General features: G+C 71.6%; 48 protein-coding genes, 1 tRNA gene and 1 pseudogene (2 of these 50 cut by a window edge). 34 read left to right on the top strand and 16 right to left on the bottom strand.

All coding sequences use genetic code 11. The features are described 5' to 3' along the window. The 5 genes from ACIRC0_RS16550 to ACIRC0_RS16530 all read left to right on the top strand — a co-directional run. On the top strand, positions 1-754 hold the 3' portion of the coding sequence (locus ACIRC0_RS16550) for a type II secretion system F family protein (RefSeq protein ID WP_403617345.1). Its footprint begins 122 nt before the window's first position; the window shows 754 of its 876 coding nt (coding positions 123-876); its start codon lies beyond the left edge, outside the window; the stop codon is at positions 752-754. Continuing rightward, positions 751-1584 carry a type II secretion system F family protein gene (locus ACIRC0_RS16545; protein ID WP_403616743.1) on the top strand — a complete coding sequence of 278 codons (834 nt, stop codon included), beginning with the start codon at positions 751-753 and terminating at the stop codon, positions 1582-1584. Before ACIRC0_RS16550 ends, ACIRC0_RS16545 begins: the two co-directional genes overlap by 4 nt. A 129-nt stretch (positions 1585-1713) precedes the next feature. Next, complete coding sequence (locus ACIRC0_RS16540) at positions 1714-1932, top strand: DUF4244 domain-containing protein (RefSeq protein WP_403616741.1); 219 nt, start codon at positions 1714-1716, stop codon at positions 1930-1932. Continuing rightward, positions 1919-2311: a TadE family type IV pilus minor pilin gene (locus tag ACIRC0_RS16535; protein ID WP_403616738.1), complete on the top strand. Its 393-nt coding sequence runs from the start codon at positions 1919-1921 to the stop codon at positions 2309-2311. Before ACIRC0_RS16540 ends, ACIRC0_RS16535 begins: the two co-directional genes overlap by 14 nt. A gap of 35 nt (positions 2312-2346) precedes the next feature. Further along, positions 2347-2766, top strand: a complete 420-nt coding sequence (locus ACIRC0_RS16530; protein WP_403616736.1) for an Rv3654c family TadE-like protein — start codon at positions 2347-2349, stop codon at positions 2764-2766. Here the strand turns inward: ACIRC0_RS16530 and ACIRC0_RS16525 are convergent. Beyond that, complete coding sequence (locus tag ACIRC0_RS16525) at positions 2675-5185, bottom strand: DEAD/DEAH box helicase (protein WP_403616733.1); 2511 nt, start codon at positions 5183-5185, stop codon at positions 2675-2677. The genes ACIRC0_RS16530 and ACIRC0_RS16525 overlap by 92 nt on opposite strands. An 80-nt stretch (positions 5186-5265) precedes the next feature. Here ACIRC0_RS16525 and bldG point away from each other — a divergent pair, with 80 nt between their 5' ends. The 11 genes from bldG to ACIRC0_RS16470 all read left to right on the top strand — a co-directional run bounded on the left by bldG (position 5266) and on the right by ACIRC0_RS16470 (position 21476). After that, entirely contained in the window at positions 5266-5607 is a 342-nt protein-coding gene (gene bldG, locus ACIRC0_RS16520) for an anti-sigma factor antagonist BldG (protein ID WP_103840429.1), read from the top strand. 107 nt (positions 5608-5714) lie between these two features. Beyond that, entirely contained in the window at positions 5715-6158 is a 444-nt protein-coding gene (locus ACIRC0_RS16515; RefSeq protein ID WP_403616730.1) for an ATP-binding protein, read from the top strand. Between the two features lie 323 nt (positions 6159-6481). Further along, positions 6482-8884 carry a sodium-translocating pyrophosphatase gene (locus ACIRC0_RS16510; RefSeq protein WP_403616728.1) on the top strand — a complete coding sequence of 801 codons (2403 nt, stop codon included), beginning with the start codon at positions 6482-6484 and terminating at the stop codon, positions 8882-8884. Between the two features lie 220 nt (positions 8885-9104). Then, complete coding sequence (locus ACIRC0_RS16505; protein WP_403616726.1) at positions 9105-9719, top strand: small secreted protein; 615 nt, start codon at positions 9105-9107, stop codon at positions 9717-9719. Between the two features lie 26 nt (positions 9720-9745). Beyond that, positions 9746-11263, top strand: a complete 1518-nt coding sequence (locus ACIRC0_RS16500) for a methyltransferase (protein WP_403616723.1) — start codon at positions 9746-9748, stop codon at positions 11261-11263. A 313-nt stretch (positions 11264-11576) separates the two neighbouring features. After that, positions 11577-11774 (top strand): hypothetical protein, encoded by a 198-nt coding sequence (locus ACIRC0_RS16495; protein ID WP_403616721.1) that lies wholly within the window; start codon positions 11577-11579, stop codon positions 11772-11774. 270 nt (positions 11775-12044) lie between these two features. Continuing rightward, a complete protein-coding gene (gene topA, locus ACIRC0_RS16490; RefSeq protein ID WP_403616718.1) occupies positions 12045-14906 on the top strand; it encodes a type I DNA topoisomerase in 2862 nt (953 codons plus the stop codon). 146 nt (positions 14907-15052) lie between these two features. After that, entirely contained in the window at positions 15053-18235 is a 3183-nt protein-coding gene (tmk, locus tag ACIRC0_RS16485; protein WP_403616715.1) for a dTMP kinase, read from the top strand. A gap of 103 nt (positions 18236-18338) precedes the next feature. Further along, positions 18339-19544, top strand: coding sequence for a DNA polymerase III subunit delta' (locus ACIRC0_RS16480; protein ID WP_403616712.1), 1206 nt, complete (start codon positions 18339-18341; stop codon positions 19542-19544). Between the two features lie 130 nt (positions 19545-19674). Further along, on the top strand, positions 19675-21294 hold the full coding sequence (locus ACIRC0_RS16475; RefSeq protein WP_403616710.1) for an alpha/beta hydrolase: 1620 nt from the start codon (positions 19675-19677) through the stop codon (positions 21292-21294). Positions 21295-21402: 108 nt separating this feature from the next. After that, positions 21403-21476: transfer RNA gene (locus ACIRC0_RS16470), tRNA-Thr, on the top strand. 47 nt (positions 21477-21523) lie between these two features. Here ACIRC0_RS16470 and ACIRC0_RS16465 read toward each other — a convergent pair. The 3 genes and pseudogenes from ACIRC0_RS16465 to ACIRC0_RS16455 all read right to left on the bottom strand — a co-directional run. Further along, positions 21524-21972 (bottom strand): annotated as a pseudogene (locus ACIRC0_RS16465) (tyrosine-type recombinase/integrase); the annotation flags it as partial. A 274-nt stretch (positions 21973-22246) separates the two neighbouring features. Next, entirely contained in the window at positions 22247-24088 is a 1842-nt protein-coding gene (locus ACIRC0_RS16460; protein WP_403616707.1) for a trypsin-like serine protease, read from the bottom strand. 388 nt (positions 24089-24476) lie between these two features. Further along, on the bottom strand, positions 24477-25313 hold the full coding sequence (locus ACIRC0_RS16455; RefSeq protein WP_403616704.1) for an RNA methyltransferase: 837 nt from the start codon (positions 25311-25313) through the stop codon (positions 24477-24479). A gap of 283 nt (positions 25314-25596) precedes the next feature. Here ACIRC0_RS16455 and ACIRC0_RS16450 point away from each other — a divergent pair, with 283 nt between their 5' ends. Both ACIRC0_RS16450 and ACIRC0_RS16445 read left to right on the top strand, forming a co-directional pair. Then, positions 25597-26514 (top strand): glycosyltransferase family 2 protein, encoded by a 918-nt coding sequence (locus ACIRC0_RS16450; RefSeq protein WP_403616702.1) that lies wholly within the window; start codon positions 25597-25599, stop codon positions 26512-26514. Positions 26515-27185: 671 nt separating this feature from the next. Further along, on the top strand, positions 27186-30170 hold the full coding sequence (locus ACIRC0_RS16445; RefSeq protein ID WP_403616699.1) for a BTAD domain-containing putative transcriptional regulator: 2985 nt from the start codon (positions 27186-27188) through the stop codon (positions 30168-30170). Positions 30171-30216: 46 nt separating this feature from the next. On the opposite strand, the gene ACIRC0_RS16440 is transcribed toward ACIRC0_RS16445, so the two are convergent. Continuing rightward, positions 30217-31914 (bottom strand): bifunctional 3'-5' exonuclease/DNA polymerase, encoded by a 1698-nt coding sequence (locus ACIRC0_RS16440; RefSeq protein ID WP_403616696.1) that lies wholly within the window; start codon positions 31912-31914, stop codon positions 30217-30219. A gap of 56 nt (positions 31915-31970) precedes the next feature. Then, on the bottom strand, positions 31971-32714 hold the full coding sequence (locus tag ACIRC0_RS16435) for a Clp protease N-terminal domain-containing protein (protein ID WP_403616693.1): 744 nt from the start codon (positions 32712-32714) through the stop codon (positions 31971-31973). Between the two features lie 84 nt (positions 32715-32798). Between ACIRC0_RS16435 and ACIRC0_RS16430 the strand changes: the two genes are divergently transcribed. Beyond that, positions 32799-33935, top strand: coding sequence for a DUF2786 domain-containing protein (locus tag ACIRC0_RS16430; protein ID WP_403616690.1), 1137 nt, complete (start codon positions 32799-32801; stop codon positions 33933-33935). An 8-nt stretch (positions 33936-33943) separates the two neighbouring features. Here the strand turns inward: ACIRC0_RS16430 and ACIRC0_RS16425 are convergent, their stop codons facing one another. Beyond that, positions 33944-34513, bottom strand: a complete 570-nt coding sequence (locus tag ACIRC0_RS16425; RefSeq protein WP_403616687.1) for a DUF4232 domain-containing protein — start codon at positions 34511-34513, stop codon at positions 33944-33946. A 232-nt stretch (positions 34514-34745) separates the two neighbouring features. Further along, a complete protein-coding gene (locus tag ACIRC0_RS16420) occupies positions 34746-35258 on the bottom strand; it encodes a hypothetical protein (protein ID WP_403616684.1) in 513 nt (170 codons plus the stop codon). A 131-nt stretch (positions 35259-35389) separates the two neighbouring features. Here ACIRC0_RS16420 and ACIRC0_RS16415 point away from each other — a divergent pair, with 131 nt between their 5' ends. The 4 genes from ACIRC0_RS16415 to ACIRC0_RS16400 all read left to right on the top strand — a co-directional run bounded on the left by ACIRC0_RS16415 (position 35390) and on the right by ACIRC0_RS16400 (position 37016). Beyond that, positions 35390-35761 (top strand): VOC family protein, encoded by a 372-nt coding sequence (locus ACIRC0_RS16415; RefSeq protein ID WP_403616681.1) that lies wholly within the window; start codon positions 35390-35392, stop codon positions 35759-35761. Between the two features lie 10 nt (positions 35762-35771). Beyond that, positions 35772-36131 carry an ArsR/SmtB family transcription factor gene (locus tag ACIRC0_RS16410; RefSeq protein WP_403616679.1) on the top strand — a complete coding sequence of 120 codons (360 nt, stop codon included), beginning with the start codon at positions 35772-35774 and terminating at the stop codon, positions 36129-36131. Then, positions 36128-36586 carry an SRPBCC domain-containing protein gene (locus tag ACIRC0_RS16405; RefSeq protein ID WP_403616676.1) on the top strand — a complete coding sequence of 153 codons (459 nt, stop codon included), beginning with the start codon at positions 36128-36130 and terminating at the stop codon, positions 36584-36586. The genes ACIRC0_RS16410 and ACIRC0_RS16405 overlap by 4 nt, the downstream gene beginning before the upstream one ends. 172 nt (positions 36587-36758) lie before the next feature. Next, complete coding sequence (locus ACIRC0_RS16400; protein WP_200422377.1) at positions 36759-37016, top strand: DUF397 domain-containing protein; 258 nt, start codon at positions 36759-36761, stop codon at positions 37014-37016. Between the two features lie 185 nt (positions 37017-37201). On the opposite strand, the gene ACIRC0_RS16395 is transcribed toward ACIRC0_RS16400, so the two are convergent. Next, positions 37202-37690: an ATP-binding protein gene (locus ACIRC0_RS16395; RefSeq protein WP_403616674.1), complete on the bottom strand. Its 489-nt coding sequence runs from the start codon at positions 37688-37690 to the stop codon at positions 37202-37204. A gap of 343 nt (positions 37691-38033) precedes the next feature. Between ACIRC0_RS16395 and ACIRC0_RS16390 the strand changes: the two genes are divergently transcribed. The 3 genes from ACIRC0_RS16390 (at position 38034) to ACIRC0_RS16380 (ending at position 41110) form a co-directional block, all read left to right on the top strand. Then, a complete protein-coding gene (locus ACIRC0_RS16390) occupies positions 38034-38870 on the top strand; it encodes a helix-turn-helix domain-containing protein (RefSeq protein ID WP_403617344.1) in 837 nt (278 codons plus the stop codon). 136 nt (positions 38871-39006) lie between these two features. Continuing rightward, positions 39007-40470: an aldehyde dehydrogenase family protein gene (locus ACIRC0_RS16385; protein WP_403616671.1), complete on the top strand. Its 1464-nt coding sequence runs from the start codon at positions 39007-39009 to the stop codon at positions 40468-40470. Positions 40471-40570: 100 nt separating this feature from the next. Beyond that, positions 40571-41110, top strand: coding sequence for a DinB family protein (locus ACIRC0_RS16380; protein WP_403616668.1), 540 nt, complete (start codon positions 40571-40573; stop codon positions 41108-41110). Between the two features lie 21 nt (positions 41111-41131). Here ACIRC0_RS16380 and ACIRC0_RS16375 read toward each other — a convergent pair whose 3' ends face one another. After that, the gene (locus ACIRC0_RS16375; protein ID WP_403616665.1) at positions 41132-42544 is read right to left on the bottom strand and encodes a glutamate decarboxylase; all 1413 of its coding nucleotides are present in this window, start codon (positions 42542-42544) and stop codon (positions 41132-41134) included. Positions 42545-42713: 169 nt separating this feature from the next. On the opposite strand from ACIRC0_RS16375, the gene ACIRC0_RS16370 reads away from it, so the two are divergent. Next, positions 42714-43475, top strand: coding sequence for a MerR family transcriptional regulator (locus ACIRC0_RS16370; RefSeq protein ID WP_403616662.1), 762 nt, complete (start codon positions 42714-42716; stop codon positions 43473-43475). Positions 43476-43657: 182 nt separating this feature from the next. After that, positions 43658-44626, top strand: a complete 969-nt coding sequence (locus ACIRC0_RS16365; RefSeq protein WP_403616660.1) for a DedA family protein — start codon at positions 43658-43660, stop codon at positions 44624-44626. Positions 44627-44665: 39 nt separating this feature from the next. Here the strand turns inward: ACIRC0_RS16365 and ACIRC0_RS16360 are convergent, their stop codons facing one another. Next, a complete protein-coding gene (locus tag ACIRC0_RS16360) occupies positions 44666-46423 on the bottom strand; it encodes a threonine/serine exporter family protein (protein ID WP_403616657.1) in 1758 nt (585 codons plus the stop codon). Positions 46424-46553: 130 nt separating this feature from the next. Next, entirely contained in the window at positions 46554-47045 is a 492-nt protein-coding gene (locus ACIRC0_RS16355) for an inorganic diphosphatase (RefSeq protein ID WP_388988106.1), read from the bottom strand. 79 nt (positions 47046-47124) lie between these two features. Between ACIRC0_RS16355 and dacB the strand changes: the two genes are divergently transcribed. The 6 genes from dacB to folE all read left to right on the top strand — a co-directional run bounded on the left by dacB (position 47125) and on the right by folE (position 55320). Further along, a complete protein-coding gene (gene dacB, locus ACIRC0_RS16350) occupies positions 47125-48768 on the top strand; it encodes a D-alanyl-D-alanine carboxypeptidase/D-alanyl-D-alanine-endopeptidase (RefSeq protein ID WP_403616654.1) in 1644 nt (547 codons plus the stop codon). A gap of 375 nt (positions 48769-49143) precedes the next feature. Continuing rightward, positions 49144-50277, top strand: coding sequence for a zinc-dependent metalloprotease (locus ACIRC0_RS16345; RefSeq protein WP_403616651.1), 1134 nt, complete (start codon positions 49144-49146; stop codon positions 50275-50277). Between the two features lie 204 nt (positions 50278-50481). Next, complete coding sequence (gene tilS, locus ACIRC0_RS16340; protein WP_403616649.1) at positions 50482-51528, top strand: tRNA lysidine(34) synthetase TilS; 1047 nt, start codon at positions 50482-50484, stop codon at positions 51526-51528. A 226-nt stretch (positions 51529-51754) separates the two neighbouring features. Beyond that, a complete protein-coding gene (hpt, locus tag ACIRC0_RS16335) occupies positions 51755-52315 on the top strand; it encodes a hypoxanthine phosphoribosyltransferase (RefSeq protein ID WP_103840506.1) in 561 nt (186 codons plus the stop codon). Between the two features lie 242 nt (positions 52316-52557). Next, a complete protein-coding gene (ftsH, locus tag ACIRC0_RS16330; protein WP_403616645.1) occupies positions 52558-54579 on the top strand; it encodes an ATP-dependent zinc metalloprotease FtsH in 2022 nt (673 codons plus the stop codon). Positions 54580-54714: 135 nt separating this feature from the next. Continuing rightward, positions 54715-55320 (top strand): GTP cyclohydrolase I FolE, encoded by a 606-nt coding sequence (gene folE / locus ACIRC0_RS16325; RefSeq protein WP_403616642.1) that lies wholly within the window; start codon positions 54715-54717, stop codon positions 55318-55320. Between the two features lie 118 nt (positions 55321-55438). Here folE and ACIRC0_RS16320 read toward each other — a convergent pair whose 3' ends face one another. The 4 genes from ACIRC0_RS16320 to ACIRC0_RS16305 form a co-directional block, all read right to left on the bottom strand. Next, entirely contained in the window at positions 55439-55933 is a 495-nt protein-coding gene (locus ACIRC0_RS16320; RefSeq protein ID WP_403616639.1) for a DUF3180 domain-containing protein, read from the bottom strand. A 77-nt stretch (positions 55934-56010) separates the two neighbouring features. Next, positions 56011-56622: a 2-amino-4-hydroxy-6-hydroxymethyldihydropteridine diphosphokinase gene (folK, locus tag ACIRC0_RS16315; RefSeq protein ID WP_403616636.1), complete on the bottom strand. Its 612-nt coding sequence runs from the start codon at positions 56620-56622 to the stop codon at positions 56011-56013. Continuing rightward, positions 56619-56978: a dihydroneopterin aldolase gene (folB, locus tag ACIRC0_RS16310; protein WP_366028030.1), complete on the bottom strand. Its 360-nt coding sequence runs from the start codon at positions 56976-56978 to the stop codon at positions 56619-56621. Before folB ends, folK begins: the two co-directional genes overlap by 4 nt. Before the next feature lie 258 nt (positions 56979-57236). Continuing rightward, positions 57237-57671, bottom strand: partial view of a nuclear transport factor 2 family protein gene (locus ACIRC0_RS16305; protein ID WP_403616632.1) — the 3' portion only. The gene runs 66 nt beyond the window's last position; the window shows 435 of its 501 coding nt (coding positions 67-501); its start codon lies beyond the right edge, outside the window; it ends in the stop codon at positions 57237-57239.

The following is a 57671-nucleotide window of genomic DNA, read 5'->3' as shown; positions in this document are numbered from 1 at the left end:
GTTCGCGGGCGGTGGCGCTGCGGCGCGGGGCGGTCCGCCGCCCTGGGAGCGGTTCGTACTGCGGGTGCGGCGGTTGCCCGTGGAGTGGTGGTCGGTGGCCGTGGGCGCGGTGATCGCGGTGCTCGGGGCGTCTCTTCTGCCCCTGGTGGCCGGAGCCGTGGGTGTGCCGGTGTTGCGCAGGGTGCGGCGGACGCGGGAGGCGGGGCAGGCACGGGAAGCGCGTGGCGAAGGGGTGATCGCGCTGTGCGGAGCGCTCGCCGGGGAGGTGCGCGCCGGGCGTCAGCCGGGCGAGGCACTGCTGCGGGCGGCTCGTGACTCCGGCGGGCTCGGCGAGGCCCAGGCGGCGGTGCTGGCGGCTGCGCGGTTCGGCGGGGACGTCCCGGGCGCGCTCGCGGACGCGGCACGGCAGCCGGGGGCCGACGGGTTGTCCGGGCTCGCCGCGTGCTGGCGGGTGGCCGTGGACCGGGGTGCGGGACTGGCGGCCGGGCTGGACCGGCTGGAGGCGGCGCTGCGTGCGGAGCGCGACCAGCGCGCCGATCTGCGGGCGCAGTTGGCGGGCGCCCGCTCGACGGCGGTCCTGCTCGCCGGGCTGCCGGTCCTCGGACTGCTGCTGGGCACCGCGCTCGGCGCACGCCCGCTGCACGTGCTGCTGCACACCGGGGCGGGGCTGGCGTGTCTGGTGGCCGGTGGCGTGCTGGAGGGGGCGGGGCTGTGGTGGGCGCTGCGGATCGTGCGCGGGGCGGAGGCGGCGTGAGCGCGGGCGTTGTCCACAGGCTGGGGATGTTGTGCGCGCTGCTGGCGCTGTGGTGGCCGGCGCGGACGCTCGTCGTCGCGCGGCGGAAGCGGAGGGTGCGGCGGCGGGTGGACGCGGTCCTGGCCGGTGCGGGTGCCGGTGTGGGTGCGGCGCAGGAGCGGTCGCGCGAGCGGGTGCGGGTGCCGGGGGGAGTGCTGGGCCGGGCCGAGGTGCGGGACGCCGTGCGGCGGTGGCTGCCGGTCACCGGGGCGGCGTGTGCCGGCTGGGTGGTGATCGGAGGGTTCGTCGGGCTGGGGGCCGGACTGGTCACCGGGTTCGGCGTGGCGCGGTGGCGGGCCCGGCAGGAGCGCGAGCGCGGCACCGAGGAGTACGACCCTGCCGTGGCCGCCCGTCAGCTCCCGCTGGCCGCCGACCTGCTGGCGGCGTGCATCGCGGCGGGCGCGAGCCCGGTGTCGGCGGCCCAGGCGGTCGGCGAGGCCTTGGCGGGGCCGGTCGGGGAGCGGCTGGCGCGGGGCGCGGCCGAGGTGCGGCTCGGCGGCGAACCGGCCGATGCGTGGCAGCGGCTCGCCACGCTCCCCGGCGCCGGAGCACTGGCGCGGCTCCTTGAACGGGCGGGCGATTCCGGTGCCCCGGCTGCCGCACCGGTCGGGCGCCTCGCGGCTCAGGCGCGGGCCGAGTGGGCCCGAGGGGCGACGGCACGGGCACGCCGCGCGGGCGTCCTGATCACCGCCCCGGTGGGGCTGTGCTTCCTGCCCGCGTTCATCGCGGTCGGGGTGCTGCCCGTGGTGATCGGGCTGGCGGGAGGGCTGCTGGGAGGGGGTGGGAGATGAGGGTGCACGACAGCCGGTGACGGCTGACGGACCGGACGGACCAGAGAACGGCCCCGGCCGGACAGAGAACGAGCCGGACAGACGGCCACGCAGACGAGCAGACAACAACGAGAACCCACGGGGGTTGATATGAGCAAGGCGGTACGAGTACGAGCCCGGGTGCGTGCGCTGGTGCGCCGGCTACGGGCGGTGGCGCGCAAGGACGCGGGCATGGTCACGTCCGAGTACGCGGTGGGGATCATCGCCGCGGTGGCCTTCGCGGCGGTGCTCTACAAGGTGCTGACGAGCGGGCAGGTCAGCGCGGAACTGCAGGCGATCGTGAAACGGGCGCTCAGTGTCCGGATGTGACGGCGTGAGGGGGCGCCGGGGAGCGGGCCGTGGCCGGGACCAGGGCTTCGTGACGGCGGAGACCGCGGTCGTGCTGCCCGCCCTGGTGCTCTTCGCGATGGCCCTCGTCTGGGCCTTGTCGGCCGCGTCCACGCAGATCCGGTGCGTGGACGCGGCCCGCGCGGGGGCCCGGGCGGCGGCTCGGCAGGAGCCGCCGGGCGTGGTGCGGGACACGGCCCGGCAGGCGGCTCCGGACGGCGCGAGGATCACGGTGGGCCGACAGGGCGACCTGGTACGCGTCCTGGTCGTGGCGCATCCCCCGGGCCCCGACGTGTTCCCTCTGGAACTGCGCCACGAAGCGGTGGCGTTGGCGGAGGAGACGGTGGGGGTGAAGCAGTGAGGGGATGTGAACCGGTCGCCGTCCGGAAGCTCTTGGTGGCCCTCGATGCCCGTGTGGCGGCGGCTCGTTCGGATCGCGGCACCGCCACCGTCTGGGTCGTGTGCCTGCTCGGCGCGATCTGTGCCGTGTTCGGCGTCCTGCTGGCCCAGGGCGAGGTCGTGCTGGCCCGGCACCGTGCGGCCGGTGCGGCCGACCTCGCCGCACTGGCGGCCGCGGACCACTGGATGGACGGAGGCGGCAAGGCGTGCGCGACGGCGGTCCGGGTGGCCCGGGCCCAGGGAAGCAGGCTCGTGCGGTGCGCCCTCGTGGGCGCGGTCTCCGACGTCACGGCGGCGTCGGCCGCGGGGCCGTTCACCACCGAGGTCAGGGCGAGGGCGGGGCCGGCGGAGCCGAGGGCGCCGCAGCCGCCGGACCGCTCGCCGCCTCCTCGGGCGCCCCGCGCAGCAGCACCGTGAGGAGGCGTACGGCACCCCTCTTGTGCAGCGGATCGTTGCCGTTGCCGCACTTGGGGGACTGGATGCAGGACGGGCAGCCCGCCTCGCACTCGCAGGACTCGATGGCCTGGCGGGTGGCGGACAGCCAGGCGCGGGCCGTGTGGAAGGCGCGCTCCGCGAAGCCCGCGCCGCCCGGGTGGCCGTCGTACACGAAGACCGTGGGCAGGAGCGTGTCCGGGTGCAGCGGCACGGAGACGCCTCCGATGTCCCAGCGGTCGCAGGTGGCGAAGAGCGGAAGCATGCCGATCGAGGCGTGTTCGGCCGCGTGCAGCGCGCCGCCGAGGATCTCCGGGCCGATTCGGGCCTGGTCCAGCTGGTCCTCGGTGACCGTCCACCACACGGCGCGGGTGCGCAGCGTGCGAGGAGGGAGGTCGAGTTTCGTCTCGCCCAGTACCTCACCGGTGATGACACGCCGACGCAGAAAGGAGACGACCTGGTTGGTGACCTCGACGGAGCCGTAGCACAACCGGCCCTCGCCCCAGGGGATTTCCACGTCCGTCTCCAGGACGGAGATGGAGGTGGTGTCGCGGGCGACCGTCGTGTACGGCGGGTTGGCCTCCTCGACCAGGGCGACGGAGTCCTCCAGGTCGAGCGACCGCACCAGGTACGTACGGCCCTGGTGCAGATGGACCGCGCCCTCGTGGACCGTCGTGTGGGCGGCGCCCGCGTCGACCGTGCCGAGCAGCCGCCCGGTGCCGGCCTCGACGACCTGGACCGGGCGCCCGCCCGCCCCGCGGATGTCCGTGAGGTCGGCGGCCCGCTCCCGGCGCGTCCAGTGCCAGGTCTTCGTGCGGCGGCGCAGCAGCTTCGCGGCCTCCAGCTGCGGCAGCACGTCCACGTACGCGGGACCGAACAGCTCCAGGTCGTCCTCCGTCAGCGGCAGCTCGGCCGCCGCCGCGCACAGGTGTGGCGCGAGGACGTAGGGGTTGTCCGGGTCGAGGACCGTGGACTCCACCGGCTGGTCGAAGAGGGCCTCGGGGTGGTGGACGAGGAATGTGTCCAGAGGGTCGTCACGGGCGACCAGAACCGCGAGGGCGCCCTGCCCGGCACGGCCCGCGCGGCCCGCCTGCTGCCACAGCGACGCGCGTGTCCCCGGGTACCCGGCGATCAGCACGGCGTCCAGCCCGGACACGTCCACGCCGAGCTCCAGGGCGGTCGTCGCTGCGAGGCCGAGGAGTTCCCCGGAGTGGAGGGCCCGCTCCAGGGCGCGACGCTCCTCGGGAAGGTAGCCGCCGCGGTAGGCGGCCACGCGGCGGGCCAGGGAGCGGTCGACCTCCGCCAGACGTTCCTGGGCGATCACCGAGATCAGCTCGGCGCCGCGGCGGGAGCGGACGAAGGCGACCGAGCGCACGCCCTGCACGGTCAGGTCGGTCAGCAGGTCGGCGGTCTCGGCGGTGGCCGTGCGCCGGACGGGCGCGCCCCGCTCTCCGTGCAGCTCGGTGAGCGGCGGCTCCCACAGGGCGAAGACCAGCTCGCCACGCGGGGAGGCGTCGTCCGCGACCTCGACGACCGGCACGCCGGTGAGGCGGCGGGCGGCCACCGATGGCTCGGCGGCGGTCGCGGAGGCCAGCAGGAAGACGGGTGAGGCGCCGTAGCGGGCGCACAGGCGGCGCAGCCGGCGCAGGACCTGGGCGACATGGGAGCCGAAGACGCCGCGGTAGGTGTGGCACTCGTCGATGACGACGTACTTCAGGGCGCGCAGGAAGGAGGACCAGCGCGGATGGGAGGGCAATATGCCGCGATGCAGCATGTCGGGGTTGGTGAGGACGTAGTTGGCGTACTGGCGTACCCATTCCCGTTCCTCGGGCGGCGTGTCGCCGTCGTAGACCGCGGCTCGGATCGCCGTGCCGAGAGGATGTGAAAGTTCCTTCACCGATCGGCACTGATCCGCCGCGAGGGCCTTGGTGGGGGCGAGGTACAGGGCGGTCGCGCCCCGGCCGTTCGGAGCCTCGGCGCCGTCCAGCAGCCGCGACAGCACCGGGACCAGGTAGGCGAGCGACTTGCCCGACGCCGTGCCCGTGGCGACCACAACCGAGTCGCCGTCCAGGGCGTGCTCGGCGGCGAGCGCCTGGTGGGCCCAGGGGTGCTCGATGCCCGCGCGCCGCACGGCGGCGACGACCTCGGCACGGATCCGGTCCGGCCAGACGGCATGGCGGCCCTCTCGCGGGGGCAAGTGCTCCGTATGAGTGATGCGCGCAGCCCGGCTCGGACCCGAGGCGAGCCGGTCCAGCACCGTGCCCGGCGAGAGGCGGGACACGGGGCCCGTCATGGGTCGATCGGATCGGTGATTCTTGGCCATCGGGACCGAGTGTGTCACTGGCGTGACGGACAATGGGTCCAAGGCGTCGTACACGCCTGCCGGTAAGTGATTGAATGCCATCGCGGCTGGCGAACCGTCCCGGGGGCTGAAGCCGAGGTGCCCGAGGGGCGACCGCTCGATAGCAAGGTGCTGGAGGATCCGTGGACCTGTCCCTGTCGACCCGTACCGTCGGCGATCGTACGGTCGTCGAGGTCGGTGGCGAAATCGACGTATATACCGCGCCCAAGCTGCGCGAGCAGCTGGTCGAGCTGGTGAACGACGGGAATTTCCACCTCGTCGTCGACATGGAGGGCGTGGACTTCCTCGACTCCACCGGGCTCGGCGTGCTGGTAGGCGGCTTGAAGCGTGTTCGAGCCCATGAGGGCTCCCTGCGCCTGGTGTGCAACCAGGAGCGCATTCTCAAGATCTTCCGCATCACCGGCCTCACCAAGGTGTTCCCGATCCACACCTCGGTCGAGGAAGCGGTGTCGGCCACCGACTGACCCCGCTTCCGGGCCGTGGCGCCCGGACGGCAGAAGCAAAGAGCGGGGGGTACGGGCCAGTACGGCCCGGCCCCCCGACCGCACGCCCGAAGTTCTGAGGGGGATGCATGGCCACCGTTGAACTCCGCTTCAGCGCGCTGCCCGAACACGTCAGGACCGCCCGGCTCGTGGCGGCGGCGGTGGCGCGCCGGGCCGGAGTGGAGGAGGCCGCACTCGACGAGGTCAGGCTCGCCGTCGGGGAGGCCTGCTCCCGGGCCGTCGGACTGCACCAGAGCAACGGCATCTCGGCGCCGGTGCGAGTGGTGCTGACCGAGGAGGAGAAACAGTTCTCCATCGAGGTCGGCGACGAGGCTCCGCACATCGTGCCCGGGGACGAGCCGCCGGGTGTCGACCCGGTCGAGGCGGAGGCGGAGGCCGAGGAGGACGAGATGGGCCTCGCGGTCATCAGTGGCCTCGTCGACGACGTGGAGGTCACCACCGGGGAGAACGGCGGACTGATCAGAATGAGCTGGCCGGCCACGCCGCCCGGCGCCGCCCCGTTCCCGGCCTGAGGGCACGTTTCTCCCTCGAGCCCCGAAGACTTCTCCGGAAGGGTCCTGCCTGTGCAGGGCCCTTCTTTTTGTAAAGTCGTATCGTAATTCGTGAACCGCTTCACGTGAAGGAATTCACGATCAATAGCCCGATAATTTGATCAAGAGCCCATCTCGTCAATGGTTTTGAGGCGTTACCACTTTCGGGTTCTGTGGCTGATGTGCGATCTTTTCCTGAAGAGCAAGTGACGTCTCAATCGGTTTACCGCGCACTGTTTTGATCAGGTTCCGGTACCTACAATCCGTCCACATCTTGAGCTCAGCCCAAGCGTCAAGGAGGACGAATGGCGGGGCTTTCTACCCCTCAACAGTTTGACCACCCCTCAGCCCTCGCGGCCGCGGTCCTGACCCACGACAACCGCATGATCGTGGTGGTCATCGGGGCCGTCGCACTGGCGGCCCTCGTGGTGGCCGGGATTCTGGTGCGCGAGGTACTCGCGGCCGGCGAGGGCACCGACAGCATGAAGAAGATCGCGGCCGCGGTCCAGGAAGGCGCGAACGCCTATCTGGCCCGGCAGTTGCGCACGCTCGGCGTATTCGCCGTGGTGGTGTTCTTCCTGCTCATGCTGCTGCCCGCGGACGACTGGAATCAGCGCGTCGGACGGTCGGTGTTCTTCCTGATCGGTGCGGCGTTCTCGGCGGCCACCGGCTATATCGGTATGTGGCTCGCCGTGCGCAGCAATGTGCGCGTCGCCGCGGCGGCGCGCGAGGCGACCCCGGCGGAGGGTGAGCCGGAAAAGGACCTCACCGCCGTCTCGCACCGGGCGATGAAGATCGCTTTCCGTACGGGCGGTGTCGTCGGCATGTTCACGGTGGGGCTCGGTCTGCTGGGCGCCTCCTGTGTCGTGCTCGTCTACGCGGCGAACGCCCCGAAAGTCCTCGAGGGCTTCGGTCTGGGCGCCGCGCTGATCGCCATGTTCATGCGTGTCGGCGGCGGCATCTTCACCAAGGCCGCCGACGTCGGCGCCGACCTGGTCGGCAAGGTCGAGCAGGGCATTCCGGAGGACGATCCGCGCAATGCCGCGACCATCGCCGACAACGTGGGCGACAACGTCGGCGACTGCGCGGGGATGGCTGCCGACCTCTTCGAGTCGTACGCCGTCACGCTCGTCGCCGCGCTGATCCTGGGCAAGGCCGCGTTCGGCGACTCGGGACTGGCGTTCCCGCTGATCGTGCCCGCGATCGGGGTCGTGACCGCGATGATCGGCATCTTCGCGGTGGCCCCGCGCCGGGCCGACCGCAGCGGCATGTCCGCGATCAACCGGGGCTTCTTCATCTCCGCGGTGATCTCGCTGGGGCTCGTCGCGGCGGCCGTCTTCGCCTACCTGCCGTCGTCGTACGCCGCCCTCAAGGGCGTCACCGACGCGACGATCCGCGCCAAGAGCGGCGATCCGCGGATCCTCGCGCTCGTCGCGGTCGCCATCGGCATCCTGCTCGCCGCCCTGATCCAGCAGCTGACCGGCTACTTCACCGAGACCAGCCGCCGTCCCGTGCGGGACATCGGCAAGACCTCGCTGACCGGTCCCGCCACCGTGGTCCTCGCCGGTATCTCCGTCGGTCTGGAATCGGCCGTCTACACGGCGCTGCTGATCGGTCTCGGCGTCTACGGGGCGTTCCTGCTCGGTGGTACGTCGATCATGCTCGCGCTGTTCGCGGTGGCGCTGGCCGGCACGGGCCTGCTCACCACGGTCGGCGTGATCGTCGCCATGGACACCTTCGGTCCTGTCTCCGACAACGCACAGGGCATCGCCGAGATGTCCGGCGATGTCCAGGGCGCGGGCGCGCAGGTGCTCACCGACCTGGACGCCGTGGGCAACACCACCAAGGCGATCACCAAGGGCATCGCCATCGCCACCGCCGTCCTCGCCGCCTCGGCGCTCTTCGGCTCGTACCGCGACGCGATCACCACGGCCGCCCAGGACGTGGGCGAGAAGGTCGGCGACGGCGGGCCGATGAGCCTGGTCATGGACATCTCGCAGCCCAACAACCTGGTCGGCCTCATCGCCGGCGCGGCGGTCGTCTTCCTCTTCTCGGGGCTGGCGATCAACGCGGTGTCGCGGGCGGCCGGTGCGGTGGTCTTCGAGGTGCGGCGGCAGTTCCGCGACCGGCCCGGGATCATGAACTACACGGAGAAGCCGGAGTACGGCAAGGTCGTCGACATCTGCACCAAGGACGCCCTCAGGGAGCTGGCAACTCCCGGTCTGCTCGCCGTCATGGCGCCCATCGCCCTCGGTTTCACACTGGGCGTCGGAGCGCTCGGCGCGTACCTCGCGGGCGCGATCGGCACCGGCACGCTGATGGCGGTCTTCCTCGCCAACTCCGGAGGCGCCTGGGACAACGCCAAGAAGCTCGTCGAGGACGGCCACCACGGCGGCAAGGGAAGCGAGGCGCACGCCGCGACGGTGATCGGCGACACGGTCGGTGACCCGTTCAAGGACACCGCAGGCCCGGCGATCAACCCGCTGCTGAAGGTGATGAACCTGGTGTCGCTGCTGATCGCGCCCGCGGTCATCAAGTTCTCCTACGGCAGCGACAGGAACATCGGCGTGCGGATCGCCATCGCGGTGCTCGCGCTCGTCGTGATCGTGCTCGCGGTGTACGTCTCCAAGCGGCGCGGGATCGCCGTGGGTGACGAAGACAACGCCGAGAACGTGTCCAAGCCCGCTGATCCGGCGGTGGTGTCGTAGCCCCGGCTGCACGGCACCCGCTCTTACGCCTGGTCAGACACGGGCACACGGGCGGGCGTACGGCGCTCCTCCAGAGGCCGTGCGCCCGCCCGTGTCCGTGTGCGGAGCCCGCTCGTGAGCCTTCTCTCGCTTGGTGCAAAAGGCTGCAATAGCACCCATGGGTGATATTCGGCCTGCGGGTGTCGCCCGATTGGCGTGTATCTTCCGGGCCGAGAGAGCCATGGAAGGGACCAATCCGGTGAACAAGAAGCTCGCGGCCACAGTGTCCGGCGGTGCGGTACTGGTACTGGCGCTGTCGGCCTGCACCAGCGGTGGCAAGAACCAGACCGACGACAAGCTGGCCTCCTGGGCCAAGCAGGTCTGCGACGCGGTGCCGGCGCAGAACGCGAAGATCAAGGCCGCCAACGACGCGATCACCAAGGCGGCCTCGGACACCACGAACCCGCCGGCGACCATCCAGAAGACCGACTCCCAGGCCTTCCAGGACATGTCCGACGGCTACAAGGCGCTCGCGACCGCCCTGAACAACGCCGGAGCGCCCCCCGGCGTCGACGGCGGTGCGCAGCGGCAGCAGGACGCCGTCAAGACCCTGAACAACCTCTCCGCGTCCTACGCCGACCTGAAGAAGAAGGTGGACGCGCTCAACACCAAGGACCAGGGCAAGTTCGCGTCCGGGCTGCACGACATCGCGGCCCAGATGACCGAGCTGGAGAAGCAGAACCAGAGCGGGACCACGGCGCTGAAGAACCTCGAGCAGGGCGACGTCAAGAAGGCGATCGCGGAGCAGGCGAGCTGCAAGAAGGCGGCCGCTACGGCCTCGGCGACCGCGGGCTGAGTCCGCCCGCACGCCACAATGGGGGCGTGAGTACCCCCAGTCGCACCCTGCCCTCCCTGGACCGCACCGATGTCGCCGCACGGCTGCGGGACGCCCTGCTCGGCGCCTCCTTCACCGCCGACGGGCTGCTCGACCTGCTCGGAGCGCCCGCGTACGCGGCGCTCGCGCGGAGCGAGACCGTCCCCGCACTCCGGGCGACGCGCGGAGACACGCCGCTGGAGACACTCGTACGGCTGTTCCTGCTGCAACAACCCGTGCTCCACGCGCGTGTGGCCGACGTCCTGCCCCTCGACGCCTGCCTGGAGGCCGGCTGGCTGGTGCGCACCGGCGGGGACGAGGTCGCCGCGACCGTGGACGTGCGGCCGTACGGCGGACCGGACGGCGAGGACTGGTTCATCGTCTCCGACCTCGGGTGTGCCGTCGGCGGTGCGGGGGGCATCGGCAGCCGGGACGAAAGCGTCGTCCTCGGGGTCGGCGGCGCCTCCACCACCCTCGCCGGCATCACCGTACGGACCCCCGTCGGCTCCGCCCTCGACCTCGGCACAGGCTCCGGGATCCAGGCGCTGCACGCCGCCCAGCACGCCACGCGCGTGACCGCGACCGACGTCAACGCGCGCGCCCTGCACATCGCCGCGCTCACCCTCGCGCTGTCCGGCGCCCCGGCCGCCGATCTGCGCCAGGGGTCGCTCTTCGAGCCGGTCCGGGACGACGAGACGTTCGACCTGATCGTCTCGAACCCGCCCTTCGTGATCTCCCCCGGCGCCCGGCTCACCTACCGCGACGGCGGGATGGGCGGGGACGATCTGTGCCGCACGCTCGTCCAGGGGTCGGGGGAGCGGCTCAACCTGGGCGGGTTCGCGCAGTTCCTCGCCAACTGGCAGCACGTGGAAGGGGAGGACTGGCAGGACAGGCTCAGGTCGTGGGTGCCGCGCGGCTGCGACGCGTGGATCGTGCAGCGCGAGGTGCAGGACATCACGCAGTACGCCGAGCTGTGGCTGAGGGACGCCGGGGACCACCGCGGCGATGCGGCCGAGTACCAGGCGCGGTACGACGCGTGGCTGGACGAGTTCGAGGCGCGCAAGGTGCGCGCGGTCGGATTCGGCTGGATCGCCCTGCGCAGGACCGATGCCGCCGAGCCCTCGATCACGATCGAGGAGTGGCCACATCCGGTCGAACAGCCGCTCGGAGACACGGTGCGTGCGCACTTCGACCGCGTCGACTACCTGCGGGCGCACGACGACGCCGCCCTGCTCGCCGGGCACTTCAAGCTCGCCGCCGAAGTCGTCCAGGAGCAGGTCGGGCTGCCCGGCGCCGAGGACCCGGAACACGTGGTGCTGCGCCAGCACCGGGGGATGCGCCGCGCCACCAAGGTGGACACGATCGGCGCGGGCTTCGCGGGCGTCTGCGACGGCACGCTGAGCGCGGGACGGATCCTGGACGCCATCGCCCAGCTGGTCGGCGAGGACCCCGTACTGCTGCGCGACCGCACGCCCGCACAGATCCGGTTGCTGGTCGAACAGGGGTTCCTGGAGCCCGCGCGCTGACGGGCGGCGATGCCGAGTGGGGCCGAGGTCTGGGGCCGATGGGGCCGCCGGGGCACCTGGGGCTGCTGCTGGGTCACCGGGGTCGGCGCGAAGCTCCGCACCAGCGAGTTCGCGCCGAGTTCGTCCCGGCCCCGGCCCCCGGCCACCGCCCTGCACGCCCGGTCGCGCCGGGGCGCACAGGGCGTGCGGGGTGGACTGTCCGCCGCGCGTTCACCTCAGGTTCGCGTGCAGGCTTTCCCGGCGTGCCAGCCTCCCGTCGCCGGGGCGGGTCGGGCGGAGGGAAGCCGGGCCGGCCGGGCGGGAGGGAAACGACATGGAGAGCGGGCCGGCGATCATCACGGGGGCGGTGTTCGTCCTGTCCGGCGGCGGTCTGCTGACCTGGACCGCGACCCGGCTGTACCGTGGGGAGCCGGTGGCGGACGGTGTGAGCCGTATCGCATCCGCCACGCTCGCGAGCCTGGCCGCCATGGCCGCGCTCGCGACCGGTACGTGGTGCTTCTTCCGCCTCTGACATCACCGTTCCCGGTCCGCGGGCGACCGGAGCCGGAGTAACTGGGAGATCACGCCCCGGACAGGTCCGAAAAAGCCGCTGGACAGTCCGGGCGGCAGGAATGCCGGTAGTCGGGTTACCGTTCGAGTGGCCGTTGTGGGCTTTTCCCGTTTGACACGGGGGCGGGATGTACCGTCACACTCCGCAGCGTCACCAGCGAGCCAGAAAGCGACCTCACCCCGGGACCACGGCCTGGGGAGGCCCCAGCGTCGACCGGAGAGAAGAGCCAAGTTGTCCCCGACCAGCGAGACCGCACAGGGCGGCCGCCGACTCGTCATCGTCGAGTCGCCTGCCAAGGCGAAGACGATCAAGGGCTATCTCGGCCCGGGCTACACCGTCGAGGCGAGCGTCGGGCACATCCGCGACCTTCCGAACGGCGCCGCGGAGGTGCCCGAGAAGTACACCGGCGAGGTCCGCCGCCTCGGCGTGGACGTCGAACACGACTTCCAGCCGATCTACGTCGTCAATGCCGACAAGAAGGCGCAGGTCAAGAAGCTCAAGGATCTGCTGCGCGAATCCGACGAGCTCTTCCTCGCCACCGATGAGGACCGCGAGGGCGAGGCCATCGCCTGGCACCTCCAGGAGGTGCTGAAGCCGAAGGTCCCCGTCAAGCGGATGGTCTTCCACGAGATCACCAAGGACGCGATCCAGCAGGCCGTGCGCAACCCTCGCGAGCTGAACCAGAAGCTCGTCGACGCCCAGGAGACCCGCCGCATCCTCGACCGGCTCTACGGCTACGAGGTCTCGCCGGTCCTGTGGAAGAAGGTCATGCCGCGCCTGTCGGCCGGACGTGTCCAGTCGGTCGCCACCCGTCTCGTGGTGGAGCGGGAGCGCGAGCGCATCGCGTTCCGTTCCGCCGAGTACTGGGACCTGACGGGCACCTTCGCCACCGGCCGCGCGGGGGACCCCTCGGACCCGTCGTCGCTGGTCGCCCGTCTGCAGAGCGTCGACGGCAGGAGGGTCGCGCAGGGGCGTGACTTCGACTCCCTGGGACAGCTCAAGAGCGATCAGATCCTCCACCTCGACGAGGCGAACGCCCGCGCCCTCGCCGCCGCCCTGGCGGACACCCGCTTCTCGGTGCGGTCCGTCGAGTCCAAGCCGTACCGTCGCTCGCCGTACGCCCCGTTCCGTACGACGACGCTGCAGCAGGAGGCGAGCCGCAAGCTCGGCTTCGGCGCGAAGGCCACCATGCAGATCGCGCAGAAGCTGTACGAGAACGGCTACATCACGTACATGCGTACGGACTCCACGACGCTGTCGGACACGGCGATCACCGCCGCCCGCGCCCAGGTCACGCACCTGTACGGCGCCGAGTACCTGCCCGACGCGCCGCGCACCTACGCCGCCAAGGTCAAGAACGCCCAGGAGGCGCACGAGGCGATCCGGCCCTCGGGTGATCGTTTCCGCACCCCGGCGGAGACGGGCCTGACCGGCGACCAGTTCAAGCTCTACGAGCTGATCTGGAAGCGGACCGTCGCCTCCCAGATGAAGGACGCGACCGGCAACTCGGTCACCGTCAGGATCGGCGGCACCGCCGCCGACGGCCGGGTCGCCGAGTTCAGCGCGTCCGGCAAGACGATCACCTTCCACGGCTTCCTGAAGGCGTACGTCGAGGGCGCCGACGACCCGAACGCCGAGCTCGACGACCGCGAGCGCCGGCTGCCGCAGGTCGCCGAGGGCGACGCGCTGAGCGCCGAGGAGATCACCGCCGACGGCCACGCGACCAAGCCCCCGGCCCGCTACACCGAAGCCAGCCTGGTCAAGGAGCTCGAAGAGCGGGAGATCGGCCGTCCGTCGACGTACGCGTCGATCATCGGCACGATCCTGGACCGCGGCTATGTGTTCAAGAAGGGCACGGCCCTCGTGCCGTCCTTCTTGTCCTTCGCCGTGGTCAACCTCCTGGAGAAGCACTTCGGGCGGCTCGTCGACTACGACTTCACCGCCAAGATGGAGGACGACCTCGACCGCATCGCCCGCGGCGAGGCGCAGGCCGTGCCGTGGCTGAAGCGGTTCTACTTCGGCGAGACGGCATCCGGCGGCGGCTTCCCCGCGGGCACCAACGGCACCGCGGCCGACGCCGGGAACGGCGACGGGGACCACCTCGGCGGCCTCAAGGAGCTGGTGACCGACCTGGGCGCGATCGACGCGCGCGAGGTGTCGTCGTTCCCCGTCGGCAACGACATCGTGCTGCGGGTCGGCCGCTACGGCCCGTACATCGAGCGCGGCGAGAAGGACACCGAGCAGCACCAGCGCGCCGACATCCCGGCCGACCTGGCGCCCGACGAGCTCACCGTCGAGCTGGCGGAGGAACTGCTGGCCAAGCCGAGCGGCGAGCGCCCGCTGGGCACGGACCCGGAGACGGGCCGCCCGATCGTCGCCAAGGACGGCCGCTACGGCCCCTACGTCACGGAGATCCTCCCCGAGGGCACCCCGAAGACCGGAAAGAACGCGGTCAAGCCGCGCACGGCCTCGCTGTTCAAGTCGATGTCCCTGGACACGGTGACCCTCGGCGACGCGCTGAGGCTGATGTCGCTGCCGCGTGTCGTGGGCACCGACGCCGACGGGCAGGAGATCACCGCGCAGAACGGCCGCTACGGCCCGTACCTGAAGAAGGGCACGGACTCGCGCTCGCTCCAGTCCGAGGACCAGATCTTCACGATCACGCTGGAGGAGGCCCAGGCGATCTACGCCCAGCCCAAGCAGCGCGGCCGGGCGGCCGCCAAGCCGCCGCTGAAGGAGCTGGGCGAGGACCCGGTCAGCGGGAAGCCGGTCGTCGTCAAGGACGGCCGCTTCGGGCCGTACGTCACCGACGGCGAGACCAACGCGACCCTGCGCTCCGGCGACAGCGTGGAGGCCATCACTCCGGAGCGCGGCTTCGAGCTGCTCGCGGAGAAGCGCGCCAAGGCGCCCGCGAAGAAGACGGCGAAGAAGGCCGCCGCCAAGAAGGCACCGGCCAAGAAGACGACGTCGACCGCGGCGAAGAAGACGGCCGCCAAGAAGACCGCCGCGAAGACGACTGCGAAGAAGACGACGACGGCGAAGAAGACCGCTGCCGCCAAGACGGCGGCGTCGAAGGGCACCGCGGAGGACTGACGCGGAAGAGGACCGAGCCCGAAGGGGCGCCGGTTCCTCACAGCCCCTTCGCTAAACACACGGTCCGGCATCGGTTCGGTGTCGGGCCGTGTGTACATGGCGAGTGGCCTCCTCGTGCTGTCGGTGGCTCCCGATAGTCTGAATGCATGACGCGAGCCGAGCAGCCAACGGCCCCCCAAGCGGCCCCCGACGACGCCCTGGTCGCAGATTCCCGCGAGCGCGCCGTCCGCGCTTTGCTGCGCCAGCCGCAGCTGAAGCGGCTGTGGAGCGCCCAGCTCGTGGGCGGCATCGGTGACGCGCTCGCCGTGCTCGTCCTCGTTCTGCTCGTCCTCCAGGCGGCCGTCGCCGAGGGCCCGTTCGGCGGCGGCTACCGGGGTGTGGCGTTCGCGATCGCGACCGTCTTCGGCGCGCGGATCCTCTCCACCCTGCTCTTCGGGGCCGTGCTCCTCGGCCCGCTCAGCGCGCTGACGTCCCAGGAGGGACCGCTCGACCGCCGCTGGACCATGGTCGGCGCGGACGGTGTGAGGGCCGCCCTGCTGATCGTCGCCCCCCTGTGGATCGACTGGACCCCGGGCAGCGCGCTCGCGCTCCTGCTGGTCACCGCCTTCGTCACCGGCGTGGCCGAGCGCTTCTGGACGGTGTGCCACGAGAGCGCGGCGCCCGCCCTGCTGCCCGCGCCGCCCCTGGAGGGCGCGACGGTGCGTCCGCTGCCGGACCACATGGACGCCCTGCGCCGTCTGTCGCTGCGGACGGGATTCGTGGCGGTGCCGCTGGCCGCTGCCGGACTCGTCGTGGTGGCGCTGGTGAACAACCTGCTGGGCACGGGCATCGCCTGGTTCGCCCAGCACCAGGCGGCCCTCGCGTCGTACGTGGCGGCCGGACTGTTCGCCGCCTCGCTGTCGGTGGCCACCTCGCTCGAGCTGCCCGACACCCGCACCCCCCGCGCGCGGTCGCCGCTGGAGGGCCTGCGCCGCCCCCGCACGGACGCGGGCGTCGCGAAGGGCCGCACGGGCGCGCTCCCGCTCCTGGTGCTCGCCTGCGCGGCAGTCGCCGGGGCGGTCGCGGCGGCCGTCGCCGTCTGTGTGCTGCAGGCCAAGGACCTGGGCGGCGGCCCCGTGCTGTACGGCCTGCTGGTCCTCGCGCTGACCGGCGGCACGGTGATCGGCATCCGTACGGCGCCCCGCGTGCTGCCCGCGCTGTCGCGGCGCCGGCTGCTCGCGCTGGCGATCGCCCTCACCGGGATAGCGCTGCTCGCCGCCGGTCTCGACCCGGACGTCACCAGCGTGCTGCTGATCGCGCTGCTCGCGGGCATCGGCGCGGGCGTGGCCGCGAACACCGGGCACACACTGCTCGACCAGGAGGCCGAGGAGCACCGCCGGGCGCGGACGACCGAGCATCTGCACGCGGTCGTCCGGGTGTGCGTCGCGCTCTGCGCGCTCGTGGCGCCGCTGGTGGCCGGGGCCATCGGGCCGCACCGGATGGAGAACGGCAGGTTCGTGTTCGCGCACGGCGGCGCCGCCTTCACGCTGATGCTGGTCGGCGCGCTGCTGCTGCCCGTGGCCGCACTGGTGCTCGCCAAGGTCGACGACCGCTCCGGTGTGCCGCTGCGGCAGGACCTGCTCGACGCCCTGCGCGGCGGCGACGATCCGGAGCACGCCCCCGCGGCGAACGGATTCTTCATCGCCCTGGAGGGCGGCGACGGCGCCGGGAAGTCCACCCAGGCCGAGGCGCTCGCCGAGTGGATCCGTGCCAAGGGCCACGAGGTGGTGCTGACCCGTGAGCCGGGTGCCACTCCGGTCGGCAAGCGGCTGCGGTCCATCCTGCTGGACGTCTCCAGCGCCGGCCTGTCGCACCGCGCCGAGGCGCTGCTGTACGCGGCGGACCGCGCCGAACACGTGGACACGGTCGTACGTCCGGCCCTGGAGCGGGGCGCCGTCGTGATCTCGGACCGGTACATCGACTCCTCCGTGGCCTACCAGGGCGCGGGCCGTGACCTGTCCCCGACCGAGATCGCCCGCATCAACCGCTGGGCGACCGACGGCCTCGTGCCGCACCTCACGGTCCTGCTGGACGTCGCGCCGGAGACCGCGCGGGAGCGGTTCACCGAGGCGCCGGACCGGCTGGAGTCGGAGCCGGCCGAGTTCCACGCGCGTGTGCGGTCCGGTTTCCTCACGCTGGCCGCCGCCGACCCCGCGCGCTATCTGGTCGTCGACGCCGGACAGGAGCCCGAGGCGGTCACGACCGTGATCCGGGCCCGGCTCGACCAGATGCTCCCGCTGTCCGAGGCCGAGCTGAAGGCGCAGGAGGAGGCGCGCCGCAAGGCCGAGGAGGAGGCCCGGCGCAAGGCCGAGGAAGAGGCGGCACGCAAGGCCGAGGAGGAGCGGCTGGAGCGCGAGCGCCAGGAGCAGCTCGCCAAGCTGCGCGCCGAGGAGGAGGAGCGCAAGCGGCGCGAGCTGGAGGAGGCGCAGCGCCGCGAGGCAGAGCGGCAGGCGGAGGAGGCCCGGCGGCGGGCCGAGGAAGCCCGTCGGCGCGCCGAGGAGGAGAAGGCGCGGCTGCTCGCCGAGGAGAAGGCCCGGGCCGAGGAGGAGGCGCGGCGCAGGGCCGAGGAGGAGCGGCGGCGCCGGGAGGCCGAGGAGGAGGCCCGGCTGCGGGCGGAGGCCGAGGAGCGACGGCTGGAGAAGCAGCGGAAGGCCGAGGAGGCGCTGCTGCGGGCCGAGGAGGCGCGCAGGGCCGCGGCGGAGGCTGCGGCGACGGCCGCGGCGGCGGCATCGGCCCCGCCCACCACGCGAGCCGCCGGATCCGGCGCGCCCGCACGGGGTGCGTCGCCGGACAACGAGACGACGGTACCCACGCCGCTGGTGACGCCGACGAACGCGTCCGGCGGGCCGCTGGACGAGACCGCGGTCCTGCCGCCGGTGCGGGTGCGCGACACCGACGCCGAGACCACGGCGGAGCTGCCGGCGCCGCCCGAGCCGCAGGGAGCGGCCGACGAGACAGCGGTGCTGCCCCCCGTGGTGCCGGGATCCGCCGACGAGACGGCCGTCCTGCCGCCCGTACGGGACGCGGGCGCCGGTGCTCCGGGGGACAGGGTTCCGCCCGGCTTCTTCCGCGACGAGCGCCCGGCTCCGCGACCGGACGGCGCCGAGGACCGCACGCGCGAGCTGCCGCAGCTGGACGCCGAAGGCCGCCCCCGCCGCCCGCGCCCGGACTGGGCGGAGGAGACGCCCCTGGACGACCTCCCGACCCTGGCGGACGAACTGCTCGGCCCCCGGGACGACGAGGACTGGGACGACGGCCGGGACGGACGGGGACGCGGCAGGCGCCGCTGAGCCGGACCTGCCCCGGCGGTCGGTGCTGCCCGCCGCCGTTGTCAGTGGTGACCCGCACAATGGATCGCGGTAGGGCGCAGTACGACGGAAGGGCGGTGTCCCCGTGAGCGTGTGGGACGACCTGGTGGGCCAGGAGAAGGTGTGCGAGCAGCTCGAGGCGGCTGCCCGGGACGCCGACGCCCTGGTCACCGCGGCCGCCGCCGACACCCCGCCGCCCGAGGCGTCCAAGATGACGCACGCCTGGCTGTTCACGGGTCCGCCCGGCGCGGGACGTACGCAGGCGGCGCGGGCCTTCGCCGCGGCGCTGCAGTGCGTGAGCCCCGACCGCGCGCTCGGCGGCGCCCCCGGCTGCGGCTTCTGCGACGGCTGCCACACCGCCCTGATCGGCACCCACGCGGACGTCACCACGGTCGCCGCCGTGGGCACGCAGATCCTCGCCGACGACATGCGCGACACGGTCCGCAAGTCGTTCACGTCGCCGGCGAACGGCCGCTGGCAGGTGATCCTCGTCGAGGACGCCGAGCGGCTGAACGAGAAGTCGGCCAACGCGGTCCTGAAGGCTGTGGAGGAGCCCGCTCCCCGCACGGTCTGGCTGTTGTGCGCGCCGTCCCTGGAGGACGTCCTGCCGACGATCCGCTCCCGCTGCCGCCACCTGAACCTGCGCACGCCCCCTGTGGAGGCGGTCGCGGACATGCTCATGCGGCGTGACGGTATCGAGCCGGAGATCGCCGCCGCCGCCGCCCGCGCCACCCAGGGCCACGTGGACCGTGCCCGCAGGCTGGCCACGGACGAGGGGGCCCGTGCCCGCAGAGCGGCCGTCCTGAAGCTCCCGCTGCGGCTCGACGACATCGGCGGCTGCCTCAGAGCCGCCCAGGAGCTGGTCGACGCCGCCACGGACGACTCCAAGCAGCTCGCCGAGGAGATCGACGCCAAGGAGACCGAGGAGATGAAGGCGGCACTCGGCGCGGCGCAGGGCGGCCGGATGCCGCGCGGCACCGCGGGCGTCATCAAGGAGCTGGAGGACAAGCAGAAGCGCCGCAGAACGCGCACCCAGCGCGACAGCCTCGACCAGGCCCTCACCGACCTCACGGGCTTCTACCGCGACGTCCTCGCCCTCCAGCTCGGCTCCCGCGTGGCCCTCGCCAACACGGACGCGGAGGACGCCCTGGAGCGGCTGGCCCGCGGCAGCACCCCCGAGGCCACGCTCCGCCGTATCGAGGCGATCGCCGCGTGCCGGGACGCCCTGGACCGCAATGTGGCGCCGCTGCTGGCGGTGGAGGCCATGACGATGGCGCTCAGAGCGGGATGAGGGCGAAATCCTTCCCTCTTCCGTGGGTAGGCGATGCGGTCGGTCGACCGCGTACTTGACCCTGTCACTCGTACGAGGTGCCTGTGTCACCGAACGGCATCAATCCGTTGCGCACGGTTACGCTCACGAAATGCACACCAGGCGCATTCCCGGACCGTCCCGCCTTCTGCACCCCCTCCGCCGTCCCCGAGGCTCCCGTCGTTCCCTCCCCGCGATGCGGACGGGCGGCACGCTGCTCGCCGCCGCCGCGCTGCTCGTCTCGGCCTGCTCCCCCGGCGCTTCGACGACCGCCCACACGGCCCTGGCCGCGCTGCCCCAGTCGCCCCCCTCGGCGCTGGCCCTGTACTACACACAGAAGCTGACCTGGCGCACCTGCGGCGTCCCCGGCTTCCAGTGCGCCACCATGAAGGCCCCGCGCGACTACACCAAGCCCGGCGCGGACGACGTACGGCTCGCCGTTGCCCGCAAGAAGGCCACCGGCCAGGGCAGGCCCCTGGGGTCGCTGCTCGTGAACCCGGGCGGGCCGGGCGGTTCGGCGGTCGGCTATCTGGAGCAGTACGCGGGCGTGGGCTACCCGGCCGAGATCCGCGCCCGCTACGACATGGTCGCCGTCGATCCGCGCGGCGTGGCCCACAGCGAGCCGGTCGAATGCCTCGACGGCCCCCGGATGGACGCGTACGCGCAGACCGACATCACCCCCGACAACCCGGCGGAGACGCGCCGCCTGGTGGATGCCTTCAAGCGGTTCGCGGAGGGCTGCGGACGACACTCGGCGGCCCTGTTGCGCCATGTCTCCACGGTCGAGGCGGCCCGGGACATGGACATCCTGCGCGAGGTGCTCGGCGACCGGAGGCTGAACTACGTGGGGGCGTCGTACGGGACGTTCCTCGGGGCGACGTACGCGGGACTGTTCCCGGAGCGGGTGGGCCGGATGGTGCTGGACGGCGCGATGGACCCGGCCCTGTCCGCGCGCAGGCTCAACGAGGAGCAGACGGCGGGCTTCGAGACGGCGTTCCGGTCCTTCGCCAAGGACTGCGTCCGGCGATCGGACTGCCCGCTGGGCGGCCCCGGCACGTCGCCGGCGAAGGTCGGCGCCAAGCTGAAGGCGTTCTTCAAGAAGCTCGACGCGTCACCCATCCCCACGGGCGACGCGGACGGCCGCAGGCTCGGCGAGGCCCTGGCGACGACCGGAGTGATCGCCGCGATGTACGACGAGGCGGCCTGGCCGCGGCTGCGCCAGGCGCTGACCTCGGCGATGAAGAACCGCGACGGCGCCGGGCTGCTCATGCTGTCGGACAGCTACTACGAGCGGGACGCGGGCGGCAGGTACTCGAACCTGATGTTCGCGAACGCGGCCGTGAACTGCCTCGACCTGCCGCCCGCGTTCTCGGGCCCGGAGGACGTGGAGAAGGCGCTCCCGGCGTTCGAGAAGGCCTCCCCGGTGTTCGGGCGCGGACTGGCCTGGGCGTCGCTGAGCTGCGCGTACTGGCCGGTGCGCGCGACCGGACGGCCGCACCGCATCCGGGCGAAGGGCGCGGCGCCGATCGTGGTGGTGGGCACGACCCGCGACCCGGCCACCCCCTACCGCTGGGCGCGCTCCCTCGCCTCACAGCTCTCCTCCGGCAGACTCCTCACGTACGACGGCGACGGCCACACGGCATTCGGCCGCGGCAGCAGGTGCGTGGACTCGACGATCGGCGCGTATCTGCTCCGCGGCACGCCACCGGCGAAGGGAAAGCGCTGCTCGTAGGCGCCGCGCCACTCCCTGGAGACCCCGCCTCCGGGGGGTGGTCGGAGCACCCTCCGAAACTGTGTAGACTTACCGACGTTGCTGATCGCACCATAGTGCGGGCAGCGCGCCGCCTTAGCTCAGATGGCCAGAGCAACGCACTCGTAATGCGTAGGTCTCGGGTTCGAATCCCGAAGGCGGCTCACCTGAACCCCAGGCCGGAAACGCTTCCGACCTGGGGTTTTCTCGTTCAGCGGACGCGACGGCGACGCCGGGAGCGGGCCGCGCGGATGTCGACGGTCTCAGTTTTGGTCTCAGTGGGGCCCGTCCGGGGCCCCGCCGGTGCAGGCACGAAGAACTCACCCATGCGCCGCATGGCGTCCTTCGACAGGTGTGATCTGCCCTTCACGTGCCGCCGCGTCTGGCTGATCTGGGTGTGCCGCAGGATTTCCATGATGGTGAGCATGTCCGCACCCAGCTCGTTCAGGATCGTGCCGGCGGTGTGAAGGCTCCCGTCGTACAGGTGACGGTCATCGATCCCGGCTTCCTTGAGCAGTTCCTTGAACTCCTCGTAGTCGGCGCGCGGGTCGAGCGGGCGTCCGTCCGGCCGTGAGTACACGACGTCGTACTCCTGCCACAGCTCCCCGGGGCGGCCCGCATCGCCTCCTGCTGGGCCTTGTGATCGTGCAGGTAGACCACCCTGTTCCCGGTGAGGAGATCTGGGCGGTCCGAGCCCGTGTCCAGGACACCCTTCGCTACGCCGGCGTTGCGTATGGCCTTGGCCTTCGCCCCTCTTTCCTTGATCGGCTGATGGTCAGGTCAATGCCGGTCTGGCGTCGGCCGCCGGTGTCGCCCTCGAAGGCCGCAAGGGCCCGTCAACGCGGAACGGGCCCGCGTGCGCCCTTCTCAGGACGCACGCGGGCCCGTTCTCACCCGGTGTCCGGGTGCGGGATCGATCTCCCGCCGGTGCCGGTCAGCTCAGGCGGTAGCCGCCGTAGCCGTATCCGATCTTGATGCGGGAGGCCAGCGGGTGCGAGACGTCGCCCGTGCCTTCGTACAGCCACAGGTTGCCGCTGCTGTCGCGGGCGATCAGGTCGGAGTGACCGTTGCCGGTCATGTCCCCGTTCATCACGTACGCGTTGTAGTGGAAGCCCCAGCCGATCTTCACTCGGGCCGCCAGCGGGGCCGACGTGTTGCCGGTGCCCTTGTACAGCCACAGGTTCCCGGAGGAGTCCTGGGCGAGCAGGTCGAGCTTGCCGTCGCCGGTGAAGTCGCCCTTGCCGAAGACGTTGGTGCCGTACTGGCCCCAGCCGTAGCCGAGCTTGACGCGCGAGCCGAAGTTGCCGTGGCCGGTGCCCGGGTAGCGCCAGAAGTTGCCGCTGGAGTCGATGGTCAGCAGGTCCTGCAGGCCGTCACCGGTGAGGTCGCCGGGCACGAGCATGACCTTCATGCTGTTCCAGCCGGAACCGAGACTGGTGACGTCGGTGTCGCCGGTGGACAGGTTGAGGTGCTGCCAGTACAGGGTGCCGTCGGTGGTGCGCACCAGCAGGTCGGCGTAGCCGTCGCGGTCGAGGTCGGCCTGGCGCACCAGGTTGACCCCGCTCCAGTCGCCGAGCGAGATCCGCGACCCGAAGGACTTGCCGCGGGAGTCGTACTCGTAGCCCTGGCCGTTGGAGGCGATCGCGAACATGTCCGCGCGACCGTCACCGCTGAGGTCGGTGTCGTCGATGCGGGGTTCGGTCGCCCCGACGTACGTGCTCAGCTTGGTGAAGACGCTGTACGAGCCCTGGGCCACGCAGTCCTGCACGCCCCACGACACGACGCCGACGACGCGTCCGTTCACGACCAGCGGGCCGCCGGAGTCGCCGTTGCAGGTGGCGACGGTGCCGGTGTCGGAGCCGCTGGCCGGGTCACCGACGCAGGTCATGGCTCCCGCGACGAAGTCGCTGCCGTAGAAACTCGAGCAGGTCGAGTCGCCGTTCACCGGCACGGTGGCCTTGCGCAGGGTCTGCGAGATGTCCTGGCTGGTGGAGCTGGTGCGCCCCCAGCCGTAGATCTGCGCCTGGGTGCCCGCCTTGTACGACGTGGTGTCGTCGGAGGTGGTGATGGGCAGCGGCTTGGCGCTGATCGGGTCGGGCAGCGTCAGCACGGCGACGTCGTTGACGGCGGTGCCGCTCGAGGTGATCCGGAACGAAGAATCGTTCCACTGCCGCCAGACGCCCGTCACCGTTCCACCGTGGAAGTCGGTGGTGTTGGTCGAGGAGTCGGTGGTCGGCAGCTGGTCGGTGCCGTAGATGATGGCGCCGTTGTTGTGCCAGTCGTAGCCCGAGACGCAGTGCGCGGCGGTGAGGATCTTCGTGGGCGACACGACGGTGCCACCGCAGAAGAAGCCGACGTCGTCACTGGTGTCGCTGGTGCCCTTGTCGTCGTAGTACCACAGCTGCACCATCCACGGGGCCGTGGAGATGCTGGTGGTCGTGCCGCCGATGATCTGCGGGCTGGCGGTGCCGGTGGCCGACGGCTGCGGCGTCGGGCTGGTGGTGGTGCCGGACTGCGTACCCGCGCTCGCGGCGGGGCGCAGGCTGGCAGGGGTGTTGGCGGCCGGCGCGGTGAGCGCGCCGTGCACGCGGGCGTTGAGCTGCGACTTGCCGACGCTGTCGTGGCCCTGGACGCCGATGTCCGTCGGCAGGGGCGCCGCGTTGGCGGGCGCCATGAGGAACGCACCGGCGCCGCCGAGGAACAGGGTGGCGGCAGCGGCGCGTACGGCTATCCGGCCCCGACGGCGGTGCTTCCCGCCTCTGTGGGCAGAGGACACTCAGGTCTCCTGATGGGTGAAGATGCTTGGAGAAGTGCTCGAAGACAAGCGGCTGATGTTACTTCCGACTCGCTGATCTTCACCAGTCTCACAGGCCACAGATGCTTAACGTTTTCGCCTACGTCACCGGGTGCCTTCCCTGCGAGTGGGCGGATCCCTAACGCTCGTGCCGCGGAATCGAGTTGCGGCAGGTAACGCATCGCCGTGTCCCGGGTGCGGGCGCACGGGTGCAGCGAAGGGCGGCGACCACGGGGGCACGGCTGTACCGGATGTACCGGAGGGCGGCGACCACGGGCGCACGGCTGTACCGGATGTACCGGAGGGCGGCGACCACGGGAGGGGCCTGGCCGGAACTGCCCTTCACCGGCGGGACGTTGGCCGCCCCGCCTCAGCGTCGGCCCGACGCCATCCGCTGCCGTACGGCCTCGTAGGTGAAAAGCGCCGCCGACACCCCGACGTTGAGCGAGTCCACCTGGCCGAACATCGGGATCTTGGCCTTCGTGTGGCTGCCTCCCAGCCACCGGTCCGACAGCCCGTACTTCTCGCTGCCGACGAGGATCGCCGTGGGCCCGGTCATGTCGACGTCCGCCATCAGTACGTCGGTGTCGGGGGTGGTGGCGACGACGTTCACCTCGTGGTCGGCGAGCCAGCGCATGACCTGTTCGGAGTCGGCCGAGGCGATCGGGACGGCGAACACCGTGCCCTTGCTGGCCCGGATCACGTTGGGGTTGCCCCAGTCGGTCACCGGGTTGGCGGAGATGACCGCGGTCACTCCGGCCGCGTCCGCGGTGCGCAGCATCGAGCCCAGGTTGCCGGGTTTCTCGACGCTCTCGCAGACCAGGAAGAGGGACCGGTCGTCGACCTCGATGCGGGAGAGGTCGGTCTCGATGTCCGGGACGACGGCGAGCCAGCCGTCCGGGCCCTCGCGGTACGCCGCCTTGTCGAACGCCTGCCTGCTGAGGCTGTACAGGGCGGCGCCGCGCTCGGCCGCACGGGCCACCACGTTCCGCGGGTCGGACCCGCCGGTCAGCGCGGGGCAGAAGTACAGCTCACGGGGGCGCACACCGGCCCGCAGTGCGAGGTCCAGTTCCTCGTACCCCTCCACGAGGGTCACTCCGGCGGCCTGCCTGCTGCGCCGGCGGCGGAGAGCGGCGAGTTCCTTGACGTGCGGGTTGCTCGGGCTGGAGATCTCCTTGGGCGACCCGGCCCGGGGGTTGGACGGCATGGGCTGTGGGAGTCACGGTCCGCGGCGGGCTCCGATCCTCCGTCCCCTTTCTCGTGTTTCTCGTGTGCTCGCTCGTGCTGCTGTGGTGCGCTGCGCTGCCGCGCGGTTGCGGCCAGCGTACATGCGGGTCCGGGGGAGGGCGCCGCGTGGCCGCGCGCCCCATTCCGTCGCGTACGCCCCGGAAAGTCGTCCGGTGCGGGGAGAACCGGCGGACACCCGGGCGTCCTCTTGGTGAACGGCTAGCATCGCGTGGACAGTTGTCGGTGGGGATGGGGTGGGTGTCGTGTCGCAGGCGCAGCCGCAGCAGGAGCAGAGGCCCAGGATCGCCGTCGCCGTCGTGACCATGGGCAACCGGCCCGACGAGGTCGACGCGCTCCTCAGGTCCGTCGCCAAGCAGGACCTCGCCCCCTCGCGCATCGTGATCATCGGCAACGGCTGCCCACTGCCCGAGTTCGCCGAGCGCCTGGACCTCCCCGGCGAGGTCACCTGCATCGAGACCGACGAGAACCTCGGCTGCCCCGGCGGCCGCAACGTGGCCCTCGCCCGGCTGCGGGAGTTCGGGGACGTCGACGTCGTGGTGGAACTCGACGACGACGGGCTGCTCGTGGACGCCGACGTGCTGCGCCGCGTACGGGACCTGTACGCTGCCGACCCCCGGCTCGGCATCGTCGGTTTCCGCATCGCCGACGAGCACGGCGAGACCCAGCAGCGGCACGTGCCCCGGGTCGGGGCCGCCGACCCGATGCGCGGCGGGGAGGTGACCGGCTTCCTCGGCGGCGGGCACGCGCTGTCCATGGCCATGCTCGCCGAGACCGGCGACTGGCCCGCGGAGTTCTTCTTCGCGCACGAGGAGACCGACCTGGCCTGGCGGGCCGCCGACGCCGGGTGGACCATCCTGTACGCGCCGGAGCTGCTGCTCCAGCACCCGAAGACCTCACCCGCCCGGCACGCCGTCTACTACCGCGTCACGGCCCGCAACCGCGTCTGGCTCGTACGGCGTCGGCTGCCGCTTCCCCTCATCCCGGTCCACCTCGGGGTCTGGATCGCCGTCACCCTCCTGCGCACCCGGTCGGTCGGCGGGCTGAAGGCCTGGTTCGGCGGGTTCGTGGAGGGGCTGCGGAGCTCCGGCGGCGTACGGCGGCCCATGCGCTGGCGCACGGTGTGGCGGCTCACCAGGCTCGGCCGGCCGCCGGTCATCTGAGGGTTCCGGGACGATCCGGAATCCCCGGTTACGGAACCTCTGATGACCCGGGAGCCCCGGATGACTCGGAAACCCCGGATGAGGCGAAACCCCCGGATGGCCCGGAATCTCCGGATGAGACGGAACTTCCGGATGACCCGAGACCCCCGGATGAGCCAGGAGCCCCGGTCATGCGGGACGCCCCAGTTGCGGGACGCCTGAGGAGTAGCCCGCGCGGTGGTGGGCAGGCACACCCCATGGAGGCGGCCCCCGCGCTCGCGGAGACGACGAAGGACCCGGTCGTTCACCTCCACCGACCGGGTCCTCGTGCGATCCCGGATCCGGCCACGGCGGCGACACTCCCCCGAGCTACGCGTGAACGCGCGCGCCGTCGGGCCAGATCCGATGAAAGGATCACATCAGGCCACGCCAACAGATCGCTAATATGGGGCCAACGGCTGGCGAGGAAGCCGTGAGCTGGCCCGTTGCACGAGGAGTTGTGGGCCGGTCCGACAAGAACGGGCCGTCCGTCGACGCGATCCGACGGCGGGACGCGGCGGTCGGGCCGCGCGATCAGGCGTTACGCGGCGGTCGTGCCGCGCGGTGAGGCGAGGCACGGCGAGCGTGCCATCGGGGTCGCCCCTGCTCGAGCGAGGCCGAGAGCCAGGGGGAAGAAGGGCGACGGGGCGGCGATGCGGGACGGGCTGCGGTTCGGACTGCTGGGTCCGCCCGTCGTGTACGGCGCCGACGGCGAGGTGCGCGCGATCGGCGGTGCCAAGGTGCGCGCCCTGCTGGTCGCGCTGTTGCTGGAGCCCGGCCGGGTCGTCTCGGTCGAGGCCCTGAAGGACGCGTTGTGGGGCGGCGCGCCGCCGGCCTCCGCCCAGGCGTCCCTGCAGAACCACGTCACCCGGCTGCGCCGCCTGCTCGGCGACGACGGCCCGGAGCGGCTGCGCGCCGTGCCGCCCGGCTATCTGCTGCGCGTCGACGACGGCGAGCTGGACGTGCGCGTCTTCGAGGAACACCTGATCGCGACCCGCGTCGCGCACGCCGCGCGGGACTGGGAGGGCGCGGTGCGCGAGGCGTCCGACGCGCTCGCGCTGTGGCGTGGCACCCCGCTCAGCGGGCTGCCTCACGAGACCGGAGCGCATGCGCTGGTGCAGCGGCTTCAGGAGGCGCGGCTGCTCGTCCTGGAGTGGCGGTACGACGCGGAACTGCAGCTCGGCGGGGCGCGGTTCGGGAGCCTCGTGCCGGAGCTGGCCGCGCTGGTCGCCGAGCATCCGCTGCGGGAGGGGTTCCACCGGCTGCTGATGCTGGCCCTGCACCGCACCGGCCGCCCGGCGGAGGCCCTGGCCGTCCACCGCGACCTGCGGGCCCGTCTCATCGAGGAACTCGGCGTCGAGCCAGGCGCTGCGGTGCGCGAGGCGCATCTGGAGATCCTCCGGGAGGGGCAGGCCGCGAGCGGCGACGGGACGGGAGCGCACGGTCCGCAGGCGGACGACGCGTACGCCGACCACCACCCGGGCACCGACCGTACGAAAACGCCCAGGCCCGCCCAACTCCCGCCCGCTCCCGCGCACTTCACCGGCCGCGAAGCCGTCCGCGAGGACCTGCTGCGGTTCCTCGCCGCAGAACGCGACGCGCCCGGCATCGCCGTGGTCAGCGGTATGGCCGGGGTCGGCAAGAGCGCGCTCGCCCTGCATGTGGCGCATGGACTGCGGGAACGTTTCCCCGACGGCCAGCTCTACGTCAATCTGCACGGCGCCACCCCCGGCATGACCCCGCTCACCCCCGGGCAGGCGCTCGCCGCGCTGCTGCGCGACCTCGGCGCCGAGTCGCATCGCATCCCGGAACACCCCGACGCCGCCGCCTCGTTGCTCCGCTCACTGCTCGCCCCGACCCGCACCCTGATGGTGCTGGACGACGCGGCGCACGCCGCCCAGGTGCGTCCACTGCTGCCCGGCGGCCCGGGCTGCGCGGTGATCGTGACCAGCCGCTCCCCGCTCACCGCGCTCGACGGCGCGCACCGGGTCCCGCTCGCCCCGCTCAGCGACGAGGACAGTGCGGCCCTGCTGCGCGTGGTCTCCGGCCGGGACGGGCTGCACGCCGGGCACCCGCTCGTCGAACTCGCCGGGCGGCTTCCGCTCGCCCTGCGCATCGTGGCGGCGCGGCTCGCCGCCCGCCGCGCGCTCACCCCTGACACGCTGGCCGGTCAACTCGCCGCCACCGAGGGGCGGCTGCACCATCTGGAGTACGACGACCTGAGCGTGCGCCGGTCGCTCGCCGTCGCGCACGACGCGCTGCGCGCCTCCGACCGCGAGGCCGACCGGGACGCGGCACGCGCCCTCGCCCGGATCGGTGCCCTGGACCTGCCCGGCTACGGCGCGCCCCTCCTCGCCCGCCTCCTCGGCACGGACGAACGCCGCGCCGAGGCCGCCCTCGACCGCCTGGTCGACGTCGCCCTGCTGGAGGAGACCGCCTACGGCTGCTACGCGCCGCACGACCTCGTCCGGGACTTCGCCCATGAGACCATGGCGAGCGAACAGGGCCTCGAGCCGGAGCGCTCCGGCGCCGAGCTCGCCCTGCGCTGGTACGCCGCGATGGCCACGCGCGCCCTCGATGCGCTGGTCGAGCCGGGCACCGAGCGCACGGACCGGCTCCGGGCGACCCCCTCGCAGCCCCGGACGCACACGGCGGACGTGGCGTCCGTGCCCGCCTTCGGCTCGGCCGAGGCCGCCGCCGACTGGATCGTCCTCGAACTGGAGAACATCGTCGCGCTCGTGGAGCGTCACGCGGACACCTCCGCCCATGTGCCCCTGCTCGTCCGCATGATCGCCTCCCCGCTGCAGCGCCGCGGCCGCGTCGCCGAGTCGGAGGCGCTCGTACGCGCCGCCCTGCGCGGGGCGCGGGGCCTCGCGGACGCGCCGGCGGAGGCCTACGCGCTGCTGGACATGGCCGGGGTGCAGTTGCTGAAGGGCCGGGGCAACGACGCGCTCTCCCTGCTGGACGAGGCGCTGGAGATCTGGCGGCGGCTCGGCGATCTCTCCTGCCTGTGCCGTGGCCTGAACAACCGGGGGCTGCTGCTGGGGGTCCTCGGGCGGTACGAGGAGTCCGGTGAGGCGCTCAGGCAGTGCCTGGAGTACACGCGTGTGCTCAACGACCCGATGCAGGAGGCCATCACCTACAGCAACCTCGGCAACCTGTACGAGCACACGGACCCGCGGGGCGCCATCGGCCACCACCGCCGCAGCCTGGAGATCGGCGAGCGGATCGGCCATGTGATCGTCCGTCACTCCGCGCACTGCAACATGGGCTTCGCCCATCTCGCGCTCGGCGAACCGGATGCCGCGGTACCCCACTTCGAGGAGAGCCTGCGCATCCTCGGTGGGCACGGCCACTGGCCGGGCGAGTCCCAGACCCGGCTGGGCCTGGTGCGGGCGCTGCGGGAACAGGGGGACGCCGGGCGGGCCGCGCACGAGTGCGATGAGCTGCTGCGCCTCGCCGCCCGGCGCGGCGACCGCTACACCGAGGGGCTCGCCCGCCACCAGCTGGGCCTGCTGTGCCGGGCCGAGGGCGACGCCGAGGAGGCCCGCCGGCAGTGGGAGGCGGCTCTTTCGGCCCTGGAGGGCACGGACAGTCCGGTGGCGGGGGAGCTGAGGGAACTGCTGGCGCAGAGGTGAGACCGGCCGGGCGCCGCCACTCGGCGCCCTCGGTGCCGCGCCGCCCTCACTTGGCGTCCGCGTAGCACTCCACCACCGCCGTCGTGAACGGGATCCGTACCGGTGTCTGGCCGAACGCCAGCCGCATCGCCAGGTCCGACGCCTCCTGGATGGCCGCGGCCACCGTCTCCGCCTCCTTCGCCGGGCAGTGCACGATCACCTCGTCGTGCTGGAAGAAGACCAGCTCGGCGGCGAGGCCCGCGCAGCTGCGGCGGAGCGCGGCGAGCATCAGCAGCGCCCAGTCGGCGGCGCTGCCCTGCACCACGAAGTTGCGTGCGAAGCGGCCCCGGGCGCGGGAGTTGGTGGAGGCGTACCCCGGCATCCACTGGTGAGGTTCGTCGGTCGGGGCCGGTGCCGTGTCCTCCTGCGGAATGCCCGCTTCCTCCGCAGCGTCGTCGGACGCCCCGGCAGCCGGCGGCGACGTACGCCCCAGCCAGGTGCGCACCAGCCGGCCCTCCTCACCGGCGCGGGCCGCGTCGTCGACGTAGGCGACGGCCTTCGGGAAGCGGCGGCGCAGCGCGGCGAGGTTCTTCAGGCCGTCACCCGACGTCTGGCCGTAGATCGCGCCGAGCACGGCGAGTTTGGCCTGGGCGCGGTCGCCGGAGAACGCCCGGTCGGACACCGACTGGTAGAGGTCGTCGTCGCGGCCGGCGACCTCCATGAACGCCGGGTCGCGGGAGATCGCGGCGAGGACGCGCGGCTCCATCTGGGCGGCGTCGGCCACGACCAGCCGCCAGCCGGGGTCGGCGACCACGGCGCGCCGGATGACCTTGGGGATCTGCAGGGCGCCGCCGCCGTTGGTGACCCAGCGGCCGGTGACCGTGCCGCCCGGCAGGTACTCGGGGCGGAAGCGGCCGTCGCGCACCCAGTCCTGGAGCCAGGACCAGCCGTGGGCGACCCAGATGCGGTACAGCCGCTTGTACTCCAGGAGCGGCTTCACCGCGGGGTGGTCGACGGACTGGATCTCCCAGCGGCGGGTGGAGCGCACCTTGATCCCGGCCTGGGCGAACGCCTTGACGACGTCCGCGGGCAGGTCGGGACGGACACGGCGGCCGAAGGCGGCGGACACGTCGTCGGCCAGTTCGGCCAGGCGCCGGGGCTCGCCCCCGCCCGCGTACCGCTCGCCGAGCAGCTCGTGCAGCACCTCGCGGTGGACGTCCGCGCGCCACGGCAGGCCCGCGTGGTGCATCTCGGCGGCCACCAGCATGCCGGCCGACTCGGCGGCGGTGAGCAGCCGCATGCGGTCCGGGTGCGCGGTGGTGTCGTGCCGCCGCTGCTGGTCGGCGTAGACCTCGACGAGGTCCCTCAGGGGGACGTGGACGGGGCTCGGCTCGAACAGGGAGGACTGCGAGCCGGGCTCGGCGGAGCGCGGAGGCGGATCGGGCGGTACGGGGCCGCCGCGCAGCCGGGCCAGCGCGGCGGCGGCCGACCGGGGCTCGCCGAGGCGTCCCTCGTGGCCGAGGAGGAGGGCCTCGGCGGCCTCGACGTCGTAGCACCGGTCGACTCGCACCCCCGTGGCGAGCAGACGTGGCTGGACGTCGGCGGTGGACCGCCACACCCACCGGGTGACCTCGGGCCGCGTGCGCACGGCCCCGGCGAGGTCCTCCTCCCTGACCACGGGCCCGGCGAGCAGCCCGTCCGGGCCGAGGGCGGCGACCTCCACGCCACCGTCCCCGGCCGGAGCGAGAGCCCAGCGCCCGGTCATGCTGCGAGTCTGGCAGGGGGGTCTGACAATCGGGGCTGACCTGCGGAAAGGCGCTCTCAGTCCTTCTTCTCACGGGCCTTGAGGGCGTCGGTGATCTCGGTCAGCTCCTTCCTGACGTTCTCCTCGGCCGTCGCCTTGTCGATGCCGAGACCGCTGAGCGGGCCCTCGCCGTTCTCCAGCTCGAGGAGCGCGAGGAGGATGTGCTCGGTGCCGATGTAGTTGTGGCCCAGGCGAAGGGCCTCGCGGAACGTCAGCTCCAGGGCCTTCTTGGCGGCCGGAGCGTACGGGACGAGTTCCGGGACGTCCTCGGCGGGGGCCGGGAGCGCCGCGGCCGCCGCCTCGCGCACCGCGTCCAGGGAGACGCCCTGCGCGGTGATCGCCTTGGCGGCGAGCGCCCCCGGCTCGCTGAGGAGCCCCAGCACCAGGTGGGCGGGGACGGTTTCGGCGTTGCCGGCGTCCTTCGCCGCGTTGTGCGCGGCCATGACCACGTTCCGCGCGCGCGGGGTGTAGCGGCTGAAGCCCTGGCTGGGGTCGAGGTCCGCGGACTCCTTGGGCACGAAGCGCTTCTGGGCCGCCTGCCGGGTGACGCCCATGCTCTTGCCGATCTCGGTCCAGGAGGCGCCCGAACGCCGGGCCTGGTCCACGAAGTGGCCGATCAGGTGGTCGGCCACGTCGCCGAGGTGCTCCCCGGCGATCACGGCGTCCTGGAGCTGCTCGAGGGCGTCGGTGTGGACCTTCTTGATGGCGTCGATGAGGTCGTCGAGACGCAGGTTCGCTGAGATGTAGGGATTCACCGTCATGTGTCAACCGTAAGTTGACACCCCAGAGGTGTCAACCCGAAGTTGACAATCGGGCGGGCGCCTCCGCATGTCACGATCGACCGTGTGAGTACGACGACCACCGTGGACCGCGCCCTGCGGGCAGCCCTCTACGACGACACCGACGCCGCCCTCGACACCGGTGCCTCACTGCTCGCCGCCGACCCCGCGGCCGACGGGGAACTCACCCGGCGCGGGCAGGAGTTCGTCGCGGCGGCCTGGCGGCGCGGCTGGCAGCCCGCCGACGTCGTCCGCCTCGTACGCCGCGAGCTGGACGAGATGCACGTACGGCTCGTGTCGCAGCTGATCCTCGGCGAGGCGGGACAGGGGCCCGCCCCCACGCCACGCTGGGCCGCCCAGTTGAAGGAACTCGGCGAACTCGACGGCGAACCTCAGCGCGGCCCCGACCGTTTCTCCCACGCCACCGCAGTCCTGGAGCTGTACCGCCTGCTGCTCCGCCTGCCCGTCCTCGAACCCCTCGACGAGCCCCGGCCCTCCGCCGCCCCGCGGCAGCCGGAGTCCCGCATGCTCACCCGCATCCGCGCCCTGCTCGCCAAGGCGGAGGCGACCGGATACCCGGAGGAGGCCGAGGCGCTCAGCGCCAAGGCACAGGAACTGATGGCGCGGCACAGCATCGACGAGGCGCTGCTCGCGGCCCGTACGCACACCGGGGACGCACCCGGCGCCTGCCGCATAGGCGTCGATCCGCCGTACGAGACGGCCAAGGCGGTGCTCCTGGACGCCGTGGCCGCCGCGAACCGCTGCCGGGCCGTGTGGCACGACGCGCTCGGCTTCTCCACGGTCGTCGGATTCGAGCCCGACCTGGAAGCCGTCGAACTCCTCTACACCTCGCTGCTGGTGCAGGCCACCACCGCGATGACGAAGGCGGAGGCGGCACAGCGCAAGGGCGGCCGGAGGCGCACGAAGACGTTCCGGCAGTCGTTCCTGGCCGCCTACGCGCACCGCATCGGCGATCGGCTCCGCGCCGCCGCCGAGGAGGCCGAGGGACAGGTGACCGGCGGCGAGGGCGAGTTGCTGCCGGTGCTCGCCGCCCGGGACGTCGCCGTCGCGGACCGCATGGAGGAGATGTTCCCCGACACGGTCACCACCCGGCTGCGGGGCGTCAGCGACGCGGCCGGATGGGAGCAGGGGGCCGCGGCCGCCGACCGTGCCCAGGTCACGGGGCGGCCCCGGCTCCCCTGAACGTCGCGTCAGTCGCCCGCGACCTGGATGGGGCTCACCGAGGCGTCCGGGCTCTTCCCGCCCTTCAGCGCCACCTCGCCGTACGACCACGGGTAGCTGTGCGCGTCACCGGCGCCCGGAATGGTGATCTTCACGTTCTTCGCCGCGGCGCTGTCGGTGCCGCCGGACTTCCCGCGCACGTACGTGATCGTGAAGGTCGCGGTGTCGCCCTTCTGCAGCGTCACCTTCTCCGGGTTCGCGCCCTCCTGGTCGGGCACCTTCCAGCCGGTGTCGCCGCCGGTCAGCTCGATGCCCGGGAAGCCGTCGAAGGAGCACGGGCGGCTGCCGTCGTTGGTGAGGGTGACCGGGACGTTGCCGGTGTCGCCGGCGGTGGTGGCGGCGTTGGCGGGGCCGACCTTGATGCCGAGGGTGCACTCGGCGGTGTTCTTGCTCTTGCCGCTGTCGCCGCTCTTGTCGGCGCTGCCGCTGTTGTTGCTGCTGTCACAGGCGGTCAGCGCCAGGGCCGCCACGAGGGCGGTGACGGCGAGACGGACGGGAAGGGCGCGCATCGGGCTCCTCTGGTTCGTGATGGTGCTCATGGATCATCACGCAGGTGTGCGGGCTCCCGTTGCGCGCCCTCCGCTTACCGTGGTCGCCGTCGGGCGCGCTTGTCGCCCTTCGTCCCGTATGCCTCGCTCGTGCCTCCCGTACGCCGGCGGAACGAGCCGGCTGCCGGCGCTGAGGGAGGCCGCGCGTGCGGGGCCGAGGGGCGAGCGTGCTGGGCCGAGGGGCGAGCGCAAGCGGCTCGGACCGCCGGCGCGGTGCGCGTCACTACCCCAGGCTCGCCGTCGGGAACCCGCTCGGGAGCTTGCCGCCCTCCGCCTTGGTGTACGTCTCCGTGCCGACGCCGCCCTCCCACGTCACCTTCATGCTGCTGGAGGTGACCGAGTCGACCATGCCGGTGCCGCGGCTCTTGCTGCCGCCGGTGCACTTGAGGTGGATCATCTGCATGCCCGCCTCCTCGCCCGCAGTCCCGCTGCACACGGTCCCGCCCATCGCGAAGAGCCCGGCCTGCCTGCCGTTGATCACCAGGGCCACGGCCTTGCCTCCGGTCGTGGCCAGCCAGCTCCCCTCCAGCTTCCCGGCCTTCCCCGCCGAGGAGGCGGAGCTCCCGCCGTCGTCCGCGGAAGCCGAGGACGAGGAGGCGCTGGGCGTGGCCGACGCGCCGCCGCCCGAGGCGCCGGAGTCGCTGCTGCAGCCGGTCAGCACGAGCGCGGCCGCACAGCCCGCGGCCGTGAGCGTGACGCGGGCCTGCCGACGCGTGACTTGGGTCGCCGTGGTCACTGAAGTCTCCCAGGGGTGCCGATGACGTCATGGGGACGGCCGTTGGCAAGCTACCAGGACATCGCCGACCCCCATAGGTAGGGGATCTCCTACATTTGACGGGTAGGAAATCCCCTACCTATTGTGCGTCCATGACCATCACGCACGCTTCCTTCGTCACCCTCCCCGTCACCGATCAGGACCGCGCTCTGCGCTTCTACACCGACGTCCTCGGGTTCCAGGTCACCGCGGACCTGGACGTGCCCCCGGGACGCTGGCTCCAGGTCGCCCCCGAGGGCGCCCAGACCGTCTTCACGCTCTCCGGGCCGGGGATGGGCGATTTCGAGCCCGGCAGCGCCCGGGGGATCATGTTGGTCACGACCGATGTCGACGCCGACTGCGCCCGCCTGGCTGAGGCGGGGGTCTTTGTGGATGGCCCGGACGATCTCCCCTGGGGCCGGATGGCGTCCTTCCGGGACCCGGACGGCAACGGTCTGATGCTGCTGACGGAGGCTCACGGATAGGAAGACCGCCATGACCACCACCGGGGCCGGGGCGGGCACCGCCGCCGAGGACCGCGTCTTCGCCGCGCTCGCCAACGCCACGCGCCGCGAGGTGCTGCGCCTGCTGCGGGAGAAGGGGCCGCAGCCCGTCCAGGCCCTGGCCGACCACTTCGCCATGCGCCGCCCGAGTCTGTCGGAGCATCTGAAGGTGCTGCGCGAGGCCGGTCTCGTCTCCGAGCAGCGCTCCGGCCGGCAGCGCATCTACCGCCTTCGGGCCGTGCCGCTCGCCGAGGTGCAGGACTGGCTCCATCCCTACGAGCGGTTCTGGCGCGAGGCGCTGAGGGACCTGGGCGATCTGCTCGACCGCATGCCCGACGATGACCAGCCATGAGCACCGCAGACGACGATCTCACCACCGTCCGTGTCGAGCAGTTCCTGCCGCACCCGCCCGCCAAGGTCTGGCGCGCGCTCACCGAGCCCGCCCTGCTCGCCCAGTGGCAGATGCCCGGCAGCGAGAACTTCCGGCTCGAGGTCGGCCACCGCTACACGATGACGTCGGTGCCGCGGCCCAATGCGCGCTTCTCCGGCACCGTCGAGGTGCGGGTTCTCGCCTACGAGCCCGAACGGATGCTGCGCGTCCGCTGGGCCGACGCCGACCCGGCCAACCCCGCGGACTGGACCATCACATGGACATTGGAACAGGAAGGCCGTGGAACGCGTCTCTTCCTAGTGCACGAAGGGTTCGACCCGGACGACCCGGCACAGATGATGGCGCGGAAGATCATGCACGGGGGCTGGAGTTCGCATGTGGTGCGAGCTCTGGGGCAGGCGCTTGACCGACTGTAGCCAGACCGCAGTCAGAGCGTAGTCAAGGAACTGTAAAAGCTGTAACCGCAGGACCACCCCGCGTGCACGTGCATCTGCTCCTGCATCTGCATGTGAACAGGGTTATGATCCGGGGAAGTTGACCGCTGCATCAATGGCCATACCAGCCACTGCACCACCCGGGGAGCGACCTGTGGACCACGACGTGTGCGACGTGGACGACGTGTACAACGGCATGGCTGCGACGGAGCTGGAGGGAGTGGCCTGGCAGAAGAGCCGGCACAGCAACTCCCAAGGGTCATGCGTGGAGTTCGCCCGGCTGCCCGGGGGAGAGGTGGCGGTGCGCAACTCGCGCTTCCCCGACGGGCCCGCGCTGGTCTACACCCGCGCGGAGATCCAGGCGATGCTGCTGGGCATCAAGGACGGCGAGTTCGACCATCTGATCGCGTGACACGCCGCACCGGCGTGCGCCCCGGGTGGATCACGGGAGCGGTCGACGTCTCCCGTCGCGACAGGGCCGGTGCAGTGGTGCGTCGAAACGCGTGCGAACGCAACAAGCGGACGCCTGCGGCGACTTGGGGCGCCGCAGGCGTGTAACACGCGTAGAACTCGGGCACCCGAAAGTGCCGCAAGACATCACTCGGGAGACACCTGTGCCGGTGACAGCCGGAACAGCGCCCAGACCACCTTGCCGCTCAGCGTGCCCGCCAGCGGGTGCCAGCCCCAGCTGTCGGCGAACGATTCGACGAGGAACAGCCCACGGCCCGACTCGGCCGAGCAGTCCTCCGAGTCGCCCGCGACCGGACTGTCATGGCTGGGGTCGCGCACGGCGCACACCAGACGCGTGGTCCAGCGCATCAGGTGCAGTCGTACCGGCGGGTCCTGCTCGCCCGGGCGCACGGCGGAGGCCGGCAGGGCATGGCGCAGGGCGTTGGTCACGAGTTCGGAGACCACCAGGCAGACGTCGTCGAAACGCTCGCCCACATCCCACTGCCCGAGCGTGGCCCGGGTGAACCGCCGTGCCTCGCGCACCGCTTCGAGGCGGGCGGGCAGGGCGCAGGAGGCGGCGCTGGACACGGCCGCGGGATCGAGCGGCGGAAGTCCCTGCCGTAAGGGCTCGAGCATGGTCGATCCATTCGTCCCCATGCGAGGCACTCCCGGGTGTTCGCGGTCGTGGCGATGCAGCGGTGGCGCGGAACCATGGTTTCGGATGAGACAAGCAGATGCAAGGGCAGATGCACGTGCACGCGCCGGAATTGGCCGCTCCCGTACCGCTTTCCCCTTATTTCTTCAGCCACTTTCTTCCCTCTTGCTTGCCCTCTCTCCTCTCTCCCTGTGCCTCATCTTTGTCTCCTTTCCATTTCTGTAACCGCACGAGTACAGCTCGGAGTGTTTTAGTGGCAGACTGCGCGATCTGAAGGACGTTGGGGAGGCTGACGAAGTGAGCGCTGGGGACTCGAGCGGTTCGGTGGTGCGGCGCATTCTGCTGGGATCCCACCTCAGGCGCCTGCGGGAGGCGCGCGGCATCACCAGGGAGCAGGCCGGCTACTCGATCCGCGCCTCCGAGTCGAAGATCAGCCGCATGGAGTTGGGACGGGTGAGCTTCAAGACGCGGGATGTCGAGGACCTGTTGACGTTGTACGGGATCACCGACGAGGCCGAACGCACGTCCCTGCTCTCCCTCGCGAAGGAGGCCAACGTCGCGGGGTGGTGGCACAGTTACTCGGACGTCCTGCCCAACTGGTTCCCGACGTACGTCGGCCTTGAGGGCGCGGCGCATCTGATCCGGTCCTACGAGGTCCAGTTCGTGCACGGCCTGCTGCAGACCGAGGCGTACGCGCACGCGGTGGTCTCCCGGGGCATGAAGGGCGCGAGCGCCGAGGACATCGACCGCCGGGTGGCGCTGCGCCTGGAGCGGCAGAAGTACCTCGTGTCGGAGAACGCCCCGCAGTTCCACGTCGTCCTGGACGAGGCCGCCCTGCGCCGCCCCTACGGCGACCGGCAGGTGATGCGCGGCCAGCTGCAGCATCTGATCGACATCTCCGAGCGCCCCAACGTGCGGCTGCAGATCATGCCGTTCAGCCTCGGCGGGCACTCCGGTGAGAGCGGCTCCTTCACGATCCTCAGCTTCTCCGAGTCCGACCTGTCCGACGTGGTGTACCTGGAACAGCTCACCAGCGCGCTCTACCTGGACAAACGCGAGGACGTGACCCAGTACGAGGCCGCGATGAAGGAGCTGCAGCAGGACAGCCCCGGCCCGGACGAAAGCCGCGATCTGCTGCGGGGGCTGCTCCAGCTTTCCTGAGAGTCTTACCGGGAGTATCCCCAGGAGCCCTCCAACTCCCAGTCGCCGCAAGTACGATGACGCCCGATCAGCCGTGTCGTGAGCGCGGGTGCGGAAACGGGTGTCTGCTTCGGCTGCATAGGGATTGAGGGATCACATGTCGTCGTCCTACTTCACCGATCTGGCTCGGCAGTACATCGGCGGTGAGTGGCGCCCGGGCACCGGCTCCTGGGACATCATCGACTTCAACCCGTACGACGGCGAGAAGCTGGCGTCGATCACGATAGCCACGGTCGGGGAGGTCGACGAGGCCTACCGGGCCGCCGCGGCCGCGCAGAAGGAGTGGGCCGCCACCAACCCCTACGTCCGCCGCGCGGTGTTCGAGAAGGCGCTCGCGCTCCTCGAGGACCGCGAGGCCGAGATCGCCGAGGCGATCATCGAGGAGCTGGGCGGCACCCGGCTGAAGGCCGCCTTCGAGCTGCACCTCGCCAAGGAGTTCCTGCGCGAGTCGATCCAGCTGGTGCTGCGCCCCGAGGGCAAGATCCTCCCCTCGCCCGTCGACAGCAAGGAGAACCGCCTCTACCGCGTGCCCGTCGGGGTCGTCGGTGTGATCAGCCCGTTCAACTTCCCGTTCCTGCTGGCGATCAAGTCGGTCGCCCCGGCGCTCGCGCTCGGCAACGGCGTCGTCCTCAAGCCGCACCAGGACACGCCGGTCGTCGGCGGCTCCCTGGTCGCAAAGATCTTCGAGGACGCGGGACTCCCGGGCGGACTGCTCAACGTGGTGATCACCGACATAGCGGAGATAGGCGACGCGTTCCTGGAGCACCCGATCCCGAAGGTGATCTCCTTCACCGGCTCCGACAAGGTCGGCCGCCATGTCGCGACCGTCTGCGCCGCCCACTTCAAGCGCTCGGTCCTGGAACTCGGCGGCAACAGCGCGCTGGTGGTCCTGGACGACGCGGACGTCGACTACGCGGTCGACGCTGCCGTCTTCAGCCGGTACGTGCACCAGGGCCAGGTCTGCATGGCCGCCAACCGCGTCCTGGTGGATCGCTCGCTGCTGGCGGAGTTCACCGAGAAGTTCGTCGCCAAGGTGAAGTCGCTGAAGGCGGGCGACCCGCGCGACGCGGAGACCGTCATCGGCCCGGTCATCAACTCCTCGCAGGCGGACGCGATCACCGGTGTGGTGCAGCAGGCGATCGCCGAGGGCGCCACGGCGCTGGTGCACGGCGCGACCACCGACAACCTGGTCGAGCCGACCGTCCTCACGGACGTCCCCGCCGGCTCGCCCATCCTGCGGCAGGAGATCTTCGGCCCGGTCGCGCTCCTCATCCCCTTCGACGGCGAGGAGGAGGCCGTCCGCCTCGTCAACGACACCCCGTACGGCCTCAGCGGCGCCGTCCACACCTCCGACGTCGAGCGCGGCGTCGCCTTCGCCCAGCAGATCGACACGGGCATGTTCCACGTGAACGACGGCACGGTCCACGACGAGCCGCTGGTCCCGTTCGGCGGCGAGAAGAACTCGGGCATCGGCCGCCTGAACGGCGAGACGACGCTGGACGCCTTCACCACGCTGAAGTGGATCTCGATCCAGCACGGGCGGAGTGCGTTCCCCTTCTAGTCTCCGCGAAAGTGACGGGCCCTTGCGGACAGAACCTGACCGCAAGGGCCCGTAGCGTCGTGGGTGTCAGGGAGAACCGGACCGACGAGAGGCGGCAGCCATGGTCACGCACGTACGAGCCGAGGCGCAGGGAGACGAGCGAGGGGCGCTGCTGTCGTTCCTTCAGGAACAGCGCGGCGGGATCCGCCGGGCGGTGCTGGGGCTGACCGAGGAGCAGGCCAGGACCCGCCCGAGCGCCAGTGAGCTGTCCCTGGGCGGCCTGCTGAAGCATGTCGCCGAGGTCGAACAGACCTGGATCGCCCGCGCCAAGGGGGAGCCTCCCGCGGTCAAGCGGGACGAGTCGAACTGGCACGAGTGTTTCCAGCTCCTCGACGGCGAGACGGTCGCCTCACAGCTCGCGTACTGGGAGGAGGTCGCGGCCGGGACCGAGGCGTTCATCCGCGCCGTGCCGAGCCTCGACGACACCTTCCCGCTGCCGAACGACCCCTGGTTCCCGCCGGACGAGCGGGTCTCGATGCGCTGGGTGATGCTCCACCTGATCCGCGAGACGGCCCGGCACGCGGGGCACGCGGACATCCTCCGGGAGTCCCTCGACGGGAAGACGGCGTTCGAACTGGTGGCCCTGGCACAGGCGGGGTGAGCCGGGCCGGCGAGCGGCGGCTCAGTGGTGGAAGCTCGTGGCCGCCTCCCTGTCACGGGTGAGCGGGTACGGCTGGCGCCTGAGTTCGGGCAGCAGGCGGGTCAGGTCCTCGAGGAACAGGTCCGCCAGGTCCGTCGAGAAGCCGTTGCGGCACACGACGCGCAGGACGGACAGGTCCTGCCGGTTGGCGGGGAAGGTGTACGCGGGCACCAGCCAGCCGTACTCGCGCAGCCGCCGCGAGACGTCGAAGACGTCGTACGCCTCCACGTCCGGTGCCGTCGTGAAGGCGAACACCGGAAGCTCGTCGCCGCGGGTGAGGAGCCGGAAGTCGCCGAGCGCCTCCACCCGCTCGGCGAGGCCCCGCGCCACGTTCCGCGTGGTCTGCTGGACCGCCCGGTACCCTTCCCGGCCGAGCCGCAGGAACGTGTAGTACTGCGCGGCCACCTGGGCCCCGGGCCGGGAGAAGTTCAGCGCGAACGTCGGCATGTCGCCGCCCAGGTAGTTGACGCGGAAGACGAGTTCCTCGGGCAGGGCCTCGTCGTCCCGCCACAGCGCCCAGCCCACGCCCGGGTAGACCAGCCCGTACTTGTGCCCGGAGGTGTTGATCGAGGCGACCCTCGGCAGCCGGAAGTCCCACACCAGGTCCTCGTCGAGAAACGGCGCGATCATGGCCCCGGAGGCGCCGTCCACGTGCACGGGGATGTCCAGACCGGTGCGCTCCTGGAGGGCGTCCAGAGCCGCGCACAGCTCCGCGATCGGCTCATAGGATCCGTCGAAGGTGGAGCCGAGGACGCCGACGACCCCGATCGTGTTCTCGTCGCACAGGTCGGCGGCGGCCTGCGGATCGATGTGGAACCGGTCGCCCTCCATGGGCACCTGGCGCGCCTCGACCTCCCAGAAGTTGCAGAACTTCTCCCAGCAGACCTGCACGTTCACACCCATCACCAGGTTCGGACGGGCGTCCCTGGACGGGTAGCGGTCCGCGTTCCGCCGCGCCCAGCGCCGCTTCAGCGCCATCCCGGCGAGCATGCACGCCTCGCTGGACCCGGTGGTCGAACAGCCGACTGCCGCCTCCGGGTCCGACGCGTTCCACAGGTGGGCGAGCATCGCCACGCAGCGGCGCTCCAGCTCGGCGGTGCGCGGGTACTCGTCCTTGTCGATCATGTTCTTGTCCCGGCACTCGTTCATCAGCACGCCGGCCTGGGGCTCCATCCAGGTGGTGACGAAGGTGGCGAGGTTCAGCCGCGAGTTGCCGTCCAGCATCAGTTCGTCGTGGACCAGTTGGTAGGCGGTCGTGGGCAGCATCGGGCCCGCGGGCAGCCGGTGCCTGGGCGGCGCCTCGGTCATCTCGACGACCGGATTCGCCTCCCCGTAGAAGGGGTTCATCGTCCTCGGGCGCTCTTCGGGCTTCCCCGGGCCGGTGTGGAGGGGCATGGTGTCGCGTCTCCCATCGCGTAGGCGGAGCCGGTGACGCGTCCGTTTCCTTGTCGCCGGTCTCGATGGTTCAACGAATCATGGTTCCGTCCGCAGTGCAGGCGTATCCCCTTGCACCTCACGCGACGTGAGGGCAGAGGCTGGGGCACGTACCCAGAAGGGAGCGGAAGTGAGCTACTCGGTGGGCCAGGTGGCCGGCTTCGCCGGTGTGACCGTGCGCACGCTGCACCACTACGACGAGATCGGCCTTCTCACACCCAGTGAGCGCACGTACGCCGGTCATCGGCGCTACGGCGACGCCGACCTCGACCGGCTGCAGCAGATCATGTTCTACCGAGAACTCGGCTTCCCGCTCGACGAGGTCGCCGCCCTGCTCGACGACCCGGACACGGACCCGCAGGAGCACCTGCGGCGCCAGCACGCGCTGCTGACGGACCGGATCGAGAAGCTGCGGAAGATGGCGGCGGCCGTGGAGCACGCCATGGAGGCACAGAAGATGGGGATCAACCTCACGCCCGAGGAGAGGTTCGAGGTCTTCGGGGAGAAGGACCCGGAGCAGTACGCGGAGGAGGCCGAGCAGCGCTGGGGCGGTACGGAGGCGTACGCCGAGTCGCAGCGCCGCGCCGCCCGCTACACCAAGGACGACTGGAAGCGCATCAAGGCCGAGGCCGATGCCTGGGAGGAGCGCTACGTCGCCCTGATGACCGCTGGGGAACCGCCGACCGGTGAGCGCGCGATGGACCTGGCCGAGGAACACCGTCAGCACATCAGCAGGTGGTACTTCGAGGTCCCGTACGAGATGCACCGGTGTTTCGCGGAGATGTACATCTCCGACGAGCGCTTCAAGGCGTACTACGACTCCATGCGCCCCGGGCTCGCCGGGCACCTCAGGGACGCGATCGTGGCGAACGCGGCCCGCCACGAGGGCTGAGCAGCCGTGGGGGATGAGGGGGCGCACAGCTGTGACCAAGTTCCCGCACAGTGCATTGCGGGGACACCGGGGGAACCTGCCGGGGACACTGTGCGTTGATAGCTTTGTCCGGCCAGTGCCTGCGTGACGGCCGCCCCAGGACGCCGTACGTACGTCCCCTCATCCCTCAGGAGCCCGGAACCGTGATGTCGCTTGCCCTCGGACCGAGCTGGCTGGATCCGAACCACCTGCTCGACACCTTCGGCATCTGGGGTCTGCTCCTGGTGGTCTTCGCCGAGTCGGGCCTGCTCATCGGCTTCTTCCTGCCGGGTGACTCGCTGCTGTTCACCTGCGGCCTGCTGATCACCGCGGGGACGATGAAGTTCCCGCTGTGGGGGGCGATCGTCCTGATCTGCCTCGCCGCGATCCTGGGCGACCAGGCGGGCTACATGTTCGGCAAGAAGGTCGGCCCGTCGCTCTTCAGGCGCCCGGACTCCCGCCTCTTCAAGCAGGAGAACGTCACCAAGGCGCACGAGTTCTTCGAGAAGCACGGTCCGAAGTCCCTGGTGCTGGCCCGCTTCGTGCCCGTCGTGCGCACGTTCACGCCGATCATCGCCGGCGTCAGCGGCATGAAGTACCGCTCGTTCCTGGTGTTCAACGTCATCGGCGGCGTCCTGTGGGGCGCGGGCGTCACGTTGCTGGGCTCCTGGCTGGGCAACGTGCCGTTCGTCCACAAGAACATCGAGCTGATCCTGATCCTGATCGTCTTCGTCTCGGTGATCCCGATCATCATCGAGTTCCTGCGGGCCCGTTCCCAGTCGAAGAAGAACGCGCCGCAGCCCCAGCCCCACCCCCAGGCCCAGAACCAGCCCCAGCCCCCGGTCATGGACGACGCGACGACCCAGCTGCGCCGCATCTCCCCGGACCGCCAGTACCCGCAGCAGTACGGCAACCAGAACCAGATCCAGACGCAGAACCAGGGCTCGGGCTACGACTACCAGCAGTACCCGCAGCAGCAGTACGCCCAGGAGCAGTACCCGCAGGAGCAGTACGCCCAGGAGCAGTACCCGCAGGAGCAGTACCCCCAGCAGTACCCCCAGCAGTACCGGCAGCAGGCGCCGCAGGAGTACCAGCAGCCGCAGCAGCGGTACCCGTACAACCAGGGCTACTAGGGTCGCGCGCGTTCCCCGGCGCTCACCACCCGGCGGTTGTCAGAACCCTCGAGTCCGCTTGGCGGCCCGGCGCCCCCCGGCGGACCCGAAGCGCAGGAACAGCCGGGAGATCTCCGACCCCAGGTTCACCCCTATCGCGATGGCCATCGCCAGGGACACCGCGTTGGCCAGCGACACCAGGCCCTTGTCGACGTTGTTCTGGGCGATGGACAGCAGCCCGAAATACGTGGCGGAGCCCGGCAGCAGCGGCCCGATCGCCGCGGTCGTGTACGGCAGCGCGGACGCGAACCGGTAGCGCGACAGCAACTGCCCGAACAGACCCACCAGCCCGGCCGCGACAGCCGTGGAGGCGACCGGCGACAGCCCGCCCGGGTAGTGCAGCGCGCCGTACACGCACCACGCGACGCCGCCGTTGAGGGTCACCCACAGCACGGTGGATCGTTCCTGCTGGAGCAGTACGGCGAACGTCAGCGACAGCAGCATCGACGCCACGATCTGCACGACCGGCCGCTCGGCGAGGTGCAATGCCGCGTTCGGGTCGAGTTCGGCGCCCAGCTTCACCCCGAAGTAGAGGACCACCAGGACGCCGGCGACGATGCCCACGAAGAAGTACATGACCTCCAGCAGGCGCGCCGCCGCGGTGATGTAGAAGCCGGTCAGCCCGTCCTGCACGCCCGCGACCAGGGCCCGGCCGGGCAGCAGCGCGAACAGCCCACCGGTGATCACCGCAGAGGCGGCCACGGGCACATGGGCCAGCGTGAGCGCGACACCGATCGCGGCCGGCGGCATGGCGGCCACCATGAACTGGTAGAACTCCGGCAGTCCGCGGCCCGCGCACAGCCACGCGAGCCGGTCGCCGAGCATCGCGCCCAGCGCGGCCGCGACGAACACGATCAGATCGCCGCCCACGAGCATGGAGGCCGCACCAGCTAGCAGTCCGCTCGCCCCGGTCAGCGCCCAGCCGGGGTAGGGGTGCCGGTTGCGGCGGATCTCGGCGAGCCGCCGGTAGGCGTCCTCCAGGGAGATGGAGGTCTCCGGGTCCGTGAGGTCGTCCACGAGCCGGAACACGGCTTGCAGGCGGGTGTAGTCGGTGCCCCGGCGGCGTACCGTCCGCGAGGCCGACACGGGGTCGTCCACCAGGGACGGCTGGTAGGAGATCGACAGCAGGGTGAAGGTGACGTTCGGCTCGCAGCGGTCCAGGCCGTAGGACCGGCAGACCGCGAACATCGCCGCCTCCACGTCCTCGGCACCCTCGCCGCCCGCCAGCAGCAGTTCGCCGATGCGGAGGGTGAGGTCGAGCACGCGCGGCACGGCGGGACCCGACTCGCCGATCTTCTGGACGGGCTCCGGCGCGGGCCGCTCGGTCACCGGCATGCGCAGCATCGCGCGCATCCGGTCCTGCCAGGGCGCCTCCTTGGTGAGCCGCACCGCGGGAATCCCGGAGGGCGGCGTGAAGGCGGGCGGGGCGCTGCGGGTGCTGTACGTGCTCGGCGGGCTGAACGCGGACCCGTCCGGCTCGGCGGCGGGCGGCTGCGGGACCTGCAGGCCCTCCGGGAGGGCGAACTCCGACGTCGTCTCGGAGTCGGCACCGGCCGCCGGCACCGCCAGGCCCTCGGGGACCGCGAACTCCGACGTCGTGGACGACTCGCCGCCGACCGCCGCGGGCGTGCCCACGCTCGCGGGGGCGGGCAGGGCCAGGGTCGTGGCGGACTCGCTCCCGCCTCGCCCGTCGGGCGCGAACACGCCCCTCGCCTCGTCCGACCGCGGCTTGCGGCCCACCCCGTCCGGCTCCGCCACCTGCTTCTGCCTTGCCCTTCCGTGCGCGTGTGTCCCGTGGGTACCTCCCGTGCGCCCCAGTATGCGCACCTACGCCAGCGGGCCGCGTCACCCGGAAGGGTCACGCGGCCCGCTGGCGGTCGGGAGGGGGTCAGTGACCGCCGTGCTCCTTGAAACGCTTGAACGAGCGCTCGATCTCGGCCTCGGCGTCCACGCGGCCCACCCAGTCGGCGCCCTCGACGGACTTGCCGGGCTCCAGGTCCTTGTAGACCTCGAAGAAGTGCTGGATCTCCAGGCGGTCGAACTCGGAGACGTGGTGGATGTCCCGCAGGTGCTCCACGCGCGGGTCGGACGCCGGCACGCACAGCACCTTGTCGTCGCCGCCCGCCTCGTCCGTCATCCGGAACATGCCGATGGCGCGGCACTTGATGAGGCAGCCGGGGAAGGTCGGCTCCTCCAGGATGACCAGAGCGTCCAGCGGGTCGCCGTCCTCACCCAGGGTGTTCTCCACGAAGCCGTAGTCGGCCGGGTAGCTGGTCGAGGTGAAGAGTCGACGGTCGAGGCGGATACGACCGGTCTCGTGGTCCACCTCGTACTTGTTCCGCGAACCCTTCGGGATCTCGATCGTGACGTCGAACTCCACCGGTGGCTCCTCCATGATCAGCACATAGTTCTGGTGGTTAAGTGTCCCTCACGCAGGAGTGTGATCGCGAAAGGGGCTGGTGGTCGTGCCGGAGCTGGGGTCTTGGCGGGCCGCGGGACCACGTCTCGCACGGGTCGCGCAGGCCGTGAAACCGCACCTCACGCGCATGGCCCAGGCTGTGGAGCCCCGCGCCCGGCGGATCACCGAAACCGCACGACCCGGTGTGACGCGAATCACGGGGGTGGCGAAACCGCACGTCGCGCGGGTCGCGCGCGCCGTACGTCCGCCCTACGGGAGGCTGACGACCCCGCAGCTGGCGGCCGTCGCCGCCACCGTGGGCCTCGCGCTCGCGGCCGGGGCCGTGACCGCCGCCGGTCCCTGGGACTCCTCCGGTCAGCGTACGGCCGAGCGCGACCTCGCCGCAGCGTGGGACCGCCGGGGTGGCGCAGATCACGGGGCCGGTACGGCGGTGGACGCGCCCGCCCCCGCCCCGAGCGCCGCCTCCGTGCTCGTCGCCCTCGGCGGCGCCACCACGAAGTCCGCCCCCGAGGACAAGCCCCTCGCCGCCGTACTCGACCCGCTCCTGCGCGACCCCTCCCTCGGCACCCGGCGCAGCGCCGCGGTCGTCGACGTGACCACCGGGAAGCGCCTGTACGCCAAGGGCGTGGACGACGCGCTGACCCCCGCCTCGACCACGAAGATCGCCACCGCCGTCGCCGCGCTCTCCGCGGCGGGCGCCGACCACCGCTTCACCACGCGCGCGGTGCTGGAGCCCGGCAGCGACCACCTGGTCCTCGTCGGCGGCGGGGACCCGACGCTGACCGCCCGCGAGCAGGCCGGGGGCTGGGCGAGCCTGCGCACCCTGGCCGACGACACCGCCGCCGCCCTGAAGTCGCGCCACCTGGCCTCGGTGACCCTCTCGTACGACACCTCCCTGTTCACGGGCCCGGCCCTGCACCCCATCGGCGTCAACGACAACCTCGCCCCGGTCACCGCCCTGATGGCCGACGAGGGCCGCACGGACGACACCTCCAGCGGGCCGGCCCCGCGCGGCACCGACCCGGCGGCCGACGCGGCCCGGACGTTCGCCCGACTGCTCCAGGGCCACAGCATCAAGACCTCGCAGCCCGGCGCGGCGAAGGCCACGTCGCGCGCCGAGGCGCTGGCCTCCGTCCAGTCGCCGCCCCTGTCCGCCGTCGTCGAGCGGATGCTCACCAACAGCGACAACGACATCGCCGAGGCCCTCGCCCGCCAGACCGCCCTCGCCACCGGCGGCCGCCCGAGCTTCGACGGGGGCGCTGGGGCGGTCTCCGCCCAGTTGAAGAAGCTGGGCCTGCCGGTCGGCGGCTCGCAGTTCCACGACGGCAGCGGCCTCGACCGCGAGGACAAGCTCACCGCGGACCTGCTGACGGCCCTGCTGACGACCGCCGCCTCCCCCTCGCACCCCGAGCTGCGCGCCGTCCTCACCGGTCTGCCGGTGGCGGGTTTCACGGGCACCCTCAGCGACCGCTACGCGGACGCCGCCGAACACTCCGGCGTGGGCCTGGTCCGCGCCAAGACGGGGTCCCTGACCGGCGTCAACACGCTCGCCGGAACGGTGGTCGACGCGGACGGCCACCTCCTGGCGTTCGCGTTCCTGACGGAAGGCTCGATGGACCAGACGACGGCGAGAACGGCCCTGGACCACACGGCAGCCACCCTGGCGTCCTGCGGCTGCCGCTGACCGCTGTGGCCAGTCGTTCTGTCTCACACCGCTGTGGGCAGCCGTGCCGCTGACCGCTCGTTGTGGGCAGCCGTGCCGCCGACCGCTGTGGGTGTCGTTCGCCTGGCGCGGGCGGGCCGGTCGCCACTGGCGGTCGTCGCGCCGGACACGGGCGTCGCCGACCACCCGGAGCTCCTGCCAGGTCCGCCGCTCGGAGGCACCGGCCCGCCCTACCGGTCCACCGCAGGGCGACGGTGGTCCCCCCTGCTCGAGCGAAGCCGAGAGCTTGGGGAGGGTGGGCACACCGGCACCGCCGAGCACAGCTCGGCCGAGGCCCAGCCCGGCCAAGCTCCCTCAGCCCTGCCACCGGCGGCAGCGCTCACGTACCGTTGACACATGACGAGCATCGGTGGTGCCGGATCTCCTGGGATGGTCGACTGGAATCTCGCGGTGGCGACCGCGACCCGGCTCGTGCGGCCGGGCCCCGAAGTGAGCCGCGACGAGGCCCGGGCCGTCGTCGCCGAGCTGCGCCGCCACGCGAAGGCCTCGGAGGAACATGTCCGGGGCTTTACTCGTATGGGTGAAGAGGGTGTGCACGACACCCCGGTCCTCGTGGTCGACCGCCCCGGCTGGGTCCGGGCGAACGTCGCCGGGTTCCGGGAGATCCTCAAACCCCTCCTCGACAAGTTGTCGCAGCGCCGCGGCAGCACGCCCGGCGGGGCCGTCCTCGGCGCCGTGGGCGGCAAGGTCACCGGCGTGGAAGTGGGCATGCTGCTGTCGTTCCTGTCCAGCCGGGTGCTCGGCCAGTACGAGACCTTCGCCCCGCCCACACGCGAGCTGCCCGCGGGCGAGAACGGCGGTGGCCGCCTGCTGCTGGTCGCGCCGAACATCGTCCACGTCGAGCGGGAGCTGGACGTGGAGCCGCACGACTTCCGCCTCTGGGTCTGCCTGCACGAGGAGACGCACCGCACGCAGTTCACCGCGGTGCCCTGGCTGCGCGACCACCTGGAGGGCGAGATCCAGTCGTTCCTCGCAGAAACCGACATCGATCCCATGACCGTCCTGGAGCGCGTCAGGGAGGCCGTCCAGTCGCTCGCCGGGGGCCGCCCGGAGGGCGAGGAGGGCGACGACGGGCACTCCCTCGTGGAACTCGTGCAGACCCCCGCCCAGCGGGAGATCCTCGGCCGACTCACCGCGGTGATGTCGCTCCTGGAGGGACACGCCGACTTCGTGATGGACGGCGTCGGACCGGAGGTCGTGCCGAGCGTCGCCGAGATCCGCGAGAAGTTCCAGCAGCGCCGCGCCAGGGGCGCCTCCCGCCTGGACCTGGCCCTGCGCAAGCTGCTGGGCCTGGACGCCAAGCTCAGGCAGTACCGCGACGGCGAGCGGTTCGTGCGGGCGGTAGTCGAGCAGGTCGGCATGGACGGCTTCAACCGTGTGTGGACCTCCCCGAACACCCTCCCGACCAAGGCGGAGATCGCCAAACCGGCGGACTGGGTCGCACGGGTGCACCGCAGGGCGGAATCGTGAACCCGGAGTGAGAGCCATTAATCCGGAGTGAAGTAATCCGGCCGTCGACAGGTCAACGCTCCGCCAATCACTCTTCCGAGGGACCGTGAGCCTGGGACAGGCGTGCAATGCTCGGGGAACGGCCCGTTTCTGTCACCATCTACACACTCTGAGTGACCGGCTTCGGGCTCACCCCCCGACACAACTTCATGAAGGGAACCGGACATGGGTCCCCATCCCGCGGTCGCGGCGATACGCCTGGCGGTCCGCCGCGTCCTCCACGACATCCTGACCGAGCAGACCGCCGGGCGGCCGAGAGAGCACGTGACCGTCGGCCGTCCGCCCCACGAGCGCCCCTCCGCGCCGCTCGTGCTCGTGGCGTGCTCGGGCGGCGCCGACTCCATGGCGCTCGCCTCCGCCCTCGCTTTCGAAGCACCCAAGCTCGGCATCTGCGCCGGCGGCATCACCGTCGACCACGGCCTGCAGCCCGGCTCCGACCTGCGCGCCGCCGAGGTCGTCCTGCGCCTGCGCGAGCTGGGCCTGGACCCCGTCGAGTCCGTCGCCGTCACCGTCGGCCGTGACGGAGGGCCTGAAGCCGCCGCCCGCGACGCGCGCTACGCCGCCCTGGACGCCGCCGCCGACCGCCTCGGCGCGACCGCGATCCTGCTCGGGCACACCCGCGACGACCAGGCCGAGACCGTCCTGCTGGGCCTCGCCCGCGGCTCCGGCATCCGCTCCCTGTCCGGGATGGCCGCGGTCTCGGGGGCCGGCGGCCGCTACCGCCGCCCCTTCCTCCACATCGACCGGCAGACCGCCCGCAGGGCCTGCATGACCCAGTCGCTGTCCGTCTGGGACGACCCCCACAACACCGACCCCGCCTACACCCGCTCCCGGCTCCGCCACGAGGGCCTGCCCGCCCTGGAGAAGGCGCTCGGCAAAGGCGTCGTCGAAGCCCTCGCCCGCACGGCGCAGCTCTCCCGCGACGACGCCGACGCTCTCGACGCCTGGGCCAGCCAGGCCGAGGCCTCCGTCCGCGACGCCTCCGGGCTCCTGGAGTGCGCCAAGCTCTACGCCCTGCCCCCCGCCGTCCGCCGCCGCATCCTGCGCCGCGCCGCCATCGAGGCGGGCGCCCCGGCCGGGTCCCTCTTCGCCCGGCACATCGAGGAGGTCGACCGGCTGATCACCGGCTGGCGGGGTCAGGGGGCCATCAATCTCCCGGGCAAAGTCGTCGCCCAGCGGCAGGGTGGCAGACTGGTGATTCGGCAAGGCTGAGAACACGCCCCCTGCGGGAGGCGCCCGGCCACCCCTCGGGGGGTCGGTCAGCCACGCGAGCGGGCCAAGGGGCGCGCCGCTGTCCGAGGAAGAGCGCGGGCACGCCGCGAGAGCAGTAGCCGTCACACGGCTGCCGCCGCGCGGGTGACCGGCCGCTCTCGGCCCTCGACGGCGGCACGGCGCCCCCGGAGCGCGAGCAATCGAAGCGGCGGGACGACCGAAAGTGATGCGGGTGGACGCGAAAGACATGGGTGCCGACCTCAAGCAGGTGCTCATCACCAAGGAAGAGATCGACGCGAAGCTGGCCGAGCTGGCCGCGAAGATCGACGCGGAGTACGCGGGCAAGGACCTGCTGATCGTCGGCGTTCTCAAGGGCGCGGTGATGGTGATGGCCGACCTCGCCCGGGCACTGTCCACCCCCGTCACGATGGACTGGATGGCCGTGTCCTCCTACGGCGCGGGAACGCAGTCCTCCGGCGTCGTACGGATCCTCAAGGACCTCGACACCGACATCAAGGGCAAGCACGTCCTGATCGTCGAGGACATCATCGACTCCGGGCTGACCCTGTCCTGGCTGATCTCCAACCTCGGCTCCCGCGAGCCCGAGTCGCTGAAGGTGTGCACGCTGCTGCGCAAGCCGGACGCCGCCAAGGTCGCCATCGACGTCGAATGGGTCGGATTCGACATCCCGAACGAATTCGTCGTGGGCTATGGCCTCGACTACGCGGAGAAGTACCGCAACCTCCCGTTCGTCGGTACTCTCGCGCCCCACGTCTACGGCGGCTGAACCCTCCGCGGCCCGGCGCTCTTGGCCGGGCTCCCGGCCGCCCGCGCGGCGGCCGGATCCCGGATCGAGGTCTTTGTAAGACGTTCGGGAACCACAACGGGTTTCGCGCCGTTGGAGATGCGAGGGCGGTATTGCCGGTAGTCCCCTGCGGCTGAGGGTGGCGATCCTGGGGTACCGTCGGAAGAACTGTTTTTATCAAACTCACTATGGCAGGAGGGACGGGGCGGCACCGCTCCGTATGGATGGACGTGAAGCGATACTTCCGTGGGCCGGTCATGTGGATCGTGCTGGCCGTCCTTGCCGTGGTCGTGTTGATGCAGGTCGTCGGCTCCTCGGGCGGCTACAAAACGGTGGACACCGGCAAGGTCGTCCAGGCGATCGATAACAACCAGGTCGACTCGGCCAAGCTGACCACCGGTGACGAGCAGGTCATCAAGGTCTCGCTCAAGGACGGCGTAAAGGTCGACGGCAGCTCCAAGATCCAGGCGAGCTACATCGGCGACCAGGGCGTGACCCTGGCCAACAGCCTGCAGAACAAGTACGAGAACAAGCAGATCCCGAAGGGCTACACGGTCTCGCCGTCCAAGCAGAACCCCTTCGTCGGCATCCTGCTCTCCCTGCTGCCCTTCGTCCTGATCGTGGTCGTCTTCCTGTTTCTGATGAACCAGATGCAGGGCGGCGGCTCCCGGGTGATGAACTTCGGCAAGTCGAAGGCCAAGCTCATCACCAAGGACACCCCGAAGACGACGTTCTCGGACGTCGCGGGTGCGGACGAGGCGGTCGAGGAGCTGCAGGAGATCAAGGAGTTCCTGCAGGAGCCGGCCAAGTTCCAGGCTGTCGGCGCGAAGATCCCCAAGGGCGTGCTGCTCTACGGCCCGCCCGGTACCGGTAAGACGCTGCTGGCGCGTGCCGTCGCCGGCGAGGCGGGTGTCCCGTTCTACTCGATCTCGGGTTCCGACTTCGTCGAGATGTTCGTCGGTGTCGGTGCCTCCCGGGTCCGTGACCTGTTCGAGCAGGCCAAGGCGAACGCCCCGGCGATCGTCTTCGTCGACGAGATCGACGCGGTCGGCCGCCACCGCGGCGCCGGCCTCGGCGGCGGTCACGACGAGCGCGAGCAGACCCTGAACCAGCTGCTCGTCGAGATGGACGGCTTCGACGTCAAGGGCGGCGTGATCCTCATCGCGGCCACGAACCGCCCCGACATCCTCGACCCGGCCCTCCTGCGTCCCGGCCGCTTCGACCGTCAGATCGCGGTCGACCGCCCGGACATGCAGGGCCGTCTGGAGATCCTCAAGGTCCACCAGAAGGGCAAGCCGGTCGCCCCGGACGTCGACCTGTCGGCCGTCGCCCGCCGCACCCCCGGCATGACCGGCGCCGACCTCGCCAACGTCCTGAACGAGGCCGCGCTGCTGACGGCCCGCAGCGACAAGAAGCTGGTCGACAACCGGATGCTGGACGAGGCGATCGACCGCGTGGTCGCGGGCCCGCAGAAGCGGACCCGGATCATGTCGGACAAGGAGAAGAAGATCACCGCGTACCACGAGGGCGGCCACGCCCTGGTCGCGGCGGCCTCGCCGAACGCCGACCCGGTCCACAAGATCACGATCCTGTCCCGCGGCCGCGCCCTCGGCTACACGATGGTCCTCCCGGACGAGGACAAGTACTCCACGACCCGCAACGAGATGCTGGACCAGCTGGCCTACATGCTGGGCGGCCGTGCGGCCGAGGAGCTCGTCTTCCACGACCCGACCACCGGTGCCGCGAACGACATCGAGAAGGCCACCAACCTGGCCCGCGCGATGGTCACGCAGTACGGCATGACCGAGCGCCTCGGTGCGATCAAGTTCGGCAGCGACGGCAGCGAGCCGTTCCTCGGCCGTGAGATGTCTCACCAGCGCGACTACTCGGAAGAGGTCGCCGCGCTGGTGGACGAGGAAGTCAAGAAGCTCATCGAGACGGCGCACAACGAGGCCTGGGAGATCCTGGTCGAGAACCGCGACGTCCTCGACAACCTCGTCCTGGCCCTCCTGGAGAAGGAGACCCTGGGCAAGGAGGAGATCGCCGAGATCTTCGCGCCCGTGGTCAAGCGTCCGCCGCGGCCCGCCTGGACCGGTTCCTCGCGCCGCACGCCGTCCACCCGCCCGCCGGTGCTCTCCCCCAAGGAGCTCGCACTGACGAACGGGGCGAACGGCGCGACCCCGGCGATCGCGAACGCCGAGTCCGTCTCCACGGAGGCGTCTGCGGAGGACCGCCGCGAGAGCTGAACACGGGTCCCACCGGCCCCGGAATTTCGGCCGCGCCCCCCAGGGTTCTAGCCTGGGGGGCGCGGCCGGTTTTCGTAGGGCCGCGGATGAGACGCGCGACCCGTGCGCGTCACAGGCGCAGGAACGAGGCACCACATGACCGACCCGGTGACGCTGGACGGCGAGAGCACGATCGGCGAGTTCGACGAGAAGCGTGCGGAGAACGCCGTGAGGGAACTGCTCATCGCGATCGGGGAGGACCCGGACCGAGAGGGGCTGCGTGAGACGCCGGGCAGGGTGGCGCGGGCGTACCGGGAGCTTCTGGCCGGGCTCAGGCAGGAGCCCGAGGACGTACTGACGACGACGTTCGATCTGGGCCACGACGAGATGGTCCTGGTCAAGGACATCGAGATCGTCTCCCTCTGCGAGCACCACCTGCTGCCGTTCCACGGTGTCGCCCATGTCGGCTACATCCCGTCCGAGAGCGGAAAGATCACCGGCCTGTCGAAGCTGGCGCGTCTCGTCGAGGTGTTCGCACGCCGGCCGCAGGTGCAGGAACGACTCACCACGCAGATCGCCGACTCGCTCATGCGCATCCTCGAGGCGCGGGGCGCCATCGTCGTCATCGAGGCCGAGCACATGTGCATGTCCGTGCGCGGCATCCGCAAGCCGGGCGCCAAGACGACGACGTCGGCCGTGCGCGGTCAGCTGAGGGACGCCACGACGCGCGCCGAGGCGATGAGCCTGATATTGGCGCGCTGACCGCGCTGACGGCGCTGACGGCGCTGGCCGCGCTGGCCGCGCTGGCCGCGCTGACGGCGCTGGCCGCGCTGACGGCGCTGGCCGCGCTGACGGTGCTGGCCGCGCTCAGCGCCGTCCGTCAGGAGACAGGTGCCGCGTTGCCGTCGTTGCCCTCGTGGTCGTCGTCCTCCGGGAGCTTGCAGACCCGCTCCAGGAACAGGGCGGCCGCTATGACCGCGATGCCCGCGACGACCGAGAAGCCGGCGTAGATGGCCTGGTCGCGGCGGGAGGGCATGTCCAGGGAGCCCAGGAGGAAGACGCCCGTGCCTCCGTACATGCCGGCCACCAGGGACGCGACCAGGGCACTGGCCTGGCCGAAGACGACCGCGCGGGCCGCCATCAGCGGGTCGACGCCCTTCGCGTCCTGGCGGCGCTCCCGCTGGGCCTTGAGGCGGGAGCGCAGGGAGAGCGCCGTGGCCAGCAGGACCACGGCGATCAGGGCGAGGACGACGGGCGCGGCCAGCGGGACCCGGGGCAGTGTGCCGAAGGCGTCCCACAGGCGGGCGCCCGCCCAGGACAGCACTCCGGCCACCACGAACACCGCCACCAGCGTCCTGACGCGCAGCTCTTTCACGATGTCCCTTCGTCGGCCCGGCCGTCGGTCGCACGGGGCGGTGATCCGGGAGGCCCCGGCCCGGTAGACCTTAACGACTACTCGGGCAGCCGGAGTTCCAGGTCGGCGCGGGGCGTGACCCCGTGGCGGGTGACGGCGTCGAGCAGGTGTGCCACCGGGCCGCGGCCGGGCAGCTGCGCCTCGGGGTCGAGGTCGTGCCACGGCGCGAGCACGAAGGCCCGCTCGTGGGCGCGCGGGTGGGGCAGCGTGAGCACCGGGTCGTCGGAGACCACGTCGGCGTAGGCGACGATGTCCACGTCCAGCGTGCGCGCCCCCCAGCGCTCGTCGCGCACCCGGTGGAAGGCCTCCTCGACGGCGTGCGCCCGCTCCAGCAGGGAGGAGGGGGGCAGGGTCGTCTTCACGACGACCACCGCGTTGAAGTACGCCGGCTGGCTGCCGGGGGCCACGCCCCACGGCTCGGTCTCGTACACCGGCGAGACCGCCTTGACGCGGACGCCCGGCGTGTCCTCCAGGGCGTCTATCGCGCCCTGGAGGTTCTCCAGGCGGTTGCCCAGGTTCGAGCCGATGGAGATCACGGCCCGTTTCGGGTTCTGCAGGGTGGTGTCGGCGGCGTCCACTTTCTCCACGACGGAGGTGGGCACCGGCTGGACGGTCGGGTCGCTCTGACCCCCGGCGAAGAAGGCGGTCATACTCGGCTCCGGGTGATGGTGACGGTCACGTCGTCGAAGGGGACCGTGATCGGGGCGTCCGGCTTGTGGACGCAGACCTCGACCTCCTGGACCGGGGCGTGCTTGAGGCAGGACAGTGCGATGCGCTCCGCGAGCGTCTCGATGAGGTTCACGGGCTCCCCCTCGACCAGGGCGACGACCTCCTCGGCCACGACGCCGTAGTGCACCGTCTTCGTCAGGTCGTCGTCGGTCGCGGCCGGCCGGGTGTCCACGCCCAGGACGAGATCGACGATGAAGGTCTGGCCCTCCTCGCGCTCCTTGGGGAACACGCCGTGGTGCCCGCGGGCCTTCAGGCCGCGCAGCGCGACACGATCCACGCGAATCACTCCTGCAATCGTCGGTAGCGGCCGATTCTCACCGGGTGCGGACGGTACACCGGCCTCGAACGAATCTACCTGCGGGCACTGACAGCGTCGGCCCACGGGGGCACGCGCCGACGGCACCGGCGGGAGGGTCCATCGGACGTTTCCCCTGGGGAACACGGTGGCTCATGGACGGGTAGCCGCCCATACCCAGGAGTAGGTGATTCCGACCACTTCAGGCCGCCTACCCACTCACGCGGGCCGTCCACCTCCTCAGACGGAGTCGTCCTCCTCGTCCTCACTGGTTTCGGTCAGCACGGGCGAGGCGTGGTGCGACCAGAGCTTCCAGCCGTCGGACGTGCGGCGGAACACGTTCGTGGCGACCACGAGCTGGCCGACGAGCGGCCCCGGCTCCTCGCCGCCGTCGGGGGACGGGCCGCCGCTGAGGATGTTCTCCGTGCAGGTGACGAGGGCGGTGTCGCCGGTCACGGAGACATGGACGTCGGTGAGGAAGAACTGGATGTAGTCGGTGTTCGCCATGATCAGCGCGTACGACCTCAGGACCTCGCCGCGTCCGGTCAGGACGGGCCAGCCGGGGTGGACGCAGGCGACCACGCCGGTGTCGGCCGGGTCGTGGTACTCCTCGTCCACGCCCAGGTCGGAGGGGGCGAGCCAGAGCGAGGACAGCTCCTCGAAGTCACCCCGCTC

The sequence above is a fragment of the Streptomyces sp. NPDC093984 genome (assembly GCF_044764595.1).
Classification (GTDB): Bacteria; Actinomycetota; Actinomycetes; order Streptomycetales; family Streptomycetaceae; genus Streptomyces; species Streptomyces cynarae.
Note: the sequence above shows the minus strand (reverse complement) of the source record. Positions and strands in the feature narration are given on the sequence as shown.

What these genes read in the sequence shown, in the direction of transcription:
- ACIRC0_RS16540 (WP_403616741.1), top strand. Translation starts at nt 1,714, where the DNA reads ATGAGCAAGGCGGTACGAGTACGAGCCCGGGTGCGTGCGCTGGTGCGC.
- ACIRC0_RS16525 (WP_403616733.1), bottom strand. Translation starts at nt 5,185, where the DNA reads ATGGCATTCAATCACTTACCGGCAGGCGTGTACGACGCCTTGGACCCA.
- ACIRC0_RS16515 (WP_403616730.1), top strand. Translation starts at nt 5,715, where the DNA reads ATGGCCACCGTTGAACTCCGCTTCAGCGCGCTGCCCGAACACGTCAGG.
- ACIRC0_RS16510 (WP_403616728.1), top strand. Translation starts at nt 6,482, where the DNA reads ATGGCGGGGCTTTCTACCCCTCAACAGTTTGACCACCCCTCAGCCCTC.
- ACIRC0_RS16505 (WP_403616726.1), top strand. Translation starts at nt 9,105, where the DNA reads ATGGAAGGGACCAATCCGGTGAACAAGAAGCTCGCGGCCACAGTGTCC.
- ACIRC0_RS16495 (WP_403616721.1), top strand. Translation starts at nt 11,577, where the DNA reads ATGGAGAGCGGGCCGGCGATCATCACGGGGGCGGTGTTCGTCCTGTCC.
- tmk (WP_403616715.1), top strand. Translation starts at nt 15,053, where the DNA reads ATGACGCGAGCCGAGCAGCCAACGGCCCCCCAAGCGGCCCCCGACGAC.
- ACIRC0_RS16475 (WP_403616710.1), top strand. Translation starts at nt 19,675, where the DNA reads ATGCACACCAGGCGCATTCCCGGACCGTCCCGCCTTCTGCACCCCCTC.
- ACIRC0_RS16455 (WP_403616704.1), bottom strand. Translation starts at nt 25,313, where the DNA reads ATGCCGTCCAACCCCCGGGCCGGGTCGCCCAAGGAGATCTCCAGCCCG.
- ACIRC0_RS16445 (WP_403616699.1), top strand. Translation starts at nt 27,186, where the DNA reads ATGCGGGACGGGCTGCGGTTCGGACTGCTGGGTCCGCCCGTCGTGTAC.
- ACIRC0_RS16440 (WP_403616696.1), bottom strand. Translation starts at nt 31,914, where the DNA reads ATGACCGGGCGCTGGGCTCTCGCTCCGGCCGGGGACGGTGGCGTGGAG.
- ACIRC0_RS16435 (WP_403616693.1), bottom strand. Translation starts at nt 32,714, where the DNA reads ATGACGGTGAATCCCTACATCTCAGCGAACCTGCGTCTCGACGACCTC.
- ACIRC0_RS16425 (WP_403616687.1), bottom strand. Translation starts at nt 34,513, where the DNA reads ATGAGCACCATCACGAACCAGAGGAGCCCGATGCGCGCCCTTCCCGTC.
- ACIRC0_RS16415 (WP_403616681.1), top strand. Translation starts at nt 35,390, where the DNA reads ATGACCATCACGCACGCTTCCTTCGTCACCCTCCCCGTCACCGATCAG.
- ACIRC0_RS16410 (WP_403616679.1), top strand. Translation starts at nt 35,772, where the DNA reads ATGACCACCACCGGGGCCGGGGCGGGCACCGCCGCCGAGGACCGCGTC.
- ACIRC0_RS16405 (WP_403616676.1), top strand. Translation starts at nt 36,128, where the DNA reads ATGAGCACCGCAGACGACGATCTCACCACCGTCCGTGTCGAGCAGTTC.
- ACIRC0_RS16395 (WP_403616674.1), bottom strand. Translation starts at nt 37,690, where the DNA reads ATGCTCGAGCCCTTACGGCAGGGACTTCCGCCGCTCGATCCCGCGGCC.
- ACIRC0_RS16385 (WP_403616671.1), top strand. Translation starts at nt 39,007, where the DNA reads ATGTCGTCGTCCTACTTCACCGATCTGGCTCGGCAGTACATCGGCGGT.
- ACIRC0_RS16380 (WP_403616668.1), top strand. Translation starts at nt 40,571, where the DNA reads ATGGTCACGCACGTACGAGCCGAGGCGCAGGGAGACGAGCGAGGGGCG.
- ACIRC0_RS16375 (WP_403616665.1), bottom strand. Translation starts at nt 42,544, where the DNA reads ATGCCCCTCCACACCGGCCCGGGGAAGCCCGAAGAGCGCCCGAGGACG.
- ACIRC0_RS16345 (WP_403616651.1), top strand. Translation starts at nt 49,144, where the DNA reads ATGACGAGCATCGGTGGTGCCGGATCTCCTGGGATGGTCGACTGGAAT.
- tilS (WP_403616649.1), top strand. Translation starts at nt 50,482, where the DNA reads ATGGGTCCCCATCCCGCGGTCGCGGCGATACGCCTGGCGGTCCGCCGC.
- hpt (WP_103840506.1), top strand. Translation starts at nt 51,755, where the DNA reads ATGCGGGTGGACGCGAAAGACATGGGTGCCGACCTCAAGCAGGTGCTC.
- ftsH (WP_403616645.1), top strand. Translation starts at nt 52,558, where the DNA reads ATGGACGTGAAGCGATACTTCCGTGGGCCGGTCATGTGGATCGTGCTG.
- folE (WP_403616642.1), top strand. Translation starts at nt 54,715, where the DNA reads ATGACCGACCCGGTGACGCTGGACGGCGAGAGCACGATCGGCGAGTTC.
- folK (WP_403616636.1), bottom strand. Translation starts at nt 56,622, where the DNA reads ATGACCGCCTTCTTCGCCGGGGGTCAGAGCGACCCGACCGTCCAGCCG.